Annotated in this window: 72 protein-coding genes, 1 tRNA gene and 2 other RNA genes (1 of these 75 running past the window's edge); 59 read left to right on the forward strand and 16 right to left on the reverse strand. The window is 58.8% G+C overall.

The window, feature by feature from the left end; all coding sequences use genetic code 11:
- Positions 1-158: 158 nt before the first annotated feature.
- Complete coding sequence (locus QMK51_RS21305) at positions 159-350, reverse strand: YegP family protein (RefSeq protein ID WP_074874292.1); 192 nt, start codon at positions 348-350, stop codon at positions 159-161.
- Between the two features lie 318 nt (positions 351-668).
- On the opposite strand from QMK51_RS21305, the gene QMK51_RS21310 reads away from it, so the two are divergent.
- On the forward strand, positions 669-1,169 hold the full coding sequence (locus QMK51_RS21310) for a hypothetical protein (protein WP_258697104.1): 501 nt from the start codon (positions 669-671) through the stop codon (positions 1,167-1,169).
- A 12-nt stretch (positions 1,170-1,181) separates the two neighbouring features.
- The gene (locus QMK51_RS21315; RefSeq protein WP_320391653.1) at positions 1,182-1,424 is read left to right on the forward strand and encodes a hypothetical protein; all 243 of its coding nucleotides are present in this window, start codon (positions 1,182-1,184) and stop codon (positions 1,422-1,424) included.
- A gap of 400 nt (positions 1,425-1,824) precedes the next feature.
- On the opposite strand, the gene QMK51_RS21320 is transcribed toward QMK51_RS21315, so the two are convergent.
- The gene (locus tag QMK51_RS21320) at positions 1,825-2,529 is read right to left on the reverse strand and encodes an XRE family transcriptional regulator (RefSeq protein WP_320391655.1); all 705 of its coding nucleotides are present in this window, start codon (positions 2,527-2,529) and stop codon (positions 1,825-1,827) included.
- Between the two features lie 175 nt (positions 2,530-2,704).
- Here QMK51_RS21320 and QMK51_RS21325 point away from each other — a divergent pair, with 175 nt between their 5' ends.
- The 30 genes from QMK51_RS21325 (at position 2,705) to QMK51_RS21465 (ending at position 18,506) form a co-directional block, all read left to right on the forward strand.
- Positions 2,705-3,025, forward strand: coding sequence for a helix-turn-helix domain-containing protein (locus tag QMK51_RS21325; protein WP_320394546.1), 321 nt, complete (start codon positions 2,705-2,707; stop codon positions 3,023-3,025).
- A gap of 2 nt (positions 3,026-3,027) precedes the next feature.
- Positions 3,028-3,468: a hypothetical protein gene (locus QMK51_RS21330; protein WP_320391657.1), complete on the forward strand. Its 441-nt coding sequence runs from the start codon at positions 3,028-3,030 to the stop codon at positions 3,466-3,468.
- Positions 3,461-5,494, forward strand: a complete 2,034-nt coding sequence (locus tag QMK51_RS21335; RefSeq protein ID WP_320391659.1) for a DNA-binding protein — start codon at positions 3,461-3,463, stop codon at positions 5,492-5,494. Before QMK51_RS21330 ends, QMK51_RS21335 begins: the two co-directional genes overlap by 8 nt.
- A gap of 24 nt (positions 5,495-5,518) precedes the next feature.
- Positions 5,519-6,241, forward strand: coding sequence for an AAA family ATPase (locus QMK51_RS21340; RefSeq protein ID WP_320391661.1), 723 nt, complete (start codon positions 5,519-5,521; stop codon positions 6,239-6,241).
- 38 nt (positions 6,242-6,279) lie between these two features.
- The gene (locus tag QMK51_RS21345; RefSeq protein WP_320391663.1) at positions 6,280-6,855 is read left to right on the forward strand and encodes a hypothetical protein; all 576 of its coding nucleotides are present in this window, start codon (positions 6,280-6,282) and stop codon (positions 6,853-6,855) included.
- Complete coding sequence (locus QMK51_RS21350; protein ID WP_320391665.1) at positions 6,852-7,229, forward strand: hypothetical protein; 378 nt, start codon at positions 6,852-6,854, stop codon at positions 7,227-7,229. The genes QMK51_RS21345 and QMK51_RS21350 overlap by 4 nt, the downstream gene beginning before the upstream one ends.
- Positions 7,213-7,536 (forward strand): hypothetical protein, encoded by a 324-nt coding sequence (locus tag QMK51_RS21355; protein ID WP_320391667.1) that lies wholly within the window; start codon positions 7,213-7,215, stop codon positions 7,534-7,536. Before QMK51_RS21350 ends, QMK51_RS21355 begins: the two co-directional genes overlap by 17 nt.
- Positions 7,537-7,547: 11 nt before the next feature.
- Positions 7,548-8,171, forward strand: a complete 624-nt coding sequence (locus tag QMK51_RS21360) for a DUF3164 family protein (RefSeq protein WP_320391669.1) — start codon at positions 7,548-7,550, stop codon at positions 8,169-8,171.
- 1 nt (position 8,172) lies between these two features.
- Positions 8,173-8,385 carry a hypothetical protein gene (locus QMK51_RS21365; protein WP_320391670.1) on the forward strand — a complete coding sequence of 71 codons (213 nt, stop codon included), beginning with the start codon at positions 8,173-8,175 and terminating at the stop codon, positions 8,383-8,385.
- 1 nt (position 8,386) lies between these two features.
- Positions 8,387-8,671 (forward strand): hypothetical protein, encoded by a 285-nt coding sequence (locus QMK51_RS21370; protein WP_320391672.1) that lies wholly within the window; start codon positions 8,387-8,389, stop codon positions 8,669-8,671.
- Position 8,672: 1 nt separating this feature from the next.
- Positions 8,673-9,173, forward strand: coding sequence for a hypothetical protein (locus tag QMK51_RS21375; protein ID WP_320391674.1), 501 nt, complete (start codon positions 8,673-8,675; stop codon positions 9,171-9,173).
- Between the two features lie 2 nt (positions 9,174-9,175).
- Positions 9,176-9,598 (forward strand): hypothetical protein, encoded by a 423-nt coding sequence (locus tag QMK51_RS21380; protein ID WP_320391675.1) that lies wholly within the window; start codon positions 9,176-9,178, stop codon positions 9,596-9,598.
- Between the two features lie 8 nt (positions 9,599-9,606).
- The gene (locus tag QMK51_RS21385; RefSeq protein WP_320391676.1) at positions 9,607-9,828 is read left to right on the forward strand and encodes a hypothetical protein; all 222 of its coding nucleotides are present in this window, start codon (positions 9,607-9,609) and stop codon (positions 9,826-9,828) included.
- Positions 9,827-9,897, forward strand: an RNA gene (locus tag QMK51_RS21390) — hammerhead ribozyme type II. The genes QMK51_RS21385 and QMK51_RS21390 overlap by 2 nt, the downstream gene beginning before the upstream one ends.
- 5 nt (positions 9,898-9,902) lie before the next feature.
- Positions 9,903-10,319, forward strand: coding sequence for a hypothetical protein (locus tag QMK51_RS21395; protein ID WP_320391677.1), 417 nt, complete (start codon positions 9,903-9,905; stop codon positions 10,317-10,319).
- An RNA gene (locus QMK51_RS21400) (hammerhead ribozyme type II) lies at positions 10,318-10,388 on the forward strand. Before QMK51_RS21395 ends, QMK51_RS21400 begins: the two co-directional genes overlap by 2 nt.
- Position 10,389: 1 nt before the next feature.
- Positions 10,390-10,668, forward strand: coding sequence for a hypothetical protein (locus QMK51_RS21405; protein WP_320391678.1), 279 nt, complete (start codon positions 10,390-10,392; stop codon positions 10,666-10,668).
- Positions 10,665-11,081: a regulatory protein GemA gene (locus tag QMK51_RS21410; protein ID WP_320391680.1), complete on the forward strand. Its 417-nt coding sequence runs from the start codon at positions 10,665-10,667 to the stop codon at positions 11,079-11,081. The genes QMK51_RS21405 and QMK51_RS21410 overlap by 4 nt, the downstream gene beginning before the upstream one ends.
- Entirely contained in the window at positions 11,078-11,524 is a 447-nt protein-coding gene (locus tag QMK51_RS21415; RefSeq protein ID WP_320391682.1) for a Mor transcription activator family protein, read from the forward strand. Before QMK51_RS21410 ends, QMK51_RS21415 begins: the two co-directional genes overlap by 4 nt.
- Positions 11,524-12,018, forward strand: a complete 495-nt coding sequence (locus tag QMK51_RS21420; protein WP_320391684.1) for a DUF4339 domain-containing protein — start codon at positions 11,524-11,526, stop codon at positions 12,016-12,018. Before QMK51_RS21415 ends, QMK51_RS21420 begins: the two co-directional genes overlap by 1 nt.
- 122 nt (positions 12,019-12,140) lie before the next feature.
- On the forward strand, positions 12,141-12,482 hold the full coding sequence (locus QMK51_RS21425) for a hypothetical protein (RefSeq protein WP_320391685.1): 342 nt from the start codon (positions 12,141-12,143) through the stop codon (positions 12,480-12,482).
- On the forward strand, positions 12,479-12,772 hold the full coding sequence (locus QMK51_RS21430; RefSeq protein WP_320391687.1) for a putative holin: 294 nt from the start codon (positions 12,479-12,481) through the stop codon (positions 12,770-12,772). Before QMK51_RS21425 ends, QMK51_RS21430 begins: the two co-directional genes overlap by 4 nt.
- Positions 12,773-12,774: 2 nt before the next feature.
- Positions 12,775-13,407, forward strand: a complete 633-nt coding sequence (locus QMK51_RS21435) for a transglycosylase SLT domain-containing protein (protein ID WP_320391689.1) — start codon at positions 12,775-12,777, stop codon at positions 13,405-13,407.
- The gene (locus QMK51_RS21440; RefSeq protein ID WP_320391690.1) at positions 13,404-14,039 is read left to right on the forward strand and encodes a DNA-packaging protein; all 636 of its coding nucleotides are present in this window, start codon (positions 13,404-13,406) and stop codon (positions 14,037-14,039) included. Before QMK51_RS21435 ends, QMK51_RS21440 begins: the two co-directional genes overlap by 4 nt.
- A 115-nt stretch (positions 14,040-14,154) precedes the next feature.
- Positions 14,155-14,247, forward strand: a complete 93-nt coding sequence (locus QMK51_RS29025) for a TraR/DksA C4-type zinc finger protein (protein WP_413817542.1) — start codon at positions 14,155-14,157, stop codon at positions 14,245-14,247.
- Positions 14,244-14,576 (forward strand): hypothetical protein, encoded by a 333-nt coding sequence (locus QMK51_RS21445; protein ID WP_320391692.1) that lies wholly within the window; start codon positions 14,244-14,246, stop codon positions 14,574-14,576. The genes QMK51_RS29025 and QMK51_RS21445 overlap by 4 nt, the downstream gene beginning before the upstream one ends.
- A complete protein-coding gene (locus QMK51_RS21450; protein WP_071552223.1) occupies positions 14,573-14,884 on the forward strand; it encodes a hypothetical protein in 312 nt (103 codons plus the stop codon). The genes QMK51_RS21445 and QMK51_RS21450 overlap by 4 nt, the downstream gene beginning before the upstream one ends.
- A gap of 3 nt (positions 14,885-14,887) precedes the next feature.
- A complete protein-coding gene (locus QMK51_RS21455) occupies positions 14,888-15,400 on the forward strand; it encodes a DUF3486 family protein (RefSeq protein WP_320391696.1) in 513 nt (170 codons plus the stop codon).
- A complete protein-coding gene (locus QMK51_RS21460) occupies positions 15,397-16,950 on the forward strand; it encodes a hypothetical protein (RefSeq protein WP_320391697.1) in 1,554 nt (517 codons plus the stop codon). Before QMK51_RS21455 ends, QMK51_RS21460 begins: the two co-directional genes overlap by 4 nt.
- Positions 16,950-18,506: a DUF935 domain-containing protein gene (locus QMK51_RS21465; RefSeq protein ID WP_320391698.1), complete on the forward strand. Its 1,557-nt coding sequence runs from the start codon at positions 16,950-16,952 to the stop codon at positions 18,504-18,506. Before QMK51_RS21460 ends, QMK51_RS21465 begins: the two co-directional genes overlap by 1 nt.
- 4 nt (positions 18,507-18,510) lie before the next feature.
- Here QMK51_RS21465 and QMK51_RS21470 read toward each other — a convergent pair whose 3' ends face one another.
- On the reverse strand, positions 18,511-18,747 hold the full coding sequence (locus QMK51_RS21470) for a hypothetical protein (protein ID WP_320391699.1): 237 nt from the start codon (positions 18,745-18,747) through the stop codon (positions 18,511-18,513).
- Positions 18,748-18,798: 51 nt separating this feature from the next.
- Here QMK51_RS21470 and QMK51_RS21475 point away from each other — a divergent pair, with 51 nt between their 5' ends.
- From QMK51_RS21475 to QMK51_RS21575, 21 genes are all read left to right on the forward strand, one after another.
- Positions 18,799-20,067, forward strand: coding sequence for a PBECR2 nuclease fold domain-containing protein (locus QMK51_RS21475; RefSeq protein WP_320391701.1), 1,269 nt, complete (start codon positions 18,799-18,801; stop codon positions 20,065-20,067).
- A gap of 9 nt (positions 20,068-20,076) precedes the next feature.
- Positions 20,077-20,640, forward strand: a complete 564-nt coding sequence (locus QMK51_RS21480) for a phage virion morphogenesis protein (protein WP_320391702.1) — start codon at positions 20,077-20,079, stop codon at positions 20,638-20,640.
- Between the two features lie 253 nt (positions 20,641-20,893).
- Positions 20,894-21,871 carry a phage protease gene (locus tag QMK51_RS21485; RefSeq protein ID WP_320391704.1) on the forward strand — a complete coding sequence of 326 codons (978 nt, stop codon included), beginning with the start codon at positions 20,894-20,896 and terminating at the stop codon, positions 21,869-21,871.
- Positions 21,872-21,898: 27 nt separating this feature from the next.
- Complete coding sequence (locus QMK51_RS21490; RefSeq protein WP_320391706.1) at positions 21,899-22,792, forward strand: Mu-like prophage major head subunit gpT family protein; 894 nt, start codon at positions 21,899-21,901, stop codon at positions 22,790-22,792.
- 9 nt (positions 22,793-22,801) lie between these two features.
- Positions 22,802-23,341 (forward strand): HI1506-related protein, encoded by a 540-nt coding sequence (locus QMK51_RS21495; protein ID WP_320391708.1) that lies wholly within the window; start codon positions 22,802-22,804, stop codon positions 23,339-23,341.
- On the forward strand, positions 23,338-23,829 hold the full coding sequence (locus tag QMK51_RS21500; protein WP_320391710.1) for a phage protein Gp36 family protein: 492 nt from the start codon (positions 23,338-23,340) through the stop codon (positions 23,827-23,829). Before QMK51_RS21495 ends, QMK51_RS21500 begins: the two co-directional genes overlap by 4 nt.
- Complete coding sequence (locus QMK51_RS21505; RefSeq protein WP_320391711.1) at positions 23,829-24,395, forward strand: phage protein Gp37; 567 nt, start codon at positions 23,829-23,831, stop codon at positions 24,393-24,395. The genes QMK51_RS21500 and QMK51_RS21505 overlap by 1 nt, the downstream gene beginning before the upstream one ends.
- Positions 24,395-24,628 carry a hypothetical protein gene (locus tag QMK51_RS21510; protein WP_320391712.1) on the forward strand — a complete coding sequence of 78 codons (234 nt, stop codon included), beginning with the start codon at positions 24,395-24,397 and terminating at the stop codon, positions 24,626-24,628. The genes QMK51_RS21505 and QMK51_RS21510 overlap by 1 nt, the downstream gene beginning before the upstream one ends.
- Positions 24,625-25,722 carry a phage tail sheath C-terminal domain-containing protein gene (locus tag QMK51_RS21515; RefSeq protein ID WP_320391713.1) on the forward strand — a complete coding sequence of 366 codons (1,098 nt, stop codon included), beginning with the start codon at positions 24,625-24,627 and terminating at the stop codon, positions 25,720-25,722. Before QMK51_RS21510 ends, QMK51_RS21515 begins: the two co-directional genes overlap by 4 nt.
- A gap of 13 nt (positions 25,723-25,735) precedes the next feature.
- Positions 25,736-26,107: a phage tail protein gene (locus QMK51_RS21520; RefSeq protein ID WP_320391714.1), complete on the forward strand. Its 372-nt coding sequence runs from the start codon at positions 25,736-25,738 to the stop codon at positions 26,105-26,107.
- 4 nt (positions 26,108-26,111) lie between these two features.
- Positions 26,112-26,498, forward strand: a complete 387-nt coding sequence (locus QMK51_RS21525; protein WP_320391715.1) for a hypothetical protein — start codon at positions 26,112-26,114, stop codon at positions 26,496-26,498.
- Positions 26,499-26,656: 158 nt separating this feature from the next.
- The gene (locus tag QMK51_RS21530; RefSeq protein WP_320391717.1) at positions 26,657-28,891 is read left to right on the forward strand and encodes a phage tail tape measure protein; all 2,235 of its coding nucleotides are present in this window, start codon (positions 26,657-26,659) and stop codon (positions 28,889-28,891) included.
- Positions 28,888-30,213 (forward strand): DNA circularization protein, encoded by a 1,326-nt coding sequence (locus QMK51_RS21535; protein WP_320391719.1) that lies wholly within the window; start codon positions 28,888-28,890, stop codon positions 30,211-30,213. The genes QMK51_RS21530 and QMK51_RS21535 overlap by 4 nt, the downstream gene beginning before the upstream one ends.
- Positions 30,203-31,327 (forward strand): phage baseplate assembly protein, encoded by a 1,125-nt coding sequence (locus QMK51_RS21540; protein WP_320391721.1) that lies wholly within the window; start codon positions 30,203-30,205, stop codon positions 31,325-31,327. The genes QMK51_RS21535 and QMK51_RS21540 overlap by 11 nt, the downstream gene beginning before the upstream one ends.
- Positions 31,328-31,335: 8 nt before the next feature.
- Positions 31,336-31,887, forward strand: a complete 552-nt coding sequence (locus QMK51_RS21545; RefSeq protein WP_320391723.1) for a phage baseplate assembly protein — start codon at positions 31,336-31,338, stop codon at positions 31,885-31,887.
- A gap of 36 nt (positions 31,888-31,923) precedes the next feature.
- Positions 31,924-32,202 carry a hypothetical protein gene (locus QMK51_RS21550; RefSeq protein WP_320391725.1) on the forward strand — a complete coding sequence of 93 codons (279 nt, stop codon included), beginning with the start codon at positions 31,924-31,926 and terminating at the stop codon, positions 32,200-32,202.
- Positions 32,203-32,284: 82 nt separating this feature from the next.
- Positions 32,285-32,602: a phage GP46 family protein gene (locus tag QMK51_RS21555; RefSeq protein WP_320391726.1), complete on the forward strand. Its 318-nt coding sequence runs from the start codon at positions 32,285-32,287 to the stop codon at positions 32,600-32,602.
- A gap of 1 nt (position 32,603) precedes the next feature.
- Positions 32,604-33,674 (forward strand): baseplate J/gp47 family protein, encoded by a 1,071-nt coding sequence (locus QMK51_RS21560; RefSeq protein WP_320391728.1) that lies wholly within the window; start codon positions 32,604-32,606, stop codon positions 33,672-33,674.
- Positions 33,671-34,246, forward strand: a complete 576-nt coding sequence (locus tag QMK51_RS21565; RefSeq protein ID WP_320391729.1) for a YmfQ family protein — start codon at positions 33,671-33,673, stop codon at positions 34,244-34,246. Before QMK51_RS21560 ends, QMK51_RS21565 begins: the two co-directional genes overlap by 4 nt.
- On the forward strand, positions 34,246-35,310 hold the full coding sequence (locus QMK51_RS21570; RefSeq protein ID WP_320391731.1) for a phage tail protein: 1,065 nt from the start codon (positions 34,246-34,248) through the stop codon (positions 35,308-35,310). The genes QMK51_RS21565 and QMK51_RS21570 overlap by 1 nt, the downstream gene beginning before the upstream one ends.
- Positions 35,311-35,316: 6 nt before the next feature.
- The gene (locus QMK51_RS21575) at positions 35,317-35,877 is read left to right on the forward strand and encodes a tail fiber assembly protein (RefSeq protein WP_320391732.1); all 561 of its coding nucleotides are present in this window, start codon (positions 35,317-35,319) and stop codon (positions 35,875-35,877) included.
- Between the two features lie 182 nt (positions 35,878-36,059).
- Here QMK51_RS21575 and QMK51_RS21580 read toward each other — a convergent pair.
- The 5 genes from QMK51_RS21580 to dapA form a co-directional block, all read right to left on the reverse strand.
- Positions 36,060-36,149, reverse strand: a tRNA-Ser gene (locus QMK51_RS21580).
- 84 nt (positions 36,150-36,233) lie between these two features.
- A complete protein-coding gene (purC, locus tag QMK51_RS21585; RefSeq protein ID WP_007898671.1) occupies positions 36,234-36,947 on the reverse strand; it encodes a phosphoribosylaminoimidazolesuccinocarboxamide synthase in 714 nt (237 codons plus the stop codon).
- 28 nt (positions 36,948-36,975) lie between these two features.
- Complete coding sequence (locus QMK51_RS21590) at positions 36,976-37,734, reverse strand: MBL fold metallo-hydrolase (protein ID WP_258697126.1); 759 nt, start codon at positions 37,732-37,734, stop codon at positions 36,976-36,978.
- Positions 37,735-37,738: 4 nt separating this feature from the next.
- Positions 37,739-38,854 (reverse strand): outer membrane protein assembly factor BamC, encoded by a 1,116-nt coding sequence (bamC, locus tag QMK51_RS21595; RefSeq protein WP_320391733.1) that lies wholly within the window; start codon positions 38,852-38,854, stop codon positions 37,739-37,741.
- A gap of 17 nt (positions 38,855-38,871) precedes the next feature.
- Complete coding sequence (gene dapA, locus QMK51_RS21600; RefSeq protein WP_320391734.1) at positions 38,872-39,750, reverse strand: 4-hydroxy-tetrahydrodipicolinate synthase; 879 nt, start codon at positions 39,748-39,750, stop codon at positions 38,872-38,874.
- A gap of 326 nt (positions 39,751-40,076) precedes the next feature.
- Here dapA and QMK51_RS21605 point away from each other — a divergent pair, with 326 nt between their 5' ends.
- Together QMK51_RS21605 and QMK51_RS21610 are read left to right on the forward strand one after the other, a co-directional pair.
- On the forward strand, positions 40,077-40,637 hold the full coding sequence (locus QMK51_RS21605; RefSeq protein WP_253551533.1) for a glycine cleavage system protein R: 561 nt from the start codon (positions 40,077-40,079) through the stop codon (positions 40,635-40,637).
- A 10-nt stretch (positions 40,638-40,647) separates the two neighbouring features.
- Complete coding sequence (locus tag QMK51_RS21610; protein WP_320391738.1) at positions 40,648-41,121, forward strand: peroxiredoxin; 474 nt, start codon at positions 40,648-40,650, stop codon at positions 41,119-41,121.
- Positions 41,122-41,251: 130 nt separating this feature from the next.
- On the opposite strand, the gene QMK51_RS21615 is transcribed toward QMK51_RS21610, so the two are convergent.
- Together QMK51_RS21615 and QMK51_RS21620 are read right to left on the reverse strand one after the other, a co-directional pair.
- On the reverse strand, positions 41,252-42,322 hold the full coding sequence (locus QMK51_RS21615) for an AI-2E family transporter (RefSeq protein WP_320391739.1): 1,071 nt from the start codon (positions 42,320-42,322) through the stop codon (positions 41,252-41,254).
- Between the two features lie 31 nt (positions 42,323-42,353).
- Positions 42,354-42,593 (reverse strand): sulfurtransferase TusA family protein, encoded by a 240-nt coding sequence (locus QMK51_RS21620; RefSeq protein WP_007898654.1) that lies wholly within the window; start codon positions 42,591-42,593, stop codon positions 42,354-42,356.
- Between the two features lie 98 nt (positions 42,594-42,691).
- Here QMK51_RS21620 and QMK51_RS21625 point away from each other — a divergent pair, with 98 nt between their 5' ends.
- Positions 42,692-44,125, forward strand: a complete 1,434-nt coding sequence (locus QMK51_RS21625; RefSeq protein ID WP_258697130.1) for a M48 family metalloprotease — start codon at positions 42,692-42,694, stop codon at positions 44,123-44,125.
- A 76-nt stretch (positions 44,126-44,201) separates the two neighbouring features.
- Here the strand turns inward: QMK51_RS21625 and QMK51_RS21630 are convergent, their stop codons facing one another.
- A complete protein-coding gene (locus QMK51_RS21630; protein ID WP_258697131.1) occupies positions 44,202-45,629 on the reverse strand; it encodes a DegQ family serine endoprotease in 1,428 nt (475 codons plus the stop codon).
- A 34-nt stretch (positions 45,630-45,663) separates the two neighbouring features.
- On the opposite strand from QMK51_RS21630, the gene QMK51_RS21635 reads away from it, so the two are divergent.
- Positions 45,664-45,870 carry a hypothetical protein gene (locus QMK51_RS21635; RefSeq protein ID WP_320391743.1) on the forward strand — a complete coding sequence of 69 codons (207 nt, stop codon included), beginning with the start codon at positions 45,664-45,666 and terminating at the stop codon, positions 45,868-45,870.
- A 5-nt stretch (positions 45,871-45,875) separates the two neighbouring features.
- On the opposite strand, the gene QMK51_RS21640 is transcribed toward QMK51_RS21635, so the two are convergent.
- The 3 genes from QMK51_RS21640 to rpoE are packed head-to-tail and all read right to left on the reverse strand — an operon-like array spanning position 45,876 to position 48,046.
- Positions 45,876-46,838: a MucB/RseB C-terminal domain-containing protein gene (locus QMK51_RS21640; RefSeq protein ID WP_258697132.1), complete on the reverse strand. Its 963-nt coding sequence runs from the start codon at positions 46,836-46,838 to the stop codon at positions 45,876-45,878.
- An 8-nt stretch (positions 46,839-46,846) separates the two neighbouring features.
- Positions 46,847-47,434 carry a sigma-E factor negative regulatory protein gene (locus QMK51_RS21645; RefSeq protein ID WP_258697133.1) on the reverse strand — a complete coding sequence of 196 codons (588 nt, stop codon included), beginning with the start codon at positions 47,432-47,434 and terminating at the stop codon, positions 46,847-46,849.
- Positions 47,435-47,464: 30 nt separating this feature from the next.
- Positions 47,465-48,046 (reverse strand): RNA polymerase sigma factor RpoE, encoded by a 582-nt coding sequence (rpoE, locus tag QMK51_RS21650; RefSeq protein WP_003172477.1) that lies wholly within the window; start codon positions 48,044-48,046, stop codon positions 47,465-47,467.
- A gap of 557 nt (positions 48,047-48,603) precedes the next feature.
- On the opposite strand from rpoE, the gene nadB reads away from it, so the two are divergent.
- Entirely contained in the window at positions 48,604-50,220 is a 1,617-nt protein-coding gene (gene nadB, locus QMK51_RS21655; protein WP_258697134.1) for an L-aspartate oxidase, read from the forward strand.
- On the opposite strand, the gene QMK51_RS21660 is transcribed toward nadB, so the two are convergent.
- Positions 50,189-50,641 carry a protein YgfX gene (locus tag QMK51_RS21660; protein ID WP_320391746.1) on the reverse strand — a complete coding sequence of 151 codons (453 nt, stop codon included), beginning with the start codon at positions 50,639-50,641 and terminating at the stop codon, positions 50,189-50,191. The two genes, nadB and QMK51_RS21660, sit on opposite strands and share 32 nt — an antisense overlap.
- Complete coding sequence (locus tag QMK51_RS21665; RefSeq protein WP_007898624.1) at positions 50,625-50,879, reverse strand: succinate dehydrogenase assembly factor 2; 255 nt, start codon at positions 50,877-50,879, stop codon at positions 50,625-50,627. The genes QMK51_RS21660 and QMK51_RS21665 overlap by 17 nt, the downstream gene beginning before the upstream one ends.
- A 149-nt stretch (positions 50,880-51,028) precedes the next feature.
- Here QMK51_RS21665 and QMK51_RS21670 point away from each other — a divergent pair, with 149 nt between their 5' ends.
- Positions 51,029-51,844, forward strand: partial view of a folate-binding protein YgfZ gene (locus QMK51_RS21670; RefSeq protein WP_320391748.1) — the 5' portion only. 126 nt of this gene lie beyond the right edge of the window; only the first 816 of its 942 coding nucleotides appear in the window; the start codon lies at positions 51,029-51,031; its stop codon lies beyond the right edge, outside the window.

Here is a 51,844-nt window from a genome sequence, read left to right on the forward strand (position 1 = left end):
CCCCGGTCCCAAATCTGCCGACAGTTTAGGGAGGTGTCGCAATCGGCGTCTATGCAGCCAGGCAAACGACCTGCTCCATAAAAACCCGGGACACTTATCCCACAGACCGCCCGGTAAAAACGAAGCTGCTCTCACTGAGCAGCTTCACCGCCTGAAGCCTAGATTTCCTTGACCGGGGTCTGATCGTGAGTCCCCTTGATCAAACTGATGGCGTGCACGCAATCAGACTTGTTGACGTAAGCCTCCCCGCTGGCAATCGTTTCATGATTCCCCGCCCGCAAACGCCAGCGCCATTGGCCCTTGCCGGTCTGTGCGGTGCCACGGGTTTGCCTGTAAATCTCAAAATACATTGATCGCTCCTTGCGATGGCTGATTACGACAGGTCAGTGACCTGCGAAACCAGAGTAGATGAGGAATTTCTGAGGCAAAGTCTTTCAATGTCAGGGGATATTTCGGGGAAAAACCCTTGATTGACGAAACGACCAACAAATACGGGGAGTGGTAATTCGAACGACTCGGCGGAGTAACTTTTCCCGTGAATAGACATATCTTTCTTACGTTGTTGTGTAAGCGCCCGACCAACACACCTTGCCAGCAAGGCGAAATGATTTGAATCCAATTCGCTCCTTGTAGAGAATCGCCGTCTTTGCCTCGAAAGGATGCGCGCGATGAAGTTCGAAGGGACTTTCCAATACATGGGCACTCACGGGATCGTCTTCAACGTCTCGCATATCACCCTCACCGACAGCGAACGTGGACGCCTGCGCGAGCTGCATTTTGGCGAGGCGAAAAGCGCCCACTATGAGGTCAACAGCAAGGTCGTCGAGGTGTACGACAAGATGCAGGCCAAGAGCCTGCCTTGCGTGATGATGATCGGCATCTCCAAGCCGTTGACCCGGCAACAGGGCGATGTCCTCAATGCCCAACGCACCAAGATCGCCAACCTGGCCGCCTCCGCCTTCGGTGGCGCTGCCGGTACTGTGGGCGGTTTAGCCGGACCTGCAGGCAGTGTCGCCGCAGGTACTGTTGTAACGGCGGGTGTGCGCTCGTACGTCAATGACGCTCTGCCCACCTACCATGCTGGCGACGTAATCGTCAGCATCCAGGCGCAAGTCAATGGTGGAATTGGCCCACAGCGCTCTTCCGAATCCCTGATCATCAAGACCTGAGTGGGGCTGCACATGTCCGAAATTACCCAGACGGTCATCGCTGTGGCGCTGTCCTTTCTACTTGATCGGTTTCTTAAGCCGTACCCGCTGCGCAAGTGGCTAGGGGTGACGCTGGTGGTGGCAGGCGCAATCGGCTGCGTTGCACTGAGCCAGACCCAGTTGCTGGGCTTTGACTTGGGATTGATGTCGGTCCTTGCCGTGCCGGTGGGCGCGGGGCTGTTCGTGACCAGGCGGCGGTTTGAGCAGATTGGCTGAAGGGATGTAGGGATTCATCGCGTTAACCAGCAAACTAGCTCATACGATCCTAGATGCGCCCAACCCTCTGATGCTGACCCGTTCAGCCTTATGTTTGGGCCTTCTCCTTCATCGGTGATGCAACCGAGCCAACCACCCTTCGCTCTTGCCTGTGGGGAGGTTCTATGTTTGGCACTGGACCGAAGTCTGGTGGGATGAACCGGGACAAAGCGGTATGAGGCCGGAAAGACAGACCTAGCAAGGGGCTCAGGACAAGCGGCATACCAGGATCAGTGCCAAAACAGCGCCAAACAATAAACAGGCAAATTTAGACACCAGGGCTGTGCCAAGGGCCAATTTGGCGAGACCTTTGGCACTGGGCATTAACCCTATTCGGTATAGTCATATGATACCGAGGCGCTTACATCCAGCCGCCAGCCCAGACCACGCGCCCGATTATCTCCAGGTCGTTCAGACTTTCCTTCGCAACCGTCATCGTCTGATAGGCAGGATTGGTGCTGATCACCGCTACGCCGCCGCCGATCTGGCGTTGTAGGCGCTTGGCATAGAGATGGTCATCTAGGCGGATCACATAGACCGCCTCCCCCTCCAGCGCGTTACGGCTGTGATCAATCAGGACCGTATCGCCATCACTTAGTAAGCCCTCCATCGAATCACCATCGACTCTGATCGCGGACAGCCTCGATGGCTCCAGCCCCTGTTTACGCAACGAGTAAGTCGTGAAAGCCAGGAGCGTCAGAATCCGTGTCCCCTCGGTCCAGGAACCATGTCCTGCGCTACACCGGGCATCGTACAAAGGTACATAGCTGTACTTGTCGTCTTCTATGACGCGCTGCACTTGCTGCTCTTCCCCAAATGCCAGCCACATCGCGGAAACGCCTGCGGCCTGCGCGATCTGTTCCAGCCTGTCGAGCGTTGGATATGTCTCCCCGCTCAGATAACTGCGTATCGCCCCCTCAGAAAGACCAGAGTCGCGCGCAAAAACGCGTGCAGCCCTAGTTCCCATCGCGTCCTTGAGCCTTTCCCGGAAGCATCCGATTGCCCCCGCTGGAATCGGATGCTGCGTATCCAAAGCATCCGTTTTATCCGATTCCTTGTAAGTCATTGATTTCTCTCGGTTATACGTTTTTCTGAGCACGGCCGCACATAAAAAAGAATCGGATGCGCGTTTTTCCGATTGATATGCGCGTTTATCCGCGTTATGTTTATCCGCAACAGGACGTTAGACGTCCCAAAAAAACCACCCGTGAAGATGGTTCAAAACTATGAGCGATATCGACATGCCCACAGACCCTGCCAGCAGATGGGAGTGGATCAAATACCAACTCCGTGTTCGCGGCACTTCCATGGCCGAGCTTGCGCGTCAACTGGATGTCACTGACCGCGCAATCCGTAACGCCAAAAACACCCCTTATCCGCGCATCGAGCGTTCACTCGCCATAGTCCTGAGCCTAGAGCCTGCGGACATCTGGCCAGAGCGCTGGAACGCTGATGGTACTCCACACCGCCAAAGACCTAGCCGTGCAGAAGTAAACACTTCCTACGGCAAGGATACCGGACTACATCCGGTTGGACACTGTAAAGCGGCAAGGAGTGCCTAAACATGCGCAACCAAAAAGATGACAAAACCTTAGACATCTTCTCTGTTCCCCAGCCCGTGCTTTCTATCCCTGGCCTCGGCAACTACGCCGCCCAGGTAAGCGAGCTGGTAAGCGACATCCTCAAAGAGTCCGACTTGGACCGCTACGAAATCGCAGCCCGTATGTCCCGGCTCTCGGGCGACGACGTCAGCAAGAATATGTTAGACGCCTGGTCGAGTCCTGCCCGTTCTGATCACAACCTTCCTCTGTATAGAGCAGCTTTGCTGGAGGAAGTTTGTGCGAGTCATGTCCTGACGAACTGGCAGGTACACCTCCGTGGTGGTCGGGTGGCTTACGGACGTGAGGCCTTGGACGCGGAAATCGGGAGGCTGTCACGGGTTGCACACGACGCGACACGCAAAGTTCGAGACCTGAAAAAGATGTTGGGTGACGACAATGCGTAATTGGTACTCGGCTCAAGAACTGGCCGGTTTGCCAGGGCTTCCAGGCACCGCTCGTAACGTGAAAGCAATGGCTGCCCGCGAGAATTGGGAAGGCCAGGCCCGTCTCGGCAGCAAGGCAATTGAATACGCATTTGCCATCCTGCCGAAAATCACTCAAGCCGCTTTAATCGCGGCATCAGTGAGGGAGATCGAGCCTCAATCGGTAGCCGCATCCAAACCTATAAGCATCAAACGTGACTCTATTTCAGCGTCACGCTTGTACGAAGAACAACGCTCGGTAATGACTGCTCGCCTCGCATTCGTCCGCGAAATCGAGCGTATGAGCCAGACCATTAGCCAACAACGCGCTATTGATTCTCTGGTAGCCCTAGCCAAAGCCGATCAACTCAGCCCTTACTTGACCGGCCTGGTGCTGCGAGCGAACGACCGCAAGACCAATGACCGCTCGTTGAGCGAGCGCACCCTTAAGCGCTGGCTGTCCGACTATCGCAAAGAAGGTGAAAGCGGCCTGGCGCCAGCCCGCCGTCAAAAAGACTTGAGTCTGCCTGTATGGTCGGCCACGTTCCTGACCTGCTACCAGCGCCCGACCAAGCCCAGCGTCGAAGCGGCCTACGCCGAGTTCGCCCTGAAGCATCCAGCAGAGCGACCGAGTATTCATGTTGTTCGCCGCTTCCTTAATAAGCTGAGCGCCGAAGCCCGCGAGCGTGGCCGTCGCACTCCGCAGGAACTCAAAGCCCTGCAACCGTTCAAGCGCCGGACTACCAAGAACATGTATCCCTGCGACGTGTTCACCGCTGACGGCCACAAGTTCGACGCCGAAGTTTTGAACCCGCGCACCGGCAAACCCTACCGGCCGGAAGCTACCACCGTCCTCGATGTGGCCACCCGCAAGGCGCTGGGTATATCCATCGGAGAAGCCGAGTCGACCATCGGCGTTATGGATGCTCTGCGCGATGCTATGGAGCACGGCATGTTCGCCATGTTCTACGTCGACAACGGTTCTGGCTTTGCCAACGACACCGTCCGCGAAGTGGTTGACCGCCTCGGCGGCACCATGACCCACGCCTTGCCCTACAACAGCCAGGCGCGGGGTCTGATTGAGCGCTCCCACCAGACGATCTGGGTCAACGCCGCCAAAAAGCTGACCAGCTACATCGGCGCCGACATGGACAAGCATGCCGGGACAAAGGTGCATCGTATCGGTCGCAAAGAATTGCGCGAAACTGGCCGTACTCGGCTGATCCCGACCTTTGCCGAGTTCATGGCCGGCGTCGAGTATGAGATTGAAGCCTACAACAACAGTCCGCACCGGGGCCTCACCAAGCTCCGTGACCCGCTGACCGGCAAGCTCCGGCACATGAGCCCTAACGAGGCTTGGGAAGCCGCACGATCCGAAGGTTGGGAGCCGATAGTCGCACCTGCTGAACTGCTCAACGACCTGGCTCGACCGCAGGTCATTCGCCCAACCCGTCGTGGCGAAGTCACCTGGTCAGGCGAAACCTACTTCCTGGACGCCTTGCGCAACTTCCATGGCGATGAAATCCGCCTTGCTTATGACGTGCGCGACGCCTCCCGCGTGTGGGTCCGCACCCTGGACGGCGACCTGATCGGCGAAGCGCTCCTGGACGGTAACGCCAGCGACTACATGCCGAAGGCGATGATTGAAAAGGCCTACGACAAGCGCGAAAGCGGCCAGATGAAACGCGCCGTGGACAAGTTGGAAACCCTGACCGGCAAGCGCGTGGAAATGATCGCACCGACCAGCGCTCCGTCTGCCCTGCTCAGCACGGAACAGCTCGCCGAAGCCCAGCGCTTCGCTCAACTGGCAGCCCCCAAAGCGCAAACCTTCGACCTGCCATCCGACCCAACCGCCCGTTACCACCTCTGGCACCAGCTCGCCGACCGCCAGACCAATGGCGAAGCCCTGACGGACGAGGAAGCCCAGTGGCACAGCCGCTACGCCAAACACCCGGACTTAGCCTCGATCCGCCGCATGTTCGAGTTCGCGGAACAAGCCCGCGCCTAACACAAGACCTTCAAGGAGCTTTATATGAGTGTTTCCAAAATCGTACCGCTGACTAACGTCGGCCTGTTGTCCGCCGCCATCGAGCGCACCCATTCCCGTCCGATGGGCCTGCCCGGTCTGGTCGTGATGTACGGCGCCAGTGGTCTGGGCAAAAGTGTGGGCGCCGCCTTCGCCGCCAACCTGCACCGCGCCTACTACGTCGAATGCCGCGACACCTGGAGCAAGAAAGCTTTCTTACAGGCGATCCTGCGAGAAATGAGTATCGCCCCCGGCCAAACGCTGTCGATCATGGTTGATCAGGTGGCCGAACAACTGTCCCGTAGCGGCCGTCCGCTGTTGATCGACGACGTTCAATACTTGCTCGAAAAAGCCGTGGCCAACGTCCTGACTGATATCTACAACGCCAGTCAGGGCACCATCGTCCTGATTGGCGAAGAGCGTGTACCCAGCAGTTTGGCCAAGCTAGAGCGCCTGCATAACCGCGTGTTGGAGTGGGTGCCCGCGCAACCGGCGACACTCGACGATCTGCGCAGCCTGGCCAAAGCCAGCTATCCGAGCCTGAAAATTGCCGACGATCTGCTGGAAGACCTGCGCCACAAGGTGCGTGGCTGCCTGCGCCGCGTCGCGGTCAACCTCTACAAGGTCTACGGCGAAACCCAGGCCATGGCCATGGACAGCATCGACCTGGCCGGCTGGGGCAATCGCGGCTGGTTTACCGGCGAAGCGCCTGTGCGGAGGGGCGTGTAATGGCTGGGGGATTGGGTCGCAAACGAATTGATCTAGAAATGCAGGGCACCAAAGGCAATCGCCAGCGCATCTGGGAAGCCATCCGTGTAGGCCGTGATGGGTTTACCGCCTATGAAGTTTCCCGTCGTGCCAGCACCGATGACACCGCCGTGCGCAGTTACCTGCAGTCGCTGATCAAGGGTGGTTACGTTGAGGTCGTCACGGGGGCCAAGTTCGAAGAACAGACCCTGCGCCTGCTCAAGGACGTGGGAGCCGAAGCGCCCGCCATCACTCGCGCCGGCAAGCCCAGCACCGCTGGCAAAGGCACCGAAGCCATGTGGCGCTCCCTGCGCATCCTGGGCGAACTGGATGCCGACGAGCTGGCCGCGCAAGCCTCCATTGTGGTGCCTACCACTACTTGGACAGCCCGTTCCTATCTGAAATGGCTCAAGCGTGCGGGCTATGTCGTCGAGGTTCAGACCAGCAAGCCAGGCAAGAAGGCCCGCTACCGACTGGGGCACGGTAAATACACTGGTCCGCGCCCGCCCATGATTCAGCGCATCGGCCAGGTCTTCGACCCTAACTTGGGCGAAGTCGTGTTCCGTCAGGCAGAACCTGAGGAGGACGATCTATGAGCGTTCAACTTGCCGCCTGGGGACCAGAGCCGCCGCTGTTCGTGCGCTTGCTCGCCGCCGAAGTCGCCGCCAGCAACAAAACCAAAGCCAGCCAGCGCATTGGGATGAGCCGCACCGCCGTCAGCCTGATCCTGGCCAACCGCTACGCGTCACCCAGCACGGCCGGTGTTGAGCGCCGTGTCATGGAAACCCTCGGCCGTATCGAGTGTGTCGCCCTGGACGACGTGGTCACCACGGACCAGTGCCAAAGCTATCGCGAAAAACCGGCGCCGACCCACAACCCGCAAGCCATGCAGCACTGGCGAGCCTGTCAGCACTGCACCCACAACCCCGACCGCTGCCATCAGGAGATTGACCATGCTCGCCTCCACTAACCGCACGCCGCTGAAAGTGTTGACCCCGTCACTCGCCGAACACCTGCGGGTGTTCAACCACGCCGCCCGGACTTTGCAGTCAATGCGCATCCGCCTGCTGAACCTCGACCCGATCCAAAACCGGCTGACCATCGACCCCGAGGCTGGTCGCGCACTGATCAACGCCCGCTCCGTCAGCGGCTACCAGCGCCACGCCAGCGCCGGTAGCACCCGTTACACCGTGTTGTTCCAGGGCGTGACCTTGGAATGGCGCGAAACCATCAGCGCCGCCCGTCCCGACGACTGGTCCCGCCCAACTCTCCACTGAGGAACCCTGTAATGACCGCACAACAACACACCATCCCCGAAGGCTATCGCATGGACTCGCAACGTCGACTCGTCGCCGAAATCCTGATCAAACCGCTTGACCTAGCCCGTGATGCCCTGGTGCTGGAACTGGTCGAAAAAGCCCGCGAGGCCAGCAAAGGCTTGGCCCTGTTCAAAGCCGCTGCGTTCGGTGACATCGACGCCTTCGTCGAGATGAGCGCCGAGGAATACGGCGCCAAGCTGGGTGGCAAAAAAGGCAACGTCAGCCTGATCAGCTTCGACGGCCGCTACAAAATCCAACGGGCTATTCAGGAAAGCATCGCCTTTGACGAACGCCTCCAGGCAGCACGGGCCTTGATCGACGCATGCCTTGAAGAATGGACCGCCGGGGCTCGCCCGGAGGTGGTCACGCTGGTCAATGACGCGTTCCGCACCGACACCAAAGGCGACATCCGCACGGCGCGAGTCCTCGCACTGCGCCGCCTGGAGATTGTCGACGAACGCTGGCAGCGCGCCATGCAGGCCATTGGCGACGCCTGCCAGGTGGTCGGCTCCAAGTCCTATATCCGCGTGTATCAGCGTGTCGGTGATACCGACCAATACGAACCCATCAGCCTTGATATTGCGGGGGTGTGACATGGGGCTTCTTACTTCAATGACATGGCCTGACACAAGTCTGCTCGACCTGCTCAACGATGCCGAAAAAAGCACAGAGGAAACCTTCGACATCGTTCACCTGGAACTCAACTCCGGCCGTAGCTACGTGGTGGCCGTGATTCATGGTGATCCAGACAGCGTGGATGACATTGCTGAGCAACTTCAAACTCTAAAACAACAACGGGGCAACTGAGATGACCAGTTCAACCACCGCAATGCTTCAGGACCCTGATATTGCCGAAATGCTTGAACAACTTCAGGCCTGGCACGCCAAGCGTATCGACCAGCTTCAGAGCTTGGTCGATGCCAAAGACGACGTGGATATTGTTCTGCGCGGAGTCGATGGTCAGCAGGTCGAAATCACAGGCGATGCGCGCAAGGGCTTTAAATCTGCAATGCGTATCGCTGTGGAGTTGTTCTCTCCGTTCCCCTTGCGAACCGAGAAGTTCGAAGCCGATGACGACCAGGAGGAAGAGTGACATGGAATACATCGATATCAGAGTCCGCTACAGCACTGGTGCCTATCACGCATCGGTTTCAGGCCAGAAGGTCACCGCATCCTCCAGCATCAGCGAGCGTGACGCGAGCAAGGCACTGCTGTGCAAATTGCAACCTGACGCCGAACTGGAACGGATTGAACTGCTTTCGGTAGGTCACTTTGGCAGCGCAACGTGCATTCGACTTCACCTGAAATGCAGGGAGCAAGAAATGAAGATCACCGCTTATTGCTTTGCTTCCGGTCATATCGAGTTCGGTAGCACTGTCCCGGATGGGGCCATTGCCTTGGCTATTGGAGAAGACAAAACAGTCCGCGAGATCATCAGCGGCACTGCTCAGCTTTCCCGACAAGACAACGAAACCTGGTTTGTTCCTGGCGTAGCCGGTGCGCCCAATCAACGCGAAGGCATTCTCGCCATGGCGCGCTACATCCAGTGGCTGGGCAAAAGCAACCAGCCCGGTTTCCGTGCCTTGGGGGCCTGACCATGCAACGTTTTCACGACACCCGCAACGACCCGTTGCCGATGCATTCGCCGCAGCACGATATCGAGCGCGCCAACCTCGCTCGGCAAACCGCCGAGTTTCTGGCTCGCGGCGGCAAGGTCCAGCAGATCGGCCATCGCATGAGCAGTGCGCCCGCGACTTTCACCATCAACCCCGAACGCTCGCCGGTCTATACCCATCTGTTTGCCCCGGTTGCCACGGAGGCGGTTTCCCCAGCGCAGGTATTGCCTGAGCCAACAACAGAGCTTGCCCAGACAGATGAGCAAAAACTCGCGGGCCTGATCATGGCCGATGCCGCCCTGGGCAATTCCCCCAAGTGGATCGCCAAGAAACACCACATGACCGAGAAACGCGTGCGGCAGATCGCCCGCGACTACCACATCACCTTCCATGTACAGCGATAGGACATCCCATGGCCAAGATCACCCTGACCCTTGAAGACCAGCACGACGAAAGCGGCAAACCGACTGTATCCCTGGACATGTCCGGCGCCCGAGTCGGGCCGTTCGGACAGACCTTGCAGACCGAGGCACTTCGCATCTCGCAAATGCTGTTCGGCATGGCCGCTTGTGAGGAAAGGCTCTGCGGCCTACCTGCCTACCGCCGCCAGCCGAGCAACAACACTCTCCATTAAGCGAAACCGCCCCGGCCATCCGGGACGGTCTGCCAGGCGTGGTTGCCTGGTACTGATGAGCAGCCGAGGAAAAGATGGAACAAGCGGATTGGGATGCATTGAAGGAGCAAATGACGAGCCCGTGGGGCAGCATGAAGCTCAAGTGTGATGGGTTTGAAATCGACCTAGTGCAGAGGACTAACCCTACAAAAAAGAATTGGGAGACGACGGTCTACGTGGATGGATATTTGAAGGGGATCTGGTTGACCTGCGACCACAAAACCGGCGAACCCGAACATGAGGAAACTCGCCGTTTTTATCGCAAAGTAACTCGAGCCCTTTATGCAAAAAAGGATATCGAGGCCTATCGGAAGCTTTTTGGAAAGCGCGAAGCAACGAAGAGAGAGGCGGTCAAGTTCATCACCTATGACTGGTCCTGGAAAAGCTTCACCTCCCTGAAAAAACACCTGCTGGCCAACAACACTAGCATTGCCCGTATTGCCGACTTCTGAGCGAAACCACCCTGGTTATCCGGGGCGGTCTGCCGGACGTGGTTGTCCGGTACTGATGAGCAGCCAACCCATGACCGACGAAACACCCGCAGCACGTAAAACCCGTCTGGCCCGTGACCGCAAACGTGCAGAACGTCAGCGGCTCAAGGACAAGCGGCTCGCCATGGGCGCCAGCAAACTGAAAATGGAAATCTACAGCGGTACGGAACGCGAGCTGGAGCAGATCCGCACGGCCGGAGAGTTTGACGAGACCGAGCATGCGCTCACGGTGGCGATTCACGGTGTCGCCGAACTCTCACGACGTGATCCAGCAGCATTCCGCGCCCTGATAAAACGGAGAGGAAAATGAGCACCAGAAACTTACAACTCAGCAAGATCCACATTGCCAAGAAAGACCTTGGTCTGGACGACGAAACCTACCGTGCCCTACTGGGTCGGGTGGCGGGTGTGCGTTCGGCCAAAGACCTGAACCCGCGTCAGATCGGCCACGTGCTGGCCGAGTTTGCGCGGTTGGGCTGGACCTCGACGTCAGCCAAACAAACTGGCCGCAAAGCTCCTACCCCTGCACCGGACCGGGAAAATCTGATGGGTAAGGTCGAGGCCTTTCTCGCCGAAGCCAAACGCTCTTGGGCGTATGCCGATGGCATGGCCATGCGCATGTTCAAGGTCGAGCGCGTGGAATGGCTGGACCCGCAACAGCTCCACAAAATGGTGGCGGCATTGACCTACGATGCCCGCCGACACGGGAGACCCGAGCGATGAACGAAGAACTGTTCCCGGACGACACGGATAAGCTCGACCCTGAAAAGGTTCTGGCTCACATGGAAACGCCAACGGTCCTTGCACGATGGGAAGGCACCCTGGGTGAGATGGTCAGGATTGCCGAAGTTGAGCTGCGCAAGGCGCTCAATAACACCGATAGCGCTCCTGAGCTGGCCCGTCGGGTGGTCTATTCCATCTGCGAGCACCAGGGCGGCACGGTGATGTATCTGCCACGCGGCACAATCCTCAAGCGAGCCATGCGCAACGCGGCTATCTACCAAGACTGGCGGGACAAAGGGGTTAAACCTGCTGATATGGTCAGCAAGTACGATCTGTCGAGCCAAACGATTTATGACATCATTGCCCGTCAACGGGCGCTGCACCGCAAGAGCGAGCCCGACTTGTTCGGCTATGACGACGATCCAGGAAGGAGTATCCACTGATGAACCAGGTGCAATGGTTTTATGACGATAGCGGTTCTCGTGTAGGACCTGTGACCGAAAGCGAGATCAAAGGGCTATTGAAGGTTAGCAAGATCGGCCACGGCACTCTTGTATGGCGTACCGGTATGACCGACTGGATTCGAGTCGAGTCGAGCGAACTCATCACCGAGCTTGCCACCACACCGCCACCATTGAGCCGGGATCGAGTTTCCGACTTATGGGTCTGGTTGCTTGCTCTCTCGCCGGTTATTTGGCTGGCGATAGATGCCAGCGTATTGAACGCTGGCATTGTTGTTAGTTGGCTCATAACCATTGCGCTGTGTGCCTTGGACATAAACAAGCTTCGAAGCGCTGGCTACCAGGCTCCGGCTATCTGGTGGAGTTTCGTTGTTCCGGGTTATCTCTACTTGCGATCAAAAAACCTAAAGAGTAGTTATGCTCCCCTGATTGTTTGGGTTTTGATTAACGTGGCATTGGTAGTTATGTCTCGGTAGTTAGATCTTGCATGTCCAGCCCCGCCACCGTGCGGGGCTAAAACCTTAAACCCCCCTGAAATTACAACTTTCCCCCCTGTGCGCGAACCTACACCCGTTCTTTCAAACGGCAGGTTCGCACCATGCACACCGCTCCCGCTTCCCCCAAAGTTTCCCGGCCTCAATGGCCGCGCCAACATGCGCAACTCATCCTTGCCGCAGGGGATGACCTCGCCCGCGAAGTCTTGTGGGCCAAGGTTCCAGCCGACTGGCGGGACATGGTGCAACTGCATGTTGCTCAGGCAGAAGCGCACACCGAGCAGCACGTCCAGCAGCGGGAGAAGTTTCGCCCTGCTGTAAGTCCCGCAACACCTGTCCTTGCTGAGTATCGAGCGCCCATCCCTGTGCGCGGCAACGCAGTGGTTGCCAACCACCATCTGGCCGCTCTGCGCGCCGCCATCCACACACCGCGAGTATCTGCATGAACCTTCGCTTACCGAAGCAGCGCCCCCGTGCGCCACGTATGACCGACTGGACGTTAATCACCATCGCACTGCTGTTGTGCCTGGCTATCGTCGCTCCGACCAAACTGCCGGTCGTTCTCTATAAATGTGGTCTGGTCACCCTGGGCGGTGTACTCGGCTACTGGATCGACCGTGCGTTGTTCCCCTATGCCCGCCCAAACATGGTCCGACGTTATGAGCGTTCCATGGCTGGTGTTCGCCGCGCCCTGGTCGTGCTGGCCTGCGTCCTCGGCCTGACGTTGGGGCTCTGAGCATGCGGCGAATCCTTCTATATATAGGTGCCACGTCGCTGGCCTCGATTGTCGGACTCGCGATATCCGCCGCAGCCTATGCCGAAATCCCTACCCAGGCCGAACGCTACCGTCGTGACCTGACCCGTATCGCCCAGGCGGAATGGGGACTGGATGCCCCGGTGGCAACCTTCGCCGCGCAGATCCATCAGGAAAGCCGCTGGCGGTTCGACGCGAAATCGCCGGTCGGTGCGCAAGGCTTGGGCCAAGTGATGCCCTCGACCGCCACCTGGTTGGCTCAGTTGTTCCCCAAAGCCTTGGGCAAGGTCGAGCCGTTCAATCCGATTTGGTCCATGCAGGCGCTGGTCAGTTATGACCGCTGGTTGGCAGATCGCATCCAGGCGCGTGGTCTCTGCGAACAAGGGGCGTTCATCCTGTCCAGCTACAACGGCGGGCTGGGCTGGGTCATCCGCGACCGAAAGTTGGCTTCGGCAAAAGGCGCCGATCCGCTGACTTGGTTCGACTCCGTCGAGCGGCACAACGCTGGCCGCTCGGCCGCTGCCTTCAAGGAAAACCGCCAATACCCACGTCTGATCCTACTGCGCTGGGAAGCGCTGTATATCGCTGACGGTTGGGGCCAGGGAGTCTGCCAATGAAACGCCTGCTCGACTTAATCAGTCCTGCCACCTGGTGCGTTGCGCTGATCGTTGCCGTGGTCTACGGCCTGCATCTCTACCGCCAGGAGGGCTATGACGAAGGCTTCGCCCTGGGCACAGCCAACGGCGAAAAGATCGCCGCCGACCTTCGCGAAACCTTTACCCGCGAAAAGCTTGGTCTGGCCCAAGCGGCCGCCGAAGCCGCGAACAAGGCCCTTGCCGACTTACGCGCCGAGCAGGCCAAGGGCAACCAACTGGCCAGCCAGTTGGCTGACACCAAAGACAACCTGCGCAAAACCACCGACAAGCTCACAGGAGAGATAGCCCATGTCACCAACCTTTACCGACGCGCCCTCGATGCGCAGCCCGAGCCGTTGCCTGTTGCTGTGTTCACTACTGGCTTTGTCCGCGTGTGGAACACCGCCAATGGCATCAGTACCGCAATGCCAGCCCCGAACAGCGCCAGCGGAACTGCTGCGCCGTCCAGCGGAGCCGGAGCCGCTGACGACCTCGACTCCGGTCTTGGCCAGGATCAACTTCTGACCAACCAGGTGCGCAATGGCGAGCGGCATGGAACCTGTCGGGCACAGCTCAATAAACTGATTGATTGGACCCTCAATGAGAGCAGATGACTTCGCCACCCGGATGGAGGCGATCCATAACAAAACAGCGTTAACGGCACATATGGCACAACGCGAAACCTTGACTGGACCTTCCGCCGAGTTCTGCCAGATGGCTGATTGCGAAATGCCCATACCCGAAGACCGACGCCAGGCCGTCGAGGGCGTGCAGTTCTGCGCCGAGTGCCAAACACGCCGCGAAAGAAGGGGCTGCAAATGATGATGATCGAAATGCCTGCCTGGCAGTTGATCAGTGTGGCGGTCGCGGTTCTCGGTGGTTTTGCAGGCTTGGTGAAGCTGCTGCTGTTGCAAACGGAGCGGCGCCTGGACCAGCGCAATGCCGTGATGGATGACCGCTTCAACGCCTTGGCCAAAGACAGCGACCGCCTGCGGAGCGTGGAACTCAACTTCGAACGGCTGCGCGCAGATCTGCCCCTGCACTACGTGCGACGTGAGGACTACGTCCGAAACCAAACCGTCATTGAAGCCAAGCTCGACGCCTTGGCGCTCAAGTTAGAAAACGTTCAGCTCAAAGGAATACGACCATGAACATTGATCCCGCCAAGGTCCGCCGCGAATCCCTGCGGTGGTACATCCTTCTCACCCTCAACACCTCCCGCCCCGTGGACCCACATGAAGCCATGGTGCTCTCGACCATTCAGGGCATTCTCCCGGATGTCACCACCCTGGAGTTGCGTCGGGAACTCGACTACCTGGCAGATCGCAGCTTGGTGACACTGAAAAAACAATCCAGTGGCGCTTGGATCTGTGGCTTGACCCACTACGGCGTCGACGTGGCCGAGTACACCATCGACTGCAATCCCGGTATTGCCCGCCCCGAAAAATACTGGAGCTAAGCCATGCCACCGCGCAGCAAAGTCGCCAGCCTGCCCAAAGCCGTCAAGGCCTGGCTCGATAAGGCCCTGGCTGAAAACAGCTTCAGCGAATACGAAAGCCTTGCGGCCGAGCTGTCGGCCCAGGGCTTTTCGATCAGCAAGTCGGCGCTGCACCGTTATGGCCAGGACTTTGAATCCAAGCTCTCGGCGCTCAAGGTAGCCAGCGAGCAGGCTCGCGCCGTGGTGGCCGCTGCGCCGGATGAAGAAGGCGCGGTCAACGAAGCCCTGATGCGGCTCGTTCAGGAACATCTGTTTAAGCTGCTCATGACTGACGGCGACAAGATGGACCTGCCGAAGGTGGCTAAGGCTGTGGCTGAGCTGGGCAAGGCTTCGGTCGTACAGAAAAAATGGCAGTCCGAGTGGAAAGAGAAAGCAGAAGCCGTGGCTGCGCGTGTCGACAAGATCGCCAAGAAAGGCGGCATGACGGCTGAAACCGCTAACGAAATTCGCAGTGAAATTCTGGGGATGGCATCGTGAGCGTGCCCCTTGTCCTGGACAGCACCGCCAAACTGGTCGCACCGGCTGTATTGCTCGACTACCAAAAAGAGTGGATTGGCATTCGCGCACCGCTCAAGGTCGGCGAGAAATCACGCCGGATTGGTCTCACCTGGGCAGAGGCAGCCGACAACGTCCTAGTCGCCGCTTCCGAGAAAGCGGCCGGTGGCCAGACGGTCTATTACCTGGGCTACAACCAGGACATGACGGTCGAGTACATCCAGGCTTGTGCCATGTGGTGCCGGGCCTTCAACTATGCCGCCGAAGAAATCGAAGAAGGTATCTGGCCCGACAGCGACCCTGACAAACATATCAAGACCTACACCATCGGCTTCCCCAGCGGACACCGCATCGTCGCGCTGACCAGTCGCCCATCCAACCTGCGGGGGCGTCAGGGCGTGGTCGTGATCGACGAAGCCGCGTTCCACCAGGACTTGGCCGAGCTACTGAAAGCCGCGCTGGCCCTGCTGATCTGGGGCGGTGAAGTCCATGTGATCAGCACCCACGACGGCACTGAAAACGCCTTCAACGAGTTGATCAACGATATCCGGGCAGGCAAACGCAAGGGCGCGCTGTTCCGCTGCCCGTTCCGTGAAGCGGTTGAGGATGGGCTTTATCAGCGGGTCTGTCTTCGCAAGGGCATCGAGTACAAGCCCGAGGAAGAAGCTGCCTGGGTACAGGACGTGTACGACTTTTATGGCGACGCTTCGGAAGAGGAACTGGACTGCGTGCCATCCCAGGGCGGCGGCGCCTTTCTCAGTCTGGCCCTGGTCGAGCAACGCAGTAACCGCGATGTACCGGTGTTGCGCCTGGCCTACCCACAGGGCTACGAGACGATGCCCGAACACATGCGGCTGGCCGAGTCGCTGGAGTGGTGCGAAGAACATCTAAAACCGCTGCTTGAGGCCATTCCGCTGGATGTCCAAAGCTATTACGGCATGGACTTCGGCCGCAGTGGCGACTTGTCGGTGTTCTGGCCGTTACTCAAAGAACAAAACCTGCGCAAGCGCACACCCTTTGTGGTCGAGCTGCGCAACGTACCGTTCAAGCAACAGGCGCAGATCAAGTTCTACATCCTGCGGCGATTGCCCAATTTCCTCAAAGGCGCAGACGACGCCAGGGGCAACGGCTCGCAGCTGTCCGAAGACACGGCCGTCGAGTTCGGTTTCAACCGCATCGAGCGAGTGATGCTGACCGAGGGCTGGTATCGCGACAACATGCCGCCCTTCAAAGCAGCCCTGGAAGACGACACCTTCTACGACATCCCGGCCGACAAGGATGTGGTCAGCGATGTGCGCGCCTTTCGTATGGTCAAGGGCGTGGCCCGCATCCCGGAAAAACGCACCAACGAGAAAGGCGAAAAGTCCGGGCCCAAGCGCCATGGCGACGCCGGTATCGCGGCCGTGCTGGCGGATTACGCCTCCCGGCAGGAAACCGAAATATTCGAATTTCACCGAGTCCAACCCACCGCCCAGCAGGATCGTGAGATCCAACTCGGAGCGGGTTGGCGCACCCAGAAAGGCATTTGGTAATGGCTGACTCCCGAATCGTCGACCAGTACGGTCGACCGATCCAGTACGACAAGCTCACGGAAGAACTGGCTGCTGCCCGCACCACCGGCATTCGCCAAGTCTGGCACCAGTCAGTGGCCAGGGGGCTGACGCCTGGGCGACTGGCCAACATCCTGCAAGCCGCTGCCGAGGGCTCGGCCCATGACTACCTGACCCTGGCCGAGGAAATGGAAGAACGGGATCTGCATTACGCCTCGGTGTTGGGCACCCGCAAGCTGGCGATATCGGGTCTGTCGATCCGGGTCGAAGCCGCCAGCGACGACGCCGAAGACGTGCGCCGTGCTGATCAACTCAAGGAGATTGTCGACTCCCCCGAGTTCGGCGAGCTGCAAGCCGACTTGACCGACGCCATGGGCAAGGGCTATGCCGTCTCCGAAATCATGTGGGATCGTAGCGGCAAGACCTGGAACCCGCAGCGCTTTGAGCCCCGCGATCAGCGCTTCTTCCAGTTCGACCGTGATACCGGCCGGGAACTGCGCCTGCTCGATGAGGCCGACCCGGTGAATGGTGTTGCGTTGGCGCCGTACAAGTTCATCGTCCACTTGCCGCGTATCCGTTCGGGTCTGCCTATCCGGGGCGGTCTGGCGCGTCTCGCGGCCGTGGGCTACATGTGCAAGGCCTGGACGTGGAAGGACTGGATGGGCTTTGCCGACATCTTCGGCATGCCCATGCGTGTGGGCCGTTACGGGCCGGGGGCCAGCAAGGACGATATCGCCACTCTGATGTCGGCGGTGGCCAATCTGGGCAGCGATGCGGCGGCGGTGATCCCGGACAGCATGCGTATCGACTTCACCCAAGCCGCCAATGTCACCGGCGCTGGGGACTTCTTCAAAGGCCTGGCCGAGTGGTGGGACAAGCAAGTCAGTAAAGCCGTGGTCGGTCAGACCATGTCCACCGACGACGGCTCCAGCCAGGCCCAGGCAACGATCCACAACGAAGTGCGCCTCGACCTGCTGCAAGCCGATGCCAAGGCCGAATCCAATACGCTGAACCGCTACTTTGTGCGGCCCTGGTGCGATCTGAACTTTGCACCTGGTCGGCCGTATCCGCGATTGATCATCGACGTTCCCAAGCCAGAGAACACCAAGATACTGATCGAAGCGCTAAAGGAACTGGTGCCGCTGGGGTTGAAGGTTGAACAGTCAGTGATACGCGACAAGCTCAATATTCCCGCTCCCGCCGAGGGTGCCGAGCTGCTGGGCATCCCTGCGCCTGTTGCCACTCCTGCGTTGGCACAGGCGACCAACAGCGAGCAGGTACGTGCGAAACCGGTAGTGCAGCCGGACATCGTGGATAACCAGGTACGGACGATGGAGCGGACGGTGGGGGTTCACTTGGATGATATGGTCGAGCAGATCAAGGAGATGCTCGACTCAGTCAACAGCCTTGAGGAGTTCCGGGATCGGTTGATTGAAACCTATCCGGCGATGACTACCAATCAGTTGGCGGATGCTATTGCCGATGGGCTGGCGGCTGCCAGCTTAGCGGGACGCGATGACATTTTGCGGGGGTTGTGATGCTTCAATCTGATAGAAATTCTGCGACAGCTACGCATGCAGCAGCCACCGCCGAGAAAATAGCGGCTTGGGTATTGAGGTATAGAGAGAAGGAAACCAGATCCTTGTATGCCTCTACATTAGTAACAACAGCCGAGTTGAGTTTCTCTTGGGTGTCTGCTGATAGATACCAAAACATACCAGCATATGCAGCCAGAACAGCCCCAACCAAAGAAAGCCCTTTCCTAAATACACGCAACATATTCGATTCCTTGAGTCGGCTAGTGAACCGCTCACCAATTGGAGAGCTGTAATGTCAGTATCTCATGGCTCATTGCCATTCAAGGAGCAAATCGACTACTTCCGTGGCAAGGTCAATTTACCGACTCGCTCCTGGACGGACATCTACACCGCCGAACATGACTACGCCTTCGTAGTGGCTGGTGCGGTCAAGCGCGACCTACTGACCGACCTGCGCGGCGCAGTCGAGAAGTCCATCGCCAACGGCACCACCCTGGAACAGTTCCGCAAAGACTTCGATCAGGTCGTCGGTAAACACGGCTGGCAGTACCAGGGCGAACGTGGCTGGCGCACCAACGTCATTTGGGAAACCAACCTGCGCCAGTCCTACAACGCTGGTCGCGAAGCACAGATGTCCGACCCGGAGCTACGTAAGCGCCGCCCCTATGGCGTGTACCGTCATGGCGACAGCGCCCATCCGCGCCCGATGCACCTATCTTGGAACGGCACCACTTTGCCGCTTGACGACGCATGGTGGACAACACATTCGCCGTCATGCGGCTGGGGCTGCAAGTGCAAGAAATTCATGCTCTCGGCCAGGGATGTAGAACGTCAGGGCCTGACGATTGGCCCAGCGCCCGCTATTGAGTGGGAAGATCGTGTTATCGGCAAGAACAGTCCCAACGGCCCGCGCACCGTTCGCGTGCCCAAAGGTATTGATCCGGGGTTTGAATATGCACCAGGTCAATCTCGCCTGGCGAATTCCGTGCCCCAGCTGCACGCCCGTGATCCTCTGCCAGCTCCGTCAGCAGCGCCAGTCCCCGTACCGGCAACGGGTCTGCCCAACCGCCAACCTACCGGTACTCTACCGTCACCTCGACCCGTGCCGGCAAAGCGCTTGCTTCCAGCCAAAGTATCCGCCCCACAAGCGGTGACCCAGTTCCTGGGCGAGTTCGGCGCCACTGATGCCGCCCCGGTCGTGTTCCGTGACGTGACTGGCGACGCCCTAGTAATCGGTCGGGAGATGTTTACCGATGCCAAAACCGGCGCGATAGCACTGGCCCAGCAATTCAAGGCCAGCGAACTGCCCTTACTGGCTGACACCATCAAGACACCCGACGAGATCTGGGCTCGCCTGGAATGGCAGCCGGACCTGGGCAAAGCCGTACTCCGGCGTCGCTACCTGGCGCACGTCCAGGTGAAGGGCAAGGCCACCCCAGCCGTGGCCGTATTCGACCAGGGCGCCGATGGCTGGACGGGAGCGACCGGCTTTGTTGACGACAGCGAGCAGTACCTTGAGGCCTTGCGCCTCGGTGTTCGCCTTTACCGACGCACTGAATAGGAGAGGACCATGGCCGGTGCAATGCTTGATGTAGTCATCGATACAACCATCATTGGCAAAGCCCTCGGTGAACTGTCCGAGCGCTTGGGTGACCTGACAACCCCGCTCAACGACATTGCCGAATACCTGCATCAGTCCACCGATGATCGCTTCATCAAGCAAGTGGCGCCAGACGGCACGCCTTGGGCGCCGCTGGCTCCCTCAACGTTGGCCCGCAAGAAAGGTGGACGCATTCTTCGCGCTAAGGGCACGCTCCAGGACACCATGCGCCACAGCGTCAGCGGCAATGAACTGTCCTTCGGTACAGATCGGCCATACGGCGCCATTCACCAGAACGGTGGCAAGGTCGAACATGCAGCCAGGTCGCAGCAGGTTTACTTCCGTCAGGGTAAGGATGGATCGGTCGGCAATCGTTTCGTGAAGAAGAGCAAATCCAACTTTGCACAGTGGGTGACCCGTGGAGCGCATGACACCGAGATCAAAGCACGGCCCTATCTAGGGCTGTCGACAGAGGACGATGGTGAGATCCTGGCCATCATTCAGGATTACCTCTTAGAGCCAGTAGCAAGCTGACAGCGCAGAATCTCCTAGATGCTGTGATCGACTCTAACGGGTACATACGTTGCTTACAGGGTGGCTAAGTCGCGTTAGACCTGCGTTAGATTCGCTCGTAGTGCTATTCGGTTCGCCCCCGTCAGACACCCTTTACCCATTCTCTACGTATAGAATGGGTAAAGGGTGTATCCCCCTCTATGCCTTCCCCAGGCACAAAACCTTAAACCGCCCTGAAATTACTTTCCTTTGATGACCCGCCGACACTGGCGGCATGAAAACCCAACTCGCCGTTAACTCAGAAATCTACAGCTCAGTCGTACTTTCCGATGGGAAAGCGCCCGAGTGGGTAGAACTTATTCCAGCCGGTCCAAACGTAGTTGGCCGTGATGGCCGCGCCTGGCTATTCGACGACTTCGCCTATCAATCGGTGCAATCCAACTTCACCAGTCGGGCAATTGAACTGCCTATCGACTGGGAGCATGCCACCCAGCGCCGCGCCCCTTTGGGTGAGGACGCCCCGGCCGGTGCATGGATCAAACAACTAGAGACTCGCAACGGTGCTCTGTGGGGCCAGGTCGAGTGGACGCCTCGCGGCGAACTCCAGGTTGAAAACAAAGAGTACCGCTTCCTTTCCCCCGTATTCGATTACGACATCGAGACCACACGCATCGTGCGCCTGGTCAGCGCAGCCCTGACCAACATTCCCAACTTCCTCATGACAGCGCTCAACCAAGAGCAAATGGAGAACGTCCCTGTGAAACCCTCGCCAGAGCTTTTAAAACTTGTGGGGCTGCCTGATACGGCAACCGAAGAACAATTTCTGACGGCCACCACCGAAAAACTCAAATCCACCGCCCAGGCACTCAACAACGAGTCAGCCAACCTGGACCGCTTCGTCCCCCGTGCGGACTACAACGCACTGGAAGCCCGCGCAACCAACGCGGAACAAGCCCTGAATGAGTTCAAAAAGACAGAGCACACCAAGGCTGTCGATGCAGTGATCACCTCGGCCACTCAGGCCGGGAAGATCACGCCGGCAACGGTGGAATACCACCGCGCCATGTGCCAGGACGAAGCCGGCCTGACGCGCTTCAAGGCTTTCGTCGATGCGGCACCAGTCGTTGCCAATCCCTCCAACCTGAGCGAGCGCAAGCCCGACAACACCGTCACCGCGCTCAACTCTGAAGAGCAACAGGTCGCCAAGCTGATGGGCTTGAGCGAAGCGGAATTCATCAAGGGCAAGGCGTAACTCCCCTCTATATAAAGGAAGTGATTCATGATCATTAACGCCAGTGTCTTGAACGCGCTGTTTACTGCGTACAAGGCCGAGTTCCAAAACGCCCAGGCCACGACACCGACCGACTGGAAGCGTATCGCAACGCCTGTTCCGTCGTCGTCCGCCAGCAACACCTATGGCTGGCTGGGGCAGTTTCCGACGTTCCGTGAGTGGATCGGCGACCGTGTTCTCAAGAACATGGCGGCGCATGGTTACTCCATCACCAACAAGAAATTTGAGTCGTCGGTGGGTGTCCCACGCGATGCCATCGAAGACGACGAGATCGGCGTTTACAAACCGCTGTTTGCCGAAATGGGGCGTGCCTCCAGTGCGCACCCGGACGAACTGGTGTTCGCGCTGCTCAAAGCGGGCTTGACCACCACCTGCTACGACGGCCAGTACTTCTTCGACACCGATCACCCGGTTTATCCATCGACCGATGCAACTGGCACCGCCGTGTCCGTCAGCAACTACCAGGACGGTGCAGGCCCGGCCTGGTATCTGCTCGATGTCAGCCGCGCACTCAAGCCCATCATTTTTCAGAACCGTCGCAATTACGATCTGAAAGCGATGACCGCCATGGACGATGAAAGCGTCTTCATGCGCGACGAATACCGCTATGGCGTGGATGCCCGTGTGAACGTCGGCTTCGGCTTCTGGCAGTTCGCCTACTGCTCCAAAGCCCCTCTGACGGCTGAAAACTACGGCCTTGCCCGTGCTGCCATGAAGGACTTCAAAGCTGATGGCGGTCGTCCCCTGGGCATTAACCCTAGCCTCCTGGTCGTGCCCTCTCAACTGGAAGGCGCTGCCCGCAAGATCCTGGTCAAGGATGCAGACAACGGCAACGAATGGGCAGGCACAGCCGAAGTACTCGCACCGGCCTGGCTGAGTTAAGGGGGCGTCATGACCATTGTGATCACCTCGAAACATGACGGTTTTCGCCGTTGTGGCATCGCCCACTCCAGTACGGCGGAACGCTACCCGGATGATTTCTTCTCAGAAGCGCAGTTGCGGGCTCTGGCAAAAGAACCTCAGTTGATCCTCGCCTATGAGGAGGATGAATTCGACCAGGTACAGGACAGTCGCGATGAAAACCTCCAGGAAGTCGATCTATCGAAAGCGTCCGACACCGCACAAAACGCCCAGTCGCAAGCGCCTGAAGCAGGCACTCCAACTCTGGGTGATGCAGTGGTTCTGCCCGTCGCCCCGCTCGTGGGCAACAGTGAGCCAGGATCTAATGGTTCGGGACTTGCTCCAAGCACACCTGTGATCGCGCCGGACAAAGAGCAACCGAAAGAGGCCGGCACTGATTCAGATGACGCTCTCTGGGAAGAGGCCCACCAGGAAGAGCTGGCACGTGAAGCGGCCAAAGCGCAGGCCGCGAAACCTCCCGCAAAACCCAGCAAACCCAAAGCAACTAAGGCCGAGGACGAAGGTAAATGAACCTCTCACTTCCGTCCGCCAGCCAGCTCCTGGTCCGCTTTGGTGCCCGTGATATTACCGAGGTCGCGGTGCCGGACACCGAGCGCACCATTGATCCTGCTCTGCTGGTAGCCGCTGCGGCAGGCGAACCCATGGATGATTGGCAGCCAGAAGAGGTGGCGACTGCTGTTGCGACGTTGGCCAGGATCGCCGACGCCGTGACCAGGGCGCGCAGTGAGGTTTCGTTCTACTTGCGTTTCCGCCCGGCCGGAGAGGATGCCCCGGAATGGGTGACGGATGACCTGGCCGAGATCGCCCGTTATCACCTGTACGACGATGCCGGTAAGGAAGAATCGACGGTACGTGTGCTCTACAAGGATGTGCTCAAGCGCTTGGAAACCCTCGCCAAGGAAGACAAGGAGCGCGGCGCGGCCGAGGCTGGCCGGTCAGGCATGCAGCTTACCAGTCAGCCTCGATTGATGGACCGCCGCACTTTGAGGGACTTGTGATGCTGGGCGAACTGGAAGATTTGATCGAGGCGCGCCTCAAGGAACTGGCGGACAAGATCCCGCGCCTGGCCGTGGAAAGCTACGGCGGTGAACTGAGCGACCCGGACCTTGTGTCCGGGTTGATCAAACGCTGCCCGGCCATTCTGGTGATGGTGCCCAAAGTGACGTTCCAGCGTCGCAGTCAGGGCCGTTACACGGTGCCGATCACCTTTCGCCTGGTCATTGCCACACGTCACCCTCGTGGTGAACGAGAAACCCGGCGCGGTAGCGGCCCGAAGGACATCGGCAGCTACGACCTGTGGGAGGCTTGCATGCACCAACTGGTGGACTGGCAGCCCTGGGAAGATCGCGCCTCCATCAGACCGACCGAGCTTTCCAACCTGGTCAACGGCAAGTTGGCGAGTGACCACCTGTCTGTCCTGGGACAGTCATTCGTCATCGAATTGGACTGGCAAAAGCCGGAGCTGGATCTACCGGATTTGGTCGGTATCGACATGCAGTACCACAGCCCATCGGACAACCCAGAGCCGGTGGCCAACGACACAATCAATTTGAGGGACGTGTAATGCGCGTTGTAGCCGCGCCCAGTCTACGGGTGCCCATGGAGTTAGAGGTTGATAAGCACATCGGAGCCGACGCGGTCGACGTGCCGAGCACTTCCTATTATCGCCGTCGTATCGCTTCGGGCGAGCTGTTGCCTGCCGAACCGGAGTCCGCCGAGGTTCTTCTCGTCGAATCGCCGTCTGCTGAGCAGCCGGATAGCGGTGCCAAAAAGTCTGCAAAAGGGGCCGATAAATGACTATCGAATTTGACACCATCCCGGCTTCTATCCGTAAGCCAGGGGCCTATTTCGAGTTCAACACCAGCTTGGCGGTACGAACGCTGCCGACCAACGATCAGAGTATCTGTCTGATTGTCCCGCTGGGGGAAGACGCTACCGTCAGTGCCAACGTGCCTACCCAGTTCTACAGCGCGACAGAAGCCGGGAAGCTGTTTGGCCCAGTGGCTGAAGAGATGGCTGCCGCTGCGATTAAAGCCTATCGCTATGTCGCTATTTCGGCGGTTGGCGTGGTGATGCAAGGTGAAGCGGAGCCCGACATCACCGCTGCACTGGATGCCACCGCCTTGGGCGGCTACACCATTTTGGTGCCAGCCTGGTTTAGCCAAACCGCACTGACGGCGCTGCGTACGCACATCAAGACCTACACGGATTCAATCGAACAACAGAGCATCATCGGTGTAGCAGCACTCACCAGCACCTTGTCAGCCGCTACCACCTTGGCGGCGTCGTTGAATGCGGGTGCTATCACTCTGGCCGTTCTGCCGGGTACTGCCTCGACCGCTCGACAAGTGGCTGCGGCCTATGCGGCAGTGATTGCCTCCCAAGAAGATCCGGCCCGTCCCTTCAACACTTTGGAGCTTACTGGAATCCAGGTGCCGGAGATCACCAAGCGTCTCGGCCGTACCGAGCAGGAAACCGCGCTCAGAAACGGCGTTACGCCGTTGGAAGTAGCAGCAGGCGACGTGATTCAGATCGTCCGCGCAGTCACCACCTACACCAAGTCGGCGGCTGGGGCGACGGATGTGTCGTTGCTCGACCTGACCACCATTCGCACACTTTATTACGTGCGCGTTGCGTGCCGAACTCGCATCCGTCTGCGCTTCCCTCGCTCCAAGCTTTCTTCCAAAACTCCTGCGGCAGTCCGTGGTGAGCTGCTCGATGTGCTCAATAAGCTTGAAGAGCTGGAGATCATCGAAGAGGTCGAAGCCAACGCAGATGGCTTGGTGGTCGAGCGCTCGCTTCAGGACGTGAACCGCCTCAACTCTTCCATTCCAGCCGACGTAGTTAACGGCCTTCACGTATTCGCCGGTCGCATCGACCTGCTCCTGTAAGAGGTGACTTTAGATGGCTGATAACTATGTGGGACAGATTGTCCTAGAGATCAACGGCACCGATTACGAGGTGTCCAGCGTTGAGCCGAGCCTCAAGACCGGGCGCAAGGTGGTCAAAACCATGAACCGCACCGGCCGGGCGACCGGCACGGCCAAGGGGATTGAAGAGCATGAACTCAAGATCGCAGTACCGATTCCTAAGTCGGGCGAACCGGACTGGCGTGCCCTGATGGACGCGAAGATCACCATCTACCCGCAGGACGGCGGCAGCAAGCGCCAGACCTGGACCGGCTGCTCGTTGATGGAGATGGGCAGCAAGTACCAGGTTGAAGGTGAAGCCACTCGCGACCTGACTGTCGCCGCGTTGAACTACTACACGGAGTAATGCAATGACCGAGCAAATGAACAAACAGTGGGACGGCCTGACCATCACCGGCGAGTTGCGCATCGGCGTGTATTACTCCGGCCTGCGTCACAAGAACTTTACCCTTCGCGTTGGTATGGCGGGCGACTTGGTAGCCGCTCAAGAGCTGCACCCCGATGGACCATTTCAGTTGGTCACATTGGAAGTGTATCGCCGCCAGTTGCTGTCCTTGGGGGACATCCCGCCCGAGGCGCTGACCATCGAGCTGCTGCGCGAGAATCTGGCCGAAACCGACTTGGCCGTCATCGCGGACGCCGACGCGGCGCTGGAAAAAAAGCTCGCGCCGCCGAGCGCGGCAACGCCGACTGGCGACGTATCGAACACGCCTTCATCCGACACGGTTACCGACTAGACGAACTGCGTCGGATGACCCGTGCCGAGATCGATGCTCGCATCGATCTGATCATCGGCAAGCCCAAAACCACGCGCTATGTCAGCAAGCGGATTCGCAAGCCATTGCCGAAGCCGAAGTAAACCGCCCATTGCCTGCATCACTACCAGGAGTATCTGATGAGTTCCGACCTGCGCGTCGCGCTTCGTATTCAGGCCCATTCGGGTAACAGCCGACGCGAGATCGAGCAGATCAATCGCGACCTGCGTAAAGCCGGCAAGGAAGGCGCCAAGTCTCTGGCCGATGAGAGCTGGAAGGCTGGCACCGCCATTACCAAGGTCGGCCAGGCTGGAGCGGTCAGTTACAAAGTCATCCGCAACGCCATGCGCGAAACGGCGAAGGCTGGCTCCGACACGCGGATTGAGGTCACCAAGACCTCTGCCGAGTTGAAGGCGATGGCCACCGCCGCTCGCAAAGCAGCGCGGGATGCCAAGACCGAGCTGATCAACGCTGATCGGCAAGGTGTACAGCCATTGCGCCAGAGCGTGGAAAGAACCGAATCGTCCTTCCGCCGCATGGCCCAGAACAGCGGGCGCCATCTGCGCGCCTTGAAGACCATTGCCATGGGCGTGCGTCAGGAGTTTGACCGGCTCAAAGGTTTGGGCAGTAGTGCTCAGGGGCAATTGGCTGGTTTGGGTATTGGGCTTGGTGTCGTATCCGGTTTGACCGGCAGCGCCAATCTGGAGCGACAACTGATTCGCACCAAGCAGACCGCCAATATGTCACCGGAGGAAAAAGAAGACTGGAAAAGGGACGGCTTTAGGGTCGCCAGAAAATATGGTCTCAGTCGTGAGAGTGTGGATACCGGTTTCAATACGTTGATTGCCTCTGGTGTTAAGTACGCTCCCGCGAAAAAGACCGCTGATGCCATCGGTCAGGCATCGACTATTACAGGGGCTGATTCTGGCGTGTTGGGGAAGGCAGTTGTTGCTGCTGCGAGTGCCTTTAACATTGATTTGAACAAAGGTGATGCGGCGCTTGAATTGTTGCAGAAGATGACTGTCGCCGGGCGCCTGGGGCTCGCGGAGCTTGAGAATCTATCCGACCTGTTTCCGAAAATCGGTGGGGTTGCAGCCGCTGCGGGCATGTCCATTGAGCAGGCATTGGCATTTACCGAGGCGCTTTCTAAAGTTGAGCAGCAGCCTGATCGGCTCGGAACATTGGCTGAATCAACATTGCGTGTTTTCAGTAGCAAACAATATCGAGATCAAATTACCAAAACTAGTGGCGTTAGTTTTTTTAATAAGAAAGACGGCACGTCTAAAAATCCTCTGGAAGTATTCGAAGAGTTGAAAAGAAAGTACAACGCAATGAAGACCGATGAACAACGTGCAAAGTTCATGGGGATTGTATTTAAGGGAATGGACCAGGACACCGTTCGCGGGATGCGCAGTATGTTGACCGGCGACCGACTGGACGACTTCCGCAACGGCGCTACGCAGCTTAAAAAGGCAGAGCCCATTTTCAACAACGACCTTAAAGAAAATACGCAGAGTTCCAGCGGTACGGCTGCCCGAATGAAAGCAACGTTGGGCGAAGCCATTGACCGTATGGCGACACCGCTGAACAAAGGCTTTGCCGAAATGGGCAGCTATCTGCTCGATGACCTCAACTTATCCGGTGAGCAGATGCTGGCCGGTGGTGCTGCGTTGGGTGCTGGTGGGTACTACGCCGGACGCGGTGCCAAAGCTGGCGCGGGCGCCTTGCTGAACAAGTTCATGGGTGGCCCTGAAACCCTCAAGAACATTGCCGTGGGCAAGGTGCTGGAAGAAGCGACCGGTGTCACGTCGGTATTCGTAACCAACTGGCCAAACAGCGGAATGAACCTCGGCGGTCCTGGTATGCCTGATCTTCCAGGTACATCGTCCGAAAAGGGCAAGCCTGGCGGTTTTATCGCACCATGGTTGGCCCCGGTTGCCCTGGCGTTAAGTGCGACTCAACTGGGTGGTTCAACCGGTCAAAACACGGATGAAGATCGCTTGGCCATGGTGCCCCGCAATAAGCTAATTGACGATGGCCAGCGCACTTACCAGACGGCGTTCTACAGCAATCGCATTGCCCTCGCCGGGCAGAATCCCGACCAATCCCAAGACTGGCTATCGACTCAGGCTCAGCGCCTGGCGCATCAACAAACCGGTTTGACCGCCTCGGGCAACTCCGTCGAAGGTGCCAATGCCTGGGCAGCGGGTGTTGCCAACCGCGCCGTGGGGGCCGGAGCTGAAACTCAAGCCGCCAATGCGCGTCTACAACGACTGCTGGATCAACCCTTGGTCATTGAGTTGCGCATGGACTCGCGGATGATCCAGGCTGAGGTCGAGCGCCGCACCGACCTGCAAGTAAGGCGTGGCCAATGAGCTGGGCGGAAACCCTGCTGGATGCCTCCTTCCGAGGCGTACCGCTCCAGGTCGTAGAGGAAAGTCTCCAGGCTCAACGCGCTACGGCCGAACACGGCACACCGTTTAAAGACGGCGACAGCGTCGTCGATCTGGGCCGTGGTGCCCGTCGCTTCCAGATGCAAGTCGTGGTGTTCGGCGTCAACTACGAGCTGGAGTTGCAAAACATCCTCCTGGCGGTGGATACGCCTGGCTCGGGTGAACTGATCCACCCAATCTATGGCAGCCTTAGCGTCGTCACTCAGACGTGGGAGGCCAAGCACAACGCTGACAATCCCGACTCAGCGACGGTCAGCCTGCTGTTCCTGGAAGACACCCCGGAGCTGCCATTCTTTGCCCGTCAGTTTGAGTTCGTCGATGTCGGTGTCACCGACGTGGAGGACGAATACACCTGGCAGGACGGCGTGTTCGATCTGTTCGGCCGCATCGACTCCCTGGTCAGCGAGATTCAATCGTGGATCGGTGGCGGCTGGGTGGGGTTGATCGAAAAAGCTCTGGGCTTGCCAGGCATTTTTCTGCGCGTGCAGCAACTGCGCTCACAGATCCTCGGTGTGGTCTCCGGCGTGGCGTCCATGGCCAAGTATCCTTCCGCGGCCTTCGATCCGCTGACCGACCTGTTCCGCACTCCGACGCAGATCCGTAGTGCCATTCAAGGCAGCACGCCCGAAAAGTCGACTGCCTTGCTGTCCATGTCTGGCGTCCCGGCTACGGTCCCCGGCAGCGCCAGTCTGACCACGGACGCGGCTCGGGCGGGCAACGCCTTTTTGATCAGTGCCCGCCAGGGAGTGGTGCCGAACGCCGACCTGTTGCCGGACGGCATGCCTGAAGATCCGGTGGCGGCCAGTGGATTTGCCCTGGTGGTGTTGGTCATCACCGAGCTGGCCGCCGCGCACGCCCAAGCGGTGGCCATCGTCATTGAGGACGAAGGCAATAAGCCAACGCTGAGCCCCTTGGAGCTGGAAGGCCTGGTTAACCTGGTGCGCTCGCTGGTGCAGTCCGCCATCCTGCTCCAGCGCCGACTCTACGACGTGGAAACCTCCCGGCCGATCATTGAAGCACTGCGCAACACCGCCGCGTTGATCCAGGCCCGCGCCCGCCAGGTCATTTTGCAAAGCCCTCCCATGGTCGAGCGCAGGGTTGAAACCCCGGCCAGCCTTCGTCTGTTGGCGCATCGCTGGTATGGCGACCACTCCCGCGCCCTCGAATTGATCCGGCTCAATCCCGACCTGAAGACACCCCACAACATCCCGGTCGGTAAGGTATTGCGTGCTTATGCAGAATGACATCCAGACGGCACCGATCCGCCTGTCCATCGGTGGCCTGGCCCACGACACCTGGGACGGTTGGTCGGTTGAATCCGACCTGCTGACACCCGCCGACGCCTTTGAACTGGAGCTGTACACCAAGCACTCCACGCAACTGCCCGCCGTGCTGAAAGAAGGGGCGCCATGCTCGCTGACCCTAGGCAGCGACCGCGTATTGACCGGGCAGATCGACGAGTTTGAACACGACATCTCGCGCCAGGGCATTTCGATGCGCATCAACGGCCGGGACCGTGCGGCGCCTCTGGTCGATTGTTCGGCCCCGTTCGTGTCGATGCGCGAAGCCTCATTGGCGCAAATCCTCGACCAGGTGGTAAAGCCACTGGGCATCTTCCAAGTCGAGATCCGCGCCGACCAGGCCAAGACCCGGCGCCGCGTCCAGATCGAACCCGGACAGACCGCTTGGGAAGCGCTGCTTCAGGTCGCCGAGGCCAACGGCTTGTGGCCATGGGTCGAACCGGATGGCCGTCTGATCATCGGTGGGCCTGATTACAACGCACCTCCCGTGGGCACGTTGATCCTGCGCGAGGACGGTGTGGGCAACAACGTGCAACGCCTGAGTGTGCGCCGCTCCATCGCCAACCGTTACAGCCAGATCACCGTCCTCGGCCAGCACGGCCAGTACGATAACGATGGCCTCGACACCAAGCGTTCCCACCTGCGTTCGGTCATCCAGGACGAGACTCTGGCCCGTCGCGGGATCTTCCGGCCGAAGGTGGTCATTGATAGCGCCAGTGAGAACCAGGACATGGCCACCACCCGTGCCCGCAAGCTGCTGGCCGACAGTCGTCTGGAGGGTTTTGAAATCCGCGCCATCGTCCAGGGACACCGGGCTGATAACGGGCAGGTCTGGAATCCTGGGCAACGCGTCATCGTCCGCAGCCAGCCCCATGAACTGGACGGCACGTTCTTTCTGATGGCCCGCACCTTGCGCCTCTCTCGTGGCGAGGGCGCCATCACTGAGTTGCGTTTGCGTGAAGACAAGATGTGGATTTTGGACGGTATCAAACAGAAGAAACATAAAGGCAAGTCCAACCCGGACGCGGCCCTTATCGAAATCATTAAGGGGGCGTGATGAGCAGCATGGGGCGTTTGATACGTGAACAAGTCGGCAGAGTGCTGGCGAATGTTCGTCTGCCTTTTCGTGCTGTTGCGGCCCGCAACACTCACGGCAAGTTGATCGGGGTTGAAGTCGAGGGGCTATCCGGGGAGTCAGTGTCGGCTGAGCTGTTCCAGCACTATGGCTTCAGCTCAGCGCCACAGCCTGGCGCTGAGTACCTGGTCATTCCCGTGGGCGGAAACAGCAAACACGCCATCGTCGCCGCCAGCGAAGACGGCCGCTACCGAATCGCGCTCCAGGACGGCGAAGTGTCGATCTACACCGATGAGGGGGATTACGTGCATATGAAGCGCGGTCGGGTGATCGAGGTCGTGACTGATGATCTAGTGTTCAAGGTCAAGAACAAGGTGCGCTTTGAGACGCCGTTGGTCGAGATGAGCGGAGATCAGCACGTCGACGGTAATATCAAGGCTGACGGCGAAATCGCGGACCATACGCGGACCATGCAGGCTGACCGGGACATCTATAACGGGCATAACCACGGTGGTGGTTCAGTACCAGGGCAACAGCAGTGATGACATACTTGATCACCCAATGGATGAGAGCTATTTATGTCGGCCACTATTGTTCAAATTATTCCTTGCAACGACTGGTATTACGTCGGTTTTCCCGATGATGACAGCTCAATTCTTGAGCCCATTGCAGCGTGGGCGTTGCGTTCGGACGGCACCGTTATCGGTCTTATCAATGAATACAAGCAGCATGAGGGCGAACATACGGTTCAACTCGTACCCGCATCGCCATCGCAGGAAGTGGGCGCCTATGCTCATGTGACCCAGTTGAACAACGCACAACTCGCCGACCTTGGCCTTCCCCGCAAAAAACCTTAAACCATCCTGAAATACACTCCCTCCGCGTCTCCCTGCACCATACATCCCTATGGACGCAGGCATAAACCCAACGACAGGCGACTTGACGGGCCAGCGTATCAATACGCTGGCAAACGCCGTCTACATCCGCCTCATGACTCCCCTCGGAACCTGGTGGGCTGATCCCGCGCTGGGCTCCCGCCTGCACGAACTTCGCCGCGAAAAAGACCGCCCTCGGGTGGGCATCCTTGCCAGGCAATACGCCGAGCAAGCGCTCCAGCCGCTGCTTGATGACGGCCGCGCCAAGAAGATCACCATAACCGCCGAGCAGCCCCACAACGGCCGGCTCGATCTGCACATCGAAATCATCGACGCCACCGGCAATCCGCAGGTGTTTCGCCAACCTGTAAGGGTGATCTGACATGGCTTTTTCCTCCCCCTCACTGGAGAGCGTTCTCACAGGCATCCTGCGAGATATTCGCAATCTTCAGTCCGAAGCCGATATCGGCACCGACAGTGACCACTACATACGCTCAGCAGCGGTTGCGGCTGCCATTGAGGGGCTGTACCAAAAACTGGCCTGGGTGTACCGCCAAATCTTCCCGGACACCGCTGACGATGACGAAGTTGTCCACGCAGCCGCAAACCGTGGTTTGACGCTCAAAGACCCGGTAGCAGCAACCGGCCCAGCCGCGCTAAAAGGCGTAGCGGGCGTCGAGCTGTTGGTGGGCGCGACCATGACACACGTCGTTACCGGGGAGTCGTTCGTAGCGCAATCCAGCGCGATACTTGGCACCGACGGCACCGCCACGGTCGTGGTCGAAGCGCAGACACTTGGCAGCGTCTTGAATGATCTGACCGGCGACCTGGTCATCACCAGCCCGCCTCTTGGCATGGATTCCACCGCGACATTCGTCGAGGCCACCACCGGGGGCTTAGATCGGGAGGCGGTCGAATCGCTTCTAGCCAGGCTGCTAGAAGACCTACAGAAACCGCCCGCAGGCGGCGCGGATTATGACTATGCCCGGTGGGCGAAAGAGGTCGATGGTGTCACAGACGTCCTCGTACTGCCAAAGCGTCGCGGCGCAGGTACGGTCGACCTCGTCATTACTGCGGATGGTGGCCTTCCCTCAGTCGAGGTGGTTGCCAACTGCCAGGATTACGTATTGAGCCAGTGTTCGGTCATTGCGGACGTCTGGGTGTACGTGCCAACCATTCGCGTCGTCAACTCCACCGCCCTGGTCGAACTTGCATCGGGCTACCTTCTTGCCGACGTGCAGGCCGCTGCGCAGAAAGCCTATGACATGTTGCTTGGCGCGTTGAAGCCCCGCGAGATGCTCAAGCGGTCGCACATCGAAGCAATGATCAACAACTTGGCAGGCGTCATTGACCGCTCTGTGACAACGCCAGTTAACAACGTCAATGCGTCCGAAGATCTGGCTCTGATTGGATGGATTCGTCCCGGAACCATCACTCTGGGGCTAATGGAATGACCCGTCTTAGCGACCAGCTCCGGTTGTTGCTGCCGCCTGTTTCCTACGACGGAACCGCTCCAACTCTCTCAGCCACGATTGAGGCGGAAGCCAACGCTCTGACCCTTACCGATACCAAAGCGGATGCGGTCTACAACGCCATTTTCCCGGACACCGGAGAAGGTCTTGCGGATTGGGAGCGAGTACTCGCCTTGCCTGATCCATGTCTGCTCGGTGTATCCCCGTCGGTCGGTGAACGGGTGCAGGCCGTGGTCAGCAAATATCAAGGGCGCGGTGGCCAGAGCAAGCCCTTCTTTATAAGCCTGGCCAAGAGCTTGGGCTATGACATCACCATCACTACTTTCAGACCGGCTTATGCGGGACTTCTGCATGCCGGTGACCCTCTCTATGGCGGTGACTGGGCCTTCACTTGGCGCGTAAATGCTCCGGCCGTAACAGTCAACTACGCCAAGGCGGGAATCATGGGGGCTGGTGACCCTCTGGCCACTTGGGGGAATAAAGCCCTTGAGTGTCGGCTTCGTCAAATGATGCCTGCCGAATCCATTTTGCTGTTTGGTTACGGAGACAACTGATGCAAAAAATCGGAGATATCACACCCACCGCAAACGCAGATGGCGAGTACCGGGAAGGTAATCCAGCAGCCGGTGTAGGGCCAACCCTAGTCAAGGCTGCATGGCTTAATACCGTTCAGCGAGAGTTGATCAATGCCATCGTAGGGCTAGGCGTTGAGCTTGATCCTGCGAGCGACTCGCAGCTTTTTCAGGCCCTTCAGAAGCTGTCCGGGGATACTGCTGATTGGGATGTACTCAAGCACAGACCGCCAGCACTGCTCGCAATGAGCCGCATCACATCCATTTCCGCTAACACCGCATTGACTGCGGCACAGATGGGGTTGGTGTTGATTGACGCAAATGCCGCTACTCGCACTATCACGCTGCCGACTTCGGCAGCCGCGTTGGGCGTCGTCGATGTGATTGTTAGAAGAACAGATAACAGCACCAACCGACTAGTCGTGCAGGCTGCTGGAACCGACAAAATCAAGTTCCACACGCATCTAAACGCCGCAGGTTATCCATTTTTGGTTTTGATGGGCTCTGGTGATTGGTGGCATCTGCGTAGCGATGGTAATGGGGGATGGTGGCCCGTAGGTCGATTCGATGGCACCTCGCTTGGTAGGCCAGTATTTGAAACTACGACTTCGTTCAGCCCCGGCGGGTATGGCCCGCTCAATAGTCGCGAATACTTGCGATCCGAATGGCCTTGGCTTTGGGACCACGGGCAGCAATCCGGGATGCTGACCACTGAAGCTGCCCGAGTTGGGATGGAAGGTGGTTGGACAAGCGGAGATGGCATCGCAACATTCCGGGCGCCAGAAGGACGGGCTGAATTCATTCGGGTACTTGATGACGGCCGTGGTGTCGATTCCGGTCGGCTCGCGGGCTCATGGGCTGTCGACTTGCTCAGGGCTCACGGTCACAACATTGACTCGCCCAGCAACCCTACCGCTTTTGGCACCGGGAAGATTGCCCGAGGTAACAGGTCCGACGTCGCTGGACTCCCAGGCTCAGAACTCTACGGCGGTATTGAAACTCGCCCACGAAGTATTGCCTACCCTGGCCGAATCAAAATCATCTGAGGTCTTATGTTTACTTATCTGATCGATCAAGCAGGCGCATTGAATGGGCCTATAGAGCTTCCTCCTATTCCTGGCTTGGGTGCTCAGCGACCAAGCAATGCTGTGGAACTGTCCGAAATACTACCGGTGCCCATAACGGGGCATGCATGGGCTTTGGTGGAAGACAAGCCGCAAGAAGTAGAAGATCGACGGGGAATGGTTTACCGAACCGACTCAGGTAGATCGGAGGAGTGGACCAGACTGGGGGAGCTTCCTGACGGCTACACGGATGCCCCTTGCCCAGGGCTCCACTACGTCTGGTTTGATGGTGCCTGGCAACTCGACTCTGCGGCTCAGCTCGCAGCCGCAGCGTCAGAAGTGCGTATTGAGCGGGATTTCTTACTACGTGATGCAGGGGTAAAGATTGCCCCGCTTCAATACGCACATGACTTGGGTGATGCCACAGCAGAGGAAGAAGCTGTCCTGTTGAGTTTGAAGCTCTACAGCGTCGCTTTGAGTCGTATAGAGAAGCAACCGGGCTATCCGCTGCAAGTGGATTGGCCGATTCCGCCAGCCTCGGCGGAGTGATCTGATGGCGATGCCAATTATCATGCGAAAAGTGATGTGTTGAGGCTTTGCAGGGTGTGCCAATCATCCCGTCAAGCGATGCCAAATCCGGCGCGCGCTTACATTGCCCTAAAAATGCCCTAGACCAGAACGCCAGAAACGAAAAAGCCCCGTAGATTCTCATCTACGGGGCTTTCCATGTATGGCGGAGAGATAGGGATTCGAACCCTAGGTACCGGTGAAGGTACAACGGATTTCGAATCCGTCCCATTCGGCCACTCTGGCATCTCTCCAACGGCGCGCATCATAACAGCACAATCGCCGGAAGCGAACCCCCTTGAGCGATTTTTTTCCGTGCTATCAGATGCTTGCGTCGATTAAAGCGGTACGCCCAGACGGTTGGCGACTTCTTCGTAGGCTTCGATGACGTCACCGAGGCCCTGACGGAAGCGGTCCTTGTCCATTTTCTTGCCGGTGGCCTTGTCCCACAGACGGCAGCCGTCCGGGCTGAATTCGTCACCCAGAACGATGGAGCCATCGGAGAACACGCCGAATTCGAGTTTGAAGTCGACCAGCAGCAGGCCGGCGTCGTCGAACAGTTTGCTCAGGACTTCGTTGACCTTGAGCGACAGTTCTTTCATGCGAACCAGTTGCTCGGCGGTGCCCCAACCGAATGCCACGACGTGGGATTCGTTGATGAACGGGTCGCCCTTGGCGTCGTCCTTCAGGAACAGTTCGAAGGTGTAAGGGTTGAGCTTCATGCCCTCTTCCACGCCCAAGCGCTTGACCAGGCTGCCGGCGGCGTAGTTACGCACGACGCACTCGACCGGGATCATGTCGAGTTTCTTCACCAGGCATTCGTTGTCGCCCAGCAGTTTGTCGAATTGAGTCGGCACGCCGGCTGCTTCGAGTTTCTGCATGATGAAGGCGTTGAACTTGTTGTTCACCATGCCTTTGCGGTCGAGCTGCTCGATGCGCTTGCCGTCGAACGCCGAGGTGTCGTTGCGAAACAGCAGGATCAAGCGGTCAGCGTCGTCGGTCTTGTAAACCGATTTGGCTTTGCCGCGGTAGAGTTCTTCACGTTTTTCCATGATGGGCTCCGCTTGCTAAGTAGGTGGGCTAGGCGATGTGTCGCCAGTCGAGCCCTGAATCTTGATCGGCCAGTTGCAGCCAGTCCGGGTCGCACCCGAGGGTGTCGACAAAACATTGCCGGGCCAGCTGCGGCAGGTTGTTCTTGCTGCTCAGATGGGCCAGGACCAGGTGTTGCAGGCCTTGCCAGCCCAACTCGGCCACCAGGAATGCCGCCTGATGGTTGTTCAAATGTCCCAATTCACCGCCTACCCGCTGCTTGAGAAAGTAAGGGTAGTGACCGCGAGCCAGCATGTCACGGCAATGGTTGGACTCGATCATCAATGCATCGAGGTCCCGATAACCGTCCAGCACCTTGTTGCAGTACGAACCCAGGTCGGTCAGCAGGCCGAAACGCCGCTGACCATCACTGAAGACATACTGCGTTGGCTCCTGCGCATCATGGGCCACGGCAATGACGCCGATGCTCAGAGGGCCGATTTGCAGTTGCTCGCCGCCGGCCAGAAGGCCTGCGGGTTCAATCGGTTTGCGCATCCCGCGCAGGGTCCCGCGACTGAGGTAGACAGGCAGATTGTAACGCCGAGACAGCAAACCCACGCCATGCACGTGGTCGGCATGTTCGTGGGTCACGAGTATCGCGCTCAGCTGCGCAGGGTTCACACCCAGGCGCAGCAGGCGTTTTTCGGTTTCCCGCAGGGAGAAACCACAATCCACCAGTACATACGTGTCATCGCTGGCTACCAGCGTGCCGTTCCCTTGGCTACCGCTGCCGAGAACGGCAAAACGCATGGGATCAGCCCAGGTTGTCCTGAATCACGGTCAACACTTTGCGCGCCACGTCTGCTGGCGCCACGGTATTGATGTTTTTCTCAACGGTGACTTGTACGTTCTCGCCAACCTTGCTCAGACGAACCTGATAGCGTTCGGCGCGGGCTTCAACTTCTTCCTTGTTCGGCTTGCTGCCGAACAGGCTGCCGAAGAAACCTGGCTGCTCGTCCTTTTTCTCGGCTTTTTCGGCGAGGTTGATGTAGTACAGGCCCAGGGTGCGGTTGATGTCTTCAACACGCCATTCGCCCTGCTCCAGCGCACGACCGACGCTCGACCAGGCACGATCCAGGTCGGTACCGACGTTGAGCACGGGGTTGCCACTGCCGTCTTCGGTCAGGCTGACACGGCTTGGCGTGTCGAAATCACGACTCGCCAGCATGGAAACCGAACCGCCCTTCTCCGAAGTGCGGCTCATGCTCGCAAGCATGTCGTCGACCAGCGCTGCGTCCAGGCCGGTATTGACCGAACGATTGGTGAAGTCGACATTGGCGGTGCTGCCGGCAGGACGCTCGGCGCTGACCACGTAGACTTCACTGGTGTTGCGCTGCACGCCCGGCTCGATACGCACCCGCACGCGGGTTTCGCTGTCGGCGCCGACACCGGCCGCGCTCAGGCGCTTGGCCATGGCTGCGGACAGTTCGTCGGAATGCTGCCAGGTGGTGGTGAATTCGCCGGTTTGCGGGCGCTGTTCGTCCAGACGGAAACCGTTGTCCTGGAAGAACTGCACGGCCACTGGCCAGACTTCAGCGGGCGGGTTCTGAGCCATGATCCAACGCGAATCACCGCTCTTCTGCAGTGAGTAGGCGCTGGCATCAGCTGCTGCCGACAGCGGCTGCGGACGAGGCACGATGTATTCGCCCTTGGCGGTGTCGTCGGCCACGTTGCGCGGGATCGGCAACAGCGGATCCAGGCGCTTGGCGGTGCTGACATCCGGTGGCAGTTGCATCGGTGCAGTCTGTTGCGCTTCCAGGTAATCGCTACCACGGTCACGGAAGTAACCTTCCGGGCCCCAGATCCATCCACAGCCACTGGTGCTGGAGATAATCAAGGCAAGTGCGGAAAGTCCGGCCATTCGCTTCATGCGTTGTACTTCCTCAATTAAACCAGGACGCCGGACTGGCGCATGGCCTGCCGCAGCGGTTCGTGACAGGCAGCGCTGAGCCAGGTGAGCGGCAGACGGATACCGTCCGGCATCAAGCCCATTTCATGCAGTGCCCATTTCACGGGGATAGGGTTGGATTCGATAAACAGGGTTTTATTGAGCGGCATCAGCTTTTCGTGGATAGCCCGGGCCTTGACGGCATCGCCGGCCATGGCCGCGGCGCACAGCTCGCTCATGGCGCGCGGTGCGACGTTGGCGGTCACCGAAATATTGCCCTTGCCGCCGAGCAGCATCAACTCGACCGCGGTCGCGTCGTCACCGGAATAGACCAGGAAGTCGCTGCTCACGCCCGCCAGGATTTCCTTGGCGCGCTGCAGGTCGCCCGTGGCTTCCTTGATGCCGATGATGTTCTTCACGGTCGACAGGCGGATCACTGTCTCGGCCTGCATATCACACGCGGTACGACCCGGCACGTTGTAAAGAATCTGCGGGATATCGACCGCTTCGGCGATGGCGCGGAAGTGCAGGTACAGGCCTTCTTGCGTCGGCTTGTTGTAGTAAGGCGTTACCAGCAGGCACGCATCGGCGCCGGCGTTCTTCGCGTTGGTGGTCAGTTCGATCGCTTCGCGCGTCGAATTGGCGCCCGTACCGGCGATCACCGGAATACGCCCTGCAACCTGGGCAACCACGCGACGAATCACTTCGATGTGCTCGTTCACGTCAAGCGTGGCCGACTCACCCGTAGTGCCGACCGCCACGATGGCGTTGGTGCCCTCTTGCAGGTGGAAGTCCACCAGTTTGCTCAGGCTGTCCCAGTCAAGACGACCCTGTGCATCCATGGGTGTGACCAGTGCCACCATACTGCCCGCAATCATGCAACCGCTCCTGCCGGAAAAAGAGAGCGGTAATGGTACTGGCGCCAAGATGCTTGTACAAGCGAAGTACTGCGCTGCTGCCATTCCCCTTGGCGCCGCTTTTCGCTACCCTTCAGACTTTGATCGGTACTGATAAGCTCGTACGCCGCGTTCCAGCCTCCATTTTCGGCATCACAAGCCCCGATCCAGCGTTGCCACCCCTCGCTCTCGCCATACTGGAGCACGTTGCAACCTTCGGCCGGGTTTTCTGAATTCGCATCCGCAGGCTCGTCCCGGTAAAAAAGGCCCATAAAAGTATCGACCGCTCATCGCTTTAGGAATGCTGCATGTCCACCCCCACAGTTCGCGAACAATTCCTTGTCATCAGTGCCCTCGGCGCCAACCCCATGGAGCTGACTAACGTCCTGTGCCGCGCCAGCCATGAAAACCGCTGCGCCGTGGTCACCTCTCGCCTGACACGCCATGGCGAATGCAGTGCGCTGATCCTTGAGATCTCCGGCAGCTGGGACGCCCTGGCGCGCCTCGAAGGCAGTCTGCCAGTGCTGGCCAAACGGCACGCCTTCACCGTCAATGTGGTGCGCAGCGCAGCCCTGGAGAATCGTCCTCAGGCCCTGCCGTACGTCGCCTATGTCAGCTCGGCCTATCGCTCGGACATCATCAACGAGCTGTGCCAGTTCTTCATGGACCACAACGTCGAGCTGGAAAACCTGACCTGCGACACCTATCAGGCTCCGCAAACCGGCGGCACCATGCTCAACGCCACGTTTACCGTGACCTTGCCGGCCGGCGTGCAAATCAGCTGGCTGCGTGATCAATTCCTGGATTTCGCCGACGCGCTGAATCTGGATGCCCTGATCGAACCGTGGCGCCCACAAAACCCAATGTAAGGAAACTTCAATGGCCGTTACCATCGACCAACCGGTTGCCGACTTCGAAGCCCCCGCCACCAGCGGGCAGAACGTCAGCCTCGCGGGCCTCAAAGGCAAGCAGGTGGTGATTTACTTCTATCCGAAGGACAGCACGCCAGGTTGCACCACTCAGGGTCAGGGCTTTCGCGATCAGCTTGATGCTTTTAAAGCCGCCAACACTGAAGTCTTCGGCGTATCCCGCGACAGCCTCAAATCCCACGAAAACTTCAAGGCCAAGCAGGCGTTCACCTTCGAGCTGATCAGCGACAAGGAAGAAGCGCTCTGCCAGCAGTTCGACGTGATCAAGCTGAAAAAGCTCTATGGCAAAGAATATATGGGCGTTGATCGCAGCACGTTCCTGATCGACAAGGACGGTGTGTTGCGTCAGGAATGGCGCGGTGTGAAGGTGCCGGGCCATGTGGATGCGGTATTGGCTGCAGCTCAGGCGCTGAACAAGGCCTGATTCATTTGGCGCCTGTTCCGACGCTATCGCGAGCAGGCTCACTCCTACAGTTGACCGAGTTGTTTTGACTGACGCGATCTAATGTGGGAGTGAGCCTGCTCGCGAAGAGGCCATCAGCCTCACTAAAGAATTAAAGCAGCGGCGACACCACCGGCTCTTTGCGCGGCCAGGCGTCCAGCACAGCCTTGAACAGGGTTGCTAGCGGAATCGCAAAGAACACCCCCCAAAAGCCCCACAGCCCGCCAAACAACAACACCGCGCAGATGATCGCCACCGGATGCAGATTGACCGCTTCCGAGAACAGCAACGGCACCAGCACGTTGCCATCCAGCGTCTGGATGATCCCGTAGACCGCCATCAAATAGATGAACTGATCGCTCCAGCCCCACTGGAACAGCGCAATCAGCATGACCGGCACGGTCACCACCACTGCGCCGACGTAAGGCACCACCACCGACACGCCCACCAGTAATGCCAGCAGTGCCGCGTAGTTGAGGCCCAGAACAACGAAACCGATGTAGGTCACACCACCGCAAATGAAAATCTCGATGACCTTGCCGCGAATGTAATTAGCGATCTGCCGGTTCATCTCGTGAGCGACGCGGGTGATCAGCGCCCGCTCCCGCGGCAGATAACCGCGCACCCACTGGCCGATCATTTCCCGGTCCTTGAGAAAGAAGAACACCAGGATTGGCACCAGCACCAGATAAATCATGATGTTCACCAGCAGCGGCAGGCTCGACAGTGAAAACGTCAGCGCCCACTGGCCGAACTTGCCGATCTCGCCCCGCGCCACTTCGATCGCCTGCAACACCTGCTCGTCCGACACCAGATGGGGATAACGCTCGGGCAGTAGCAACAGCAACGACTGCCACTTGGCGAGCATGCCGGGCAATTCGTTGAACAGCGTGATCAGTTGATGCCAGAGTAGTGGCACTACGACGATGATGAATACCAGCAACAGCCCCATGAACAACGCGAAGACCAGCCCCACCGCCACGCCACCCGGTACGCGCAGGCGCTCGATAGTCACCACCAACCCTTGCATCAGATACGCCAGGACCATCCCGGCCAGTACCGGCGCGAGCATTCCACCCAAGGTGAGTACGGCGGTAAATGCCAGAAACAGCAGCACCGCCAGCACCACGGCCTCCTCATCCGAGAAGTAGCGCTGAATCCAGTCGCGTAACACTTTGAACATCAATAATCCTTAGAAACGAACGCAGCAGGTTTCAGGCTTTTTTCAACCAATAGCGGTAAACGCCCGCCTCATCTTCTTCACGAAGCAGCGTATGACCAGCCAATCGGGCAAAGGTGCGAAAGTCGCGCTGAGAGCCTGCATCGGTGGCGATCACCTTGAGCACCGCACCGCTAGCCAGTCGATTGAGCTCCAGTTTGGCCTTGAGCAACGGCAACGGACAATTCAGACCGCTGGCGTCCAGTTCGGCGTCGTGGGTTACAGCGTCAGTCATCGAATCACTCCGGAGCAGGGGGTTGAGCCGCTTAGAATATCTGGTCCCAAGCGTAGTGTCCGGCTACAGTAAGGTCTTTGTCGACTAAGGCTTTGTGCATGACTTTTTTGCGCCCTACCCTGCTGACGCTCGCTTGCCTGCTCGCCTCACCGGGCTTCGCCGACGACTTGCCGTCACTCGGCGACGCCAGTTCTGCCATCGTCTCGCCGCAACAGGAATACCAACTGGGCCGTGCATGGCTGGCGCTGTTGCGCAGCCAGGTGTCGCAGCTCAACGATCCGCAACTCAAGGATTACGTCGAATCCAGCGTCTACCGGCTAGTGGAGACCAGCCAGGTCAATGACCGGCGCCTGGAGTTCATCCTGATCAACAGCCCGCAGCTCAACGCGTTTGCCGCGCCGGGCGGGATCGTCGGCGTAAACGGTGGCTTGTTCCTCAATGCCCAGACCGAAGGTGAATATGCTTCGGTACTGGCCCACGAACTGGCTCACTTGTCGCAGCGTCACTTCGCACGCGGTGTCGAAGCCCAGCAGCGCATGCAAGTGCCGATGATGGCTGCCCTGCTGGCCGGGATCGTGATTGCCGCAGCCGGGGCAGGCGATGCCGGGATCGCGACCATTGCCGGCACTCAAGCGGCGGCGATCCAGGAACAACGACGTTTCTCGCGCCAGAACGAGCAGGAAGCCGACCGTATCGGCATCATGAATCTGGAAAAGGCCGGTTACGATCCGCGCTCGATGCCGACCATGTTCGAACGGCTGATGCGCCAGTACCGCTTCGATGCCAAACCGCCGGAATTCCTGCTGACTCACCCGGTGACCGAATCGCGGATCGCCGACACCCGCAACCGTGCCGAACAGGCCAAACCGGGCGGTATCGAAGACAGCATGCGTTATCAGCTGATTCGGGCGCGCGTACAGCTGATCTACGAAGAAACCCCTGGCCTGGGCGCCAAGCGCTTCCGAGCCCAACTGGATGAAAACCCGAAAAACGACGTCGCGCGCTATGGCCTGGCGATCGCCCAGATCAAGGGCGGCCAGCTGAATGAGGCTCGCGAGAACCTCAAGCCGCTGCTGGCCAAATCGCCTAACGAGATCATCTATAACCTGGCGCAGGTCGATCTGGACATTACCAATAATCGCCTGCCCGATGCTCAGTCACGGGTCGACCGGATGCTCACTCAGTATCCAGGCAACTACCCGCTGAATCAGGTGCGTGTCGACCTGTTGCTCAAGCAGAATCGAGCGGCCGATGCGGAAAAGGCACTGGAAAACCTGCTCAAGACCCGTCCCGACGATCCGGACGTCTGGTACCTGGTAGCCGAGACTCGCGGCCTGTCGGGCAACATCATTGGCCTGCATCAGGCTCGCGCGGAGTACTTTGCATTGGTCGGCGACTATCGCCAGGCGATCCAGCAACTGGACTTCGCCAAGCGCAAGGCTGGCAGCAACTTCCCGCTGTCATCGCGGATCGACGCACGGCAACGTGAGTTGATGGAGCAGGAACGCATGGTCAAGGACATGATGGGCTGATTCTTTCCAGACAGAAAAATCAGGCACAAAAAAACCGCCTCCTTCGAGGCGGTTTTTTATTCAGCCGACAACCGGTTTATTCAGCCAGTTTGAAGGTGATGAAGCTGGCGCGACCTTGACGCAGAACCCGCATCGACACCGAGCGGTTTTTCGGCAGCGCCTTGGCAATCTCCGTGAACTCCTTGGCGGAGCCGATCGCCTGGTTGTTCAGGTGAGTGATCACATCGCCCGGCTGCAAGCCGATCAGGGCAGCAGGACCGTCCTGGACCTCCTTGATCACCACACCGCCTTTCAGGTCGTAGGTTTTCTTCTGCTCATCGGTCAACTCGACCACGGATACACCCAGGCGATTGCTGCTGCGCTCGACGCTGGATTTAGGCAGGGCGTCCAGCTCTTTGCCTTCTTCAGGGATAGCGCCGACGGTCAGCTCGACATTCTTGCGTTTGCCTTCGCGGATCACTTCAAGATTGGCTTTCGAACCTGCCTTCAGCGCCCCCACCAAGTGCGGCAGATCGGCGGACATGACGATCGGTTGACCGTTCATGCTCAGGATCACATCGCCCACTTGCAGGCCACCCTTGGCAGCCGGACCGTCATCCTGGATCTGAGCCACCAGCGCACCGGCCGGTTTCTCGAGACCGAACGACTCGGCCAGGTCCTTGTTCACTTCCTGAATCACGACGCCCAACCAGCCACGGCTGACCTTACCGCCGCTTTTCAGCTGATTGGAAACGTCCATTGCCACATCGATAGGGATCGCGAACGACACGCCCATGAAGCCGCCAGAGCGGGTGTAGATCTGCGAGTTGATGCCGACCACTTCACCCGCCAGGTTGAACAGCGGACCACCGGAGTTGCCCGGATTGATCGGCACGTCAGTCTGGATGAACGGCACATAGTTTTCGTTCGGCAGGCTGCGACCGATGGCGCTGACGATGCCTTGAGTCACAGTGTGGTCAAAGCCGAACGGCGAGCCGATGGCCACGACCCACTGACCGGCTTTCAGGTCCTGCGATTTACCGAGTTTCAGGACCGGCAGGTCCTTGCCTTCGATTTTCAGCAAGGCGACGTCGGAACGCGGATCGGTACCGATCAGCTTGGCTTTCAACTCACTGCGATCGGCGAGGCGCACGAGAATCTCGTCGGCATCGGCGATCACATGGTTGTTGGTCAGGATGTAGCCGTCAGACGAAATGATGAACCCCGAACCCAGGGACTGCGCTTCACGCTGGCGATCGCCACGAGGTGAGCGCGGCTGCGGCATGCCACGTTCGAAGAACTCGCGCAGCATCGGCGGCAAGCCTTCAAGGTCAGGCATTTGCTCGCTGGACACCTTGCGGTCCGGCAGCTTCTGCGTGGTACTGATGTTCACCACCGCGGGCGAGGCCTGCTCGACCAGTTGTGTGAAGTCAGGCAATTCGACCGCTTGCGCAGCAACCGCCTGACCGAGCACCAGCACGGTGGCAAAAATGGAGAGGTAAGACTTCAAGCGTGGTATCGACATACGGCTCCCGTTACGACGAGCATGGTTAAGCGATATGGAGCAAGGAACACCGGGAACGATACGCCGGTATTTTTGTTCCGGGAACAACAAACAAGGCCAGAGCCGAGAGGCTCTGACCTATAAAAAATTTTCGGGATATTTGCAAATGAAAATGCTCAGCAAAACATTTCGAGGCATCAACGACGGGGCAGCCATTGCGACCTCCCACACCATCCAGCCCCCGATTGATGAGCATCGCTGATCAGCTCACTGCTTGCTGGTAGCCGCGGCATCGTTGCGCATGGACAGCGCAATTCGTTCGGCGGTGCCAATCGGTATTTCACCGACCACGGTCACCATTATCTCGCCTTGCGGGGTGGTCAAGCGGCGGGAGACAGCGACTGTCGGCCCCAGCTGGGTACGTGTGTCGGTGACTGTTGCGCCATTCAACGGCTCAAGGAACACCGAGAATCGGGCCAGACCGTCGTCGAACATCAGACTGTTGACCTGGACTTTGGTATCCGGGTCCTTGTGCGAGGTACTGCTGGTCAGCTCGAAACCTGGCGGCAACCAGTCCGAATGCCAGACCTGCGCGGTTTTGACGGCGGAAGCCTTGTCACTGTCGAGGGTAATGGGTTTGCAATCAGAACCTGCCTGCAAATCGCTGTCGGAAGGTACCTCGGCAGTATCCAGTCGGGTGAACTGGAATCGCTCCAGCAGTTGCCCTTTGTCATTGAGCAACAATGACTTCAACGGCAAGCCGGTTTCCTTGTCCAGATGCAGCTCAAAACCGTAGCGGTGCTGATCGCGAGGCGTCAACGACACGATCACCGACGCACGCCCGGCCACACGCGACTTGCCGATGACGGCAAGGTCATACCAATTCTTCAGCTTTTGTGGATCGAGTGCACGAGCGGCGGAGTTGGGTGAGTCCCCCAGCCCTGCTATCAAGGTGCCGCTGACACATTGAGTATGCCCATCAATGCGCACGACTTCCTGAGCCGAGCCGTCGAGCTGGAGTAAACGCTCTTGGACTTTGCCATCCTGGACGCGGTGCCAGATGTTATGGGTAGAAAAACTACCGTTACGCTCGTAGACGAAAGTACCGTGAAAGCTCTGCGTTTGCTCGGCCTGTCCCAGACGCTTCAGCCAGTCCTGGGCTTCATCGGCGTGGGCTGGAACAACAAACCAGCCACTGAGCAGAAGCGCAAGTAGAGGTATGGCGCGCATGATCCTCCTTAACGGTTTTCCAGGCTTGCTGCTCGAGCGTAAGGCAGAGCGCTCTCAGTACCTTTCAGTGCAGCCTGTTGAGCGTGTTGGCGCAAGTAACCTGGCAGACGCTGATCGTGCCAGCCTGGCTGACCTTGCAATACGCCGTTGGCCATAGGGCCAGTGGCTTCCGAACTCTCATTGTAGCCTGCCAATACAGCGGGACCCTTGACCTGAGGAGTGGCCAGACCCGGCTGGCTGGATTGCTGAGCCAGTTCGACACCAGCGATCTCGTCCTGATTGTACAGACGAACACCCGCCAGCACAGCAATGGTCACCGAAGCAGCGACTGCCAGACGACCCAGGCTGCGCCATGGACCGCGAGAGGCTTTTGCCGGTACGGCTTCGTCAGCCAGCGCAGCAGAGACTGCCGCAGCGATGTCCAGACGAGGAAGCAGCAGGTCCTTGTGCATGACTGCCCGAGCGATCTGGTAACGAGCCCAGGTTTCGCGAGTTTCAACATCGTCAAAGGCATTCAATACCCGACGCAATTCCAATTCGTCCGCTTCGTTATCCATCACTGCGGACAGCGATTCCTGCAGGGCTTCACGACTCATGGCGTTCCTCTCTTGGCTGTCGCCGCTGTCTCAGTTTTCCTGCAACAACGGCTGCAGGGCTTTATCGATGGCCTCCCGGGCGCGGAAAATCCGGGAGCGCACGGTACCCACCGGACACTGCATGACGCTGGCAATGTCCTCGTAACTCAGACCATCGAATTCACGTAAAGTTAAAGCCGTACGCAAATCTTCTGGCAGTTGCTGAATGGTTCGATGGACAGTGCCTTCGATCTCATCCCGCAGCAATGCACGTTCTGGCGACTCGAGATCCTTGAGGCCATGATCGCCATCGTAGAACTCTGCATCCTCGGAACTGACATCGCTATCCGGCGGCCGACGGCCGCGTGAAACCAGATAGTTTTTCGCCGTGTTGATGGCGATGCGGTAAAGCCACGTATAAAACGCGCTGTCTCCGCGAAAATTACCAAGTGCACGGTATGCCTTGATAAAGGCTTCCTGTGCTACATCCTGGGCTTCATGGGTGTCGTGCACGAAACGCACGATCAACCCGAGAATTTTGTGCTGGTATTTCAGCACTAGCAGATCGAAAGCTCGCTTGTCGCCGCGTTGAACGCGTTCGACCAGCTGCTGATCCTCTTCCTGGGTTAGCATGAACACTCCTCGATAAGCTCGGAGGAGGCTTGCATAACTGAACGACCAGACTTGCAAACATAGACTCGGGCTTTTCGCAAAAGTTCTCCCCCTCCAAGCAAGTTTCCTGCGGGCTCTGATTTGGCACGCACGAAAAGCGCAGCGCGGGATAACCCGGCTGCGCGAATAATCTTGTCATCGGATTCGTCAGCTAGGACCCAACCGCAAGTCCCGCACCGAAGCCGACACTGTCCCTTGTTTCAGGCAACCGTCTATTGATCTTGGGCCGCTGGCAAAAGTTCCATATTTATAGCTGCCCGGAACCGACATTGTGCAACCGTGAAGAGAAAAAGACTGTTAAATCCGCGATACAGTCGCCTTGTCGCCGAAGCGGTCAAAAAAACATCCGACGAAGCGTCCAGTCTTTTCCGTCACAGTAGTTTCACAATGCCATATGGGCTCGGCTATTGTGCCGCTCCCCCCCTCTATATACTAGTGGGCTGTGTGGCTGTATTGACTTGCCGATCCAGTTGTCCTGCGCCACCCCCGACCCGGGTCGCTTTGAGCGGAATCCTGAAATGAGCCAACAGTTTCAACACGATGTTCTGGTAATTGGCAGCGGTGCTGCCGGCTTGAGCCTTGCGCTGACCTTGCCCGGTCATTTGCGCATCGCCGTATTGAGCAAAGGCGACCTCGCCAATGGCTCGACTTTCTGGGCCCAGGGCGGTGTCGCCGCCGTTCTGGATGACACCGATACTGTCGAATCCCACGTCGATGACACCCTCAACGCCGGCGGCGGTCTGTGCCATGAAGACGCCGTGCGCTTTACCGTCGAACACAGCAGAGAGGCCATTCAATGGCTGATCGATCAAGGCGTGCCCTTTACCCGCGATGAACAGTCCGGCACCGAAGACGGTGGTTTCGAGTTTCACCTGACCCGCGAAGGCGGTCACAGTCATCGGCGCATCATCCACGCCGCCGATGCGACGGGCGCGGCGATCTTCAGAACCCTGCTCGACCAGGCCAAACAGCGTCCCAACATCGAATTGCTGGAACAGCGGGTCGCCATCGACCTGATCACCGAAAAGCGCTTGGGCCTTGAAGGCGACCGTTGCCTCGGCGCTTATGTGCTCAACCGCGGAACCGGTGAAGTCGACACCTACGGCGCGCGCTTCGTGATCCTTGCATCGGGCGGCGCGGCAAAGGTCTACCTCTATACCAGCAACCCCGACGGCGCCTGTGGTGATGGCATCGCCATGGCCTGGCGTTCGGGCTGCCGGGTAGCAAACCTGGAGTTCAATCAGTTCCACCCGACCTGCTTGTATCATCCGCAAGCCAAGAGTTTCCTGATCACCGAAGCCCTACGCGGCGAAGGCGGCCACCTGAAACTGCCCAATGGCGAACGCTTCATGCCGCGCTTCGACCCACGAGCCGAGCTGGCACCACGGGACATCGTCGCCCGTGCTATCGACCATGAGATGAAGCGCCTGGGTATCGACTGTGTCTACCTGGACATCAGTCACAAGCCTGAAGACTTCATCAAGACGCACTTCCCGACGGTCTATGAACGCTGCCTGGAATTCTCCATCGATATCACCAAACAACCGATCCCGGTGGTACCCGCGGCGCACTACACCTGCGGCGGCGTGATGGTCGATCAGCGGGGCCGCACCGACGTGCCGGGCCTGTATGCAATTGGCGAAACCAGCTTCACCGGCCTGCACGGTGCCAACCGCATGGCCAGCAACTCACTGCTGGAATGCTTCGTTTACGCCCGTTCGGCTGCAGCGGACATTCTTGAGCAGTTGCCAGAGGTGTCGATTCCGACCGCCCTGCCCGTGTGGGATGCGAGCCAGGTCACCGATTCCGATGAAGACGTGATCATTGCGCACAACTGGGACGAATTGCGGCGATTCATGTGGGACTACGTTGGCATCGTGCGCACCAACAAGCGCTTGCAACGAGCCCAGCACCGGGTGCGTCTGTTGCTGGACGAAATCGACGAGTTCTACAGCAACTATAAGGTCAGTCGGGATTTGATCGAATTGCGTAACCTGGCCCAAGTGGCCGAGCTGATGATCCAGTCAGCCATGGAGCGCAAGGAAAGTCGCGGCCTGCATTACACCCTCGACTACCCGAACATGCTACCGGTCGCCCTGGACACTATTCTGGTGCCGCCCACCTACGCCGACTGAACTTGAGCCGAACCCGCAGGCGTCGGTGCAAATCCGCCGCCAGCGAGTCCCGCGGCACGCATATCGCCCTGACCCGTCGCTCGCCCCGCAGACGAAAACGCAGCACCACGACCAGCGGCAACGCCAGGCTGTCCGGCCGTAGCTGCACGGGTTGCCAACCCATCGCCTGATTCCACAACTGCCAGCCATCGGCATCGCGACGCAAGCCACAAAAGGCCTGCGGGTGTGTCAGAAGAATGTGTCGCGGCAGCGCCCGGAAACCGTGAGCCACGCACAGTACGAAGCCGAGCAGGCTGGCCCAGAGTGGTATAGAGAGAAGAAGCAGCGAACCCAGCGCGAACAGCTGGGCCAGAAGATAGACCGCCAGCAACTGCCGTGAGGCATGCCAGCGGTATTCGAACGCGTTACTTGGGCTGGACACGATCCAGGATCATGCGAACCATGCGCTGAAGCTCCGGATCTTCCGATTCGGCGCGTTCCATGAACCAGCCGAACATGTCCTGATCCTCGCACTCGAGCAGCCTGACGTAGCACGCGCGATCAACCTCGTTGAGGTGCGGGTAGACCTCTTTCACAAACGGCACCAGCAACACGTCAAGCTCAAGCATGCCGCGGCGGCTGTGCCAGTAGAGGCGATTCAGTTCAACATCTTCGACCATGGAGCGCTCCTCAAATAGGCCGCAAGTATACAGCCCCGAGGCGAGCCGAACAGTCGGCTTTGGTCGGGCACCGACGATCCTTTGTGAACTACCCATTTCATGGGCGCCCCCTTATGATGTCCTTCGGACTCTTTACCCTGCGATGACCCATGGCCGATTCTGCTTTTTTCTGCACCCTGTCTCACGAAGGCGTTCTCGCGGTACGCGGCGCGGATGCCAGCAAATTCCTGCAAGGCCAATTGACTTGCAACCTTAATTACCTGAGCGACACCCAGGCCAGCCTTGGCGCGCGCTGCACGCAGAAAGGCCGGATGCAGTCGAGTTTCCGGATTCTGCTGGAAGGCGACGGTGTGCTGATGGCGATGGCCAGCGAACTGCTGGAGCCGCAACTGGCGGACCTGAAAAAGTACGCGGTGTTCTCCAAATCGAAACTGACCGATGAAAGTGCCCACTGGGTTCGTTTTGGTCTTGAGCATGGCGATGCAGCACTGGCCAGTCTGGGCCTGGTGCTGCCGGCCGACACCGACAGCGTCGTGCGTAATGACGGCCTGATCGCCCTTCGCGTCTCGCCTGAGCGCGCAGAACTCTGGGTTGGCTCCGATCAAGCCGACACCGTCAAGGGCAAGGTGTCCGCCCTGTTAGCCGAAAGCGATCTGAACCAATGGCTGCTGGGCCAGATCCGCGCCGGGATCGGTCAAGTCATGCCGAGTACCCGCGAGCTGTTCATCCCGCAGATGCTCAATCTGCAAGCCGTCGGTGGCGTGAGCTTCAAGAAGGGTTGCTATACCGGCCAGGAAATCGTTGCGCGCATGCAGTATCTGGGCAAACTCAAGCGTCGCCTGTATCGCCTGCAACTGGAGGCCGGTGAATTGCCGGAACCCGGCACCCCACTGTTCTCCCCCACTCATGGCAGTTCGATCGGTGAAGTGGTGCTGGCCGCCCGCGCCGGGCAAAACATTGAGCTC

Origin of the sequence: Pseudomonas sp. P9_31 (assembly GCF_034008235.1) — a bacterium.
Classification (GTDB): Bacteria; Pseudomonadota; Gammaproteobacteria; order Pseudomonadales; family Pseudomonadaceae; genus Aquipseudomonas.

What these genes read in the sequence shown, in the direction of transcription:
- QMK51_RS21305 (WP_074874292.1), bottom strand. Translation starts at nt 350, where the DNA reads ATGTATTTTGAGATTTACAGGCAAACCCGTGGCACCGCACAGACCGGC.
- QMK51_RS21310 (WP_258697104.1), top strand. Translation starts at nt 669, where the DNA reads ATGAAGTTCGAAGGGACTTTCCAATACATGGGCACTCACGGGATCGTC.
- QMK51_RS21315 (WP_320391653.1), top strand. Translation starts at nt 1,182, where the DNA reads ATGTCCGAAATTACCCAGACGGTCATCGCTGTGGCGCTGTCCTTTCTA.
- QMK51_RS21320 (WP_320391655.1), bottom strand. Translation starts at nt 2,529, where the DNA reads ATGACTTACAAGGAATCGGATAAAACGGATGCTTTGGATACGCAGCAT.
- QMK51_RS21325 (WP_320394546.1), top strand. Translation starts at nt 2,705, where the DNA reads ATGCCCACAGACCCTGCCAGCAGATGGGAGTGGATCAAATACCAACTC.
- QMK51_RS21330 (WP_320391657.1), top strand. Translation starts at nt 3,028, where the DNA reads ATGCGCAACCAAAAAGATGACAAAACCTTAGACATCTTCTCTGTTCCC.
- QMK51_RS21335 (WP_320391659.1), top strand. Translation starts at nt 3,461, where the DNA reads ATGCGTAATTGGTACTCGGCTCAAGAACTGGCCGGTTTGCCAGGGCTT.
- QMK51_RS21340 (WP_320391661.1), top strand. Translation starts at nt 5,519, where the DNA reads ATGAGTGTTTCCAAAATCGTACCGCTGACTAACGTCGGCCTGTTGTCC.
- QMK51_RS21345 (WP_320391663.1), top strand. Translation starts at nt 6,280, where the DNA reads ATGCAGGGCACCAAAGGCAATCGCCAGCGCATCTGGGAAGCCATCCGT.
- QMK51_RS21350 (WP_320391665.1), top strand. Translation starts at nt 6,852, where the DNA reads ATGAGCGTTCAACTTGCCGCCTGGGGACCAGAGCCGCCGCTGTTCGTG.
- QMK51_RS21355 (WP_320391667.1), top strand. Translation starts at nt 7,213, where the DNA reads ATGCTCGCCTCCACTAACCGCACGCCGCTGAAAGTGTTGACCCCGTCA.
- QMK51_RS21360 (WP_320391669.1), top strand. Translation starts at nt 7,548, where the DNA reads ATGACCGCACAACAACACACCATCCCCGAAGGCTATCGCATGGACTCG.
- QMK51_RS21365 (WP_320391670.1), top strand. Translation starts at nt 8,173, where the DNA reads ATGGGGCTTCTTACTTCAATGACATGGCCTGACACAAGTCTGCTCGAC.
- QMK51_RS21370 (WP_320391672.1), top strand. Translation starts at nt 8,387, where the DNA reads ATGACCAGTTCAACCACCGCAATGCTTCAGGACCCTGATATTGCCGAA.
- QMK51_RS21375 (WP_320391674.1), top strand. Translation starts at nt 8,673, where the DNA reads ATGGAATACATCGATATCAGAGTCCGCTACAGCACTGGTGCCTATCAC.
- QMK51_RS21380 (WP_320391675.1), top strand. Translation starts at nt 9,176, where the DNA reads ATGCAACGTTTTCACGACACCCGCAACGACCCGTTGCCGATGCATTCG.
- QMK51_RS21385 (WP_320391676.1), top strand. Translation starts at nt 9,607, where the DNA reads ATGGCCAAGATCACCCTGACCCTTGAAGACCAGCACGACGAAAGCGGC.
- QMK51_RS21395 (WP_320391677.1), top strand. Translation starts at nt 9,903, where the DNA reads ATGGAACAAGCGGATTGGGATGCATTGAAGGAGCAAATGACGAGCCCG.
- QMK51_RS21405 (WP_320391678.1), top strand. Translation starts at nt 10,390, where the DNA reads ATGACCGACGAAACACCCGCAGCACGTAAAACCCGTCTGGCCCGTGAC.
- QMK51_RS21410 (WP_320391680.1), top strand. Translation starts at nt 10,665, where the DNA reads ATGAGCACCAGAAACTTACAACTCAGCAAGATCCACATTGCCAAGAAA.
- QMK51_RS21415 (WP_320391682.1), top strand. Translation starts at nt 11,078, where the DNA reads ATGAACGAAGAACTGTTCCCGGACGACACGGATAAGCTCGACCCTGAA.
- QMK51_RS21420 (WP_320391684.1), top strand. Translation starts at nt 11,524, where the DNA reads ATGAACCAGGTGCAATGGTTTTATGACGATAGCGGTTCTCGTGTAGGA.
- QMK51_RS21425 (WP_320391685.1), top strand. Translation starts at nt 12,141, where the DNA reads ATGCACACCGCTCCCGCTTCCCCCAAAGTTTCCCGGCCTCAATGGCCG.
- QMK51_RS21430 (WP_320391687.1), top strand. Translation starts at nt 12,479, where the DNA reads ATGAACCTTCGCTTACCGAAGCAGCGCCCCCGTGCGCCACGTATGACC.
- QMK51_RS21435 (WP_320391689.1), top strand. Translation starts at nt 12,775, where the DNA reads ATGCGGCGAATCCTTCTATATATAGGTGCCACGTCGCTGGCCTCGATT.
- QMK51_RS21440 (WP_320391690.1), top strand. Translation starts at nt 13,404, where the DNA reads ATGAAACGCCTGCTCGACTTAATCAGTCCTGCCACCTGGTGCGTTGCG.
- QMK51_RS29025 (WP_413817542.1), top strand. Translation starts at nt 14,155, where the DNA reads ATGCCCATACCCGAAGACCGACGCCAGGCCGTCGAGGGCGTGCAGTTC.
- QMK51_RS21445 (WP_320391692.1), top strand. Translation starts at nt 14,244, where the DNA reads ATGATGATGATCGAAATGCCTGCCTGGCAGTTGATCAGTGTGGCGGTC.
- QMK51_RS21450 (WP_071552223.1), top strand. Translation starts at nt 14,573, where the DNA reads ATGAACATTGATCCCGCCAAGGTCCGCCGCGAATCCCTGCGGTGGTAC.
- QMK51_RS21455 (WP_320391696.1), top strand. Translation starts at nt 14,888, where the DNA reads ATGCCACCGCGCAGCAAAGTCGCCAGCCTGCCCAAAGCCGTCAAGGCC.
- QMK51_RS21465 (WP_320391698.1), top strand. Translation starts at nt 16,950, where the DNA reads ATGGCTGACTCCCGAATCGTCGACCAGTACGGTCGACCGATCCAGTAC.
- QMK51_RS21470 (WP_320391699.1), bottom strand. Translation starts at nt 18,747, where the DNA reads ATGTTGCGTGTATTTAGGAAAGGGCTTTCTTTGGTTGGGGCTGTTCTG.
- QMK51_RS21475 (WP_320391701.1), top strand. Translation starts at nt 18,799, where the DNA reads ATGTCAGTATCTCATGGCTCATTGCCATTCAAGGAGCAAATCGACTAC.
- QMK51_RS21480 (WP_320391702.1), top strand. Translation starts at nt 20,077, where the DNA reads ATGGCCGGTGCAATGCTTGATGTAGTCATCGATACAACCATCATTGGC.
- QMK51_RS21485 (WP_320391704.1), top strand. Translation starts at nt 20,894, where the DNA reads ATGAAAACCCAACTCGCCGTTAACTCAGAAATCTACAGCTCAGTCGTA.
- QMK51_RS21490 (WP_320391706.1), top strand. Translation starts at nt 21,899, where the DNA reads ATGATCATTAACGCCAGTGTCTTGAACGCGCTGTTTACTGCGTACAAG.
- QMK51_RS21495 (WP_320391708.1), top strand. Translation starts at nt 22,802, where the DNA reads ATGACCATTGTGATCACCTCGAAACATGACGGTTTTCGCCGTTGTGGC.
- QMK51_RS21500 (WP_320391710.1), top strand. Translation starts at nt 23,338, where the DNA reads ATGAACCTCTCACTTCCGTCCGCCAGCCAGCTCCTGGTCCGCTTTGGT.
- QMK51_RS21505 (WP_320391711.1), top strand. Translation starts at nt 23,829, where the DNA reads ATGCTGGGCGAACTGGAAGATTTGATCGAGGCGCGCCTCAAGGAACTG.
- QMK51_RS21510 (WP_320391712.1), top strand. Translation starts at nt 24,395, where the DNA reads ATGCGCGTTGTAGCCGCGCCCAGTCTACGGGTGCCCATGGAGTTAGAG.
- QMK51_RS21515 (WP_320391713.1), top strand. Translation starts at nt 24,625, where the DNA reads ATGACTATCGAATTTGACACCATCCCGGCTTCTATCCGTAAGCCAGGG.
- QMK51_RS21520 (WP_320391714.1), top strand. Translation starts at nt 25,736, where the DNA reads ATGGCTGATAACTATGTGGGACAGATTGTCCTAGAGATCAACGGCACC.
- QMK51_RS21525 (WP_320391715.1), top strand. Translation starts at nt 26,112, where the DNA reads ATGACCGAGCAAATGAACAAACAGTGGGACGGCCTGACCATCACCGGC.
- QMK51_RS21530 (WP_320391717.1), top strand. Translation starts at nt 26,657, where the DNA reads ATGAGTTCCGACCTGCGCGTCGCGCTTCGTATTCAGGCCCATTCGGGT.
- QMK51_RS21535 (WP_320391719.1), top strand. Translation starts at nt 28,888, where the DNA reads ATGAGCTGGGCGGAAACCCTGCTGGATGCCTCCTTCCGAGGCGTACCG.
- QMK51_RS21540 (WP_320391721.1), top strand. Translation starts at nt 30,203, where the DNA reads ATGCAGAATGACATCCAGACGGCACCGATCCGCCTGTCCATCGGTGGC.
- QMK51_RS21545 (WP_320391723.1), top strand. Translation starts at nt 31,336, where the DNA reads ATGGGGCGTTTGATACGTGAACAAGTCGGCAGAGTGCTGGCGAATGTT.
- QMK51_RS21550 (WP_320391725.1), top strand. Translation starts at nt 31,924, where the DNA reads ATGTCGGCCACTATTGTTCAAATTATTCCTTGCAACGACTGGTATTAC.
- QMK51_RS21560 (WP_320391728.1), top strand. Translation starts at nt 32,604, where the DNA reads ATGGCTTTTTCCTCCCCCTCACTGGAGAGCGTTCTCACAGGCATCCTG.
- QMK51_RS21565 (WP_320391729.1), top strand. Translation starts at nt 33,671, where the DNA reads ATGACCCGTCTTAGCGACCAGCTCCGGTTGTTGCTGCCGCCTGTTTCC.
- QMK51_RS21570 (WP_320391731.1), top strand. Translation starts at nt 34,246, where the DNA reads ATGCAAAAAATCGGAGATATCACACCCACCGCAAACGCAGATGGCGAG.
- QMK51_RS21575 (WP_320391732.1), top strand. Translation starts at nt 35,317, where the DNA reads ATGTTTACTTATCTGATCGATCAAGCAGGCGCATTGAATGGGCCTATA.
- purC (WP_007898671.1), bottom strand. Translation starts at nt 36,947, where the DNA reads ATGGAAAAACGTGAAGAACTCTACCGCGGCAAAGCCAAATCGGTTTAC.
- QMK51_RS21590 (WP_258697126.1), bottom strand. Translation starts at nt 37,734, where the DNA reads ATGCGTTTTGCCGTTCTCGGCAGCGGTAGCCAAGGGAACGGCACGCTG.
- bamC (WP_320391733.1), bottom strand. Translation starts at nt 38,854, where the DNA reads ATGAAGCGAATGGCCGGACTTTCCGCACTTGCCTTGATTATCTCCAGC.
- dapA (WP_320391734.1), bottom strand. Translation starts at nt 39,750, where the DNA reads ATGATTGCGGGCAGTATGGTGGCACTGGTCACACCCATGGATGCACAG.
- QMK51_RS21605 (WP_253551533.1), top strand. Translation starts at nt 40,077, where the DNA reads ATGTCCACCCCCACAGTTCGCGAACAATTCCTTGTCATCAGTGCCCTC.
- QMK51_RS21610 (WP_320391738.1), top strand. Translation starts at nt 40,648, where the DNA reads ATGGCCGTTACCATCGACCAACCGGTTGCCGACTTCGAAGCCCCCGCC.
- QMK51_RS21615 (WP_320391739.1), bottom strand. Translation starts at nt 42,322, where the DNA reads ATGTTCAAAGTGTTACGCGACTGGATTCAGCGCTACTTCTCGGATGAG.
- QMK51_RS21620 (WP_007898654.1), bottom strand. Translation starts at nt 42,593, where the DNA reads ATGACTGACGCTGTAACCCACGACGCCGAACTGGACGCCAGCGGTCTG.
- QMK51_RS21625 (WP_258697130.1), top strand. Translation starts at nt 42,692, where the DNA reads ATGACTTTTTTGCGCCCTACCCTGCTGACGCTCGCTTGCCTGCTCGCC.
- QMK51_RS21630 (WP_258697131.1), bottom strand. Translation starts at nt 45,629, where the DNA reads ATGTCGATACCACGCTTGAAGTCTTACCTCTCCATTTTTGCCACCGTG.
- QMK51_RS21635 (WP_320391743.1), top strand. Translation starts at nt 45,664, where the DNA reads ATGGAGCAAGGAACACCGGGAACGATACGCCGGTATTTTTGTTCCGGG.
- QMK51_RS21640 (WP_258697132.1), bottom strand. Translation starts at nt 46,838, where the DNA reads ATGCGCGCCATACCTCTACTTGCGCTTCTGCTCAGTGGCTGGTTTGTT.
- QMK51_RS21645 (WP_258697133.1), bottom strand. Translation starts at nt 47,434, where the DNA reads ATGAGTCGTGAAGCCCTGCAGGAATCGCTGTCCGCAGTGATGGATAAC.
- rpoE (WP_003172477.1), bottom strand. Translation starts at nt 48,046, where the DNA reads ATGCTAACCCAGGAAGAGGATCAGCAGCTGGTCGAACGCGTTCAACGC.
- nadB (WP_258697134.1), top strand. Translation starts at nt 48,604, where the DNA reads ATGAGCCAACAGTTTCAACACGATGTTCTGGTAATTGGCAGCGGTGCT.
- QMK51_RS21665 (WP_007898624.1), bottom strand. Translation starts at nt 50,879, where the DNA reads ATGGTCGAAGATGTTGAACTGAATCGCCTCTACTGGCACAGCCGCCGC.